Source organism: Chryseobacterium sp. GP-SGM7 (genome assembly GCF_049166575.1).
Classification (GTDB): domain Bacteria; phylum Bacteroidota; class Bacteroidia; order Flavobacteriales; family Weeksellaceae; genus Chryseobacterium.
The window spans coordinates 403,309-460,979 of the sequence record NZ_JBMHFF010000002.1; the positions used below are offsets into that span (position 1 = coordinate 403,309).

A 57,671-nucleotide genomic window follows, 5' to 3' on the forward strand; every position below is an offset into this window, starting at 1 on the left:
TTAATTAATGATTCCTTTCGAAACAATATTCATTTTTTTTAAAAATATAATTATTATTTAAAATATTTTCCTTTACTTTGTCGCTCGAAATAATTTTTTTTCATCATTTGTGTTTTTACCTCCTTGTAATAATATTGCAAGGAGGTTTTGTTTTTATTCTGTACCTAATAAAACACCTGAAATATTCCACGCACTAAAGCTTGTTCCTTCCGGTTTTCCCTGTGGAATTTTTACCTGAATAGTATGTCTTCCTGCTTTTAAATCGCCTAAAGAAATAAAATTCGGATTGGTTACCGTTCCGGGACACCAGTTGGATCTACTCAGATCTGAAGACGAAAGTCCGTCTGCGAAATTTCCTGAAGCGGGATTAAATAACCGGTAAGAACCGCATTCTGTTCTCCAGGGTGTAAATGAGAAACTTAACTTTCCGTCCAAATAAACAGAATTGGGTTTTGGGATAAATTCGTCGCCATTTTCCCAGCCTCCATGTCCGGTTGTAATATATCTCAGCTGAGCATTTTTCAGGTCTTTATCTAAATTGAATTCCACATAAAGTCCTTTATCATTATTAAACATCGTCGCATAATCCTGTCCCGCCATTTCCATAATATTTGTCGTGTTAAACAGTGGAATAACCTTATTATTTTTATGAACGATTTGTTCGCTGTTATGAATAGTAATATCTAAACTCACTTTGTGACCGCCTTTATCGTAATTTCCTATAAAAGTTCCGATCCATATTTCTTTTTCTGAAAGAGAAGGTTTTAATTCTGTAATATCCTGACGAAACGGACTCACCGTTTGCCAGGTTTTATCTTTCAATTCAATATGATTGAATTTGTTGATTCCGAAAGCTGTAAAAAACCTCATCAGTTCTACACTCGGCTGATAATTTTGAGTTGAAATTACACCATAATATTGTTTTCCGTTTCCGTTTTCGTAAAGGGGAAGCGTTTTTACTCCTTTTTCTAAACCATCAAAAAAAGTCTCTGATTTTTCTTCAGGAATAAAAAATACTGTCCCCGTTCTGTCATAAGCGTCTCCGTTAGATTGTTGTTTTAATTCCACGAAAATATTATCGCCTTGAGAGATTTTTGGGAATTTTATTTTCTTTAAAATAATCGTACCGTTGGCAAATCTTTTAATGTTTTCATCAGATTTTGATTGATCTGAAAAATTAATTATTTCGTTTTCAAAAACATTTAAAGTAGTGAATCTGCTTTTCCAAAGTAAATCTCTGTAGCTCAGTAGATCTGTTGTCAGGATAGGTTGGTTAATAATTTTATCAATTCCTGTTTTTTTGATTTTTTTTACTGAAACTGCCGTTGTTGAAGAGTTTCCATTTCTTTCGACCTGTAAAACCAATCCTAAATTCTGTCCCAGACTTGATGGTCCGCCTTTTATTTTTAAATCATTGGTATACCAAACTTCAATGGTATTTGAATTGATTTTTGTGATCGCTTTTTTACAACTGTAGCCTAGAATCTTCTTAGTTTCATTGGTTAATTCAAACTCCTGTTTGGCAATCGATTCTTTGTCTGAAGTTGAAATAGCTTCATTCTGCTTTAAAAATGCATAAGAAACAATTGTATTCGAAGGTTTTTCTATTTTGCTTATTTCAAATGGAAAATCGCTTTTCTGTTCTTTGATTTTTGTATTTAAAATAAAATTTTCATTCTCATTTACCCAGACAATCAAAGGGTTTTGATTAGACTGAGCTTTTCCATTGTACGAACTTTCGTATTGAATTTCATAAGTCTGAGAATAACTTAAAACGGATAAAAAAATAAAAAAACTGACTAAAATAGATTTAAACATAATGTACTGATGATTTTTACAAAGATAATATTTGATTGAAATAAAAAAAACTACTCCAAAATAGAGTAGTTGATGTATAATATTCTGAAAATTATTTTAAGATAATCTCTCGATCAAAGCCATGTAGAAACCGTCATAACCTTCGCTTGGCATTACTTTTTCGTCTTTGATCATTTTGTAATTCGGGTTATTTTTGATGAATTCATCCACCTGCTTATTGTTTTCAGAAGGAAGAATAGAACAGGTTGCATACACCATTTTACCACCTACTTTCAGCATTTTAGAATAATCCTGAATAATTTGTTGTTGTTCCTTTTTAATTCTGTCGATAAAATCCTGATCGATTTTCCACTTACTGTCCGGATTTCTTTTTAAAACTCCCAAACCGGAACACGGCGCATCAATTAAAAGCCTGTCCACTTTATCGTGAAGACGTTTGATGACTTTCGTATCAGAAATTACTCTCGTTTCAATATTATGAGCTCCGGCTCTTTTTGCACGACGCTTCAGTTCGGCTAATTTCCATTCAAAAATATCTAAAGCGATAATCTGACCTTTATTTTGCATTAAAGCCGCTAAGTGAAGGGTTTTTCCACCTGCTCCTGCACAAGCATCAACAACTCTTTGTCCTTCTTTTACATCAAGAAAATAACCGATTTTCTGTGAAGAGGCATCCTGAACTTCAAACAAACCTTCTTTGAAAGCAGTGGTAAGAAATACATTTTTCTTTTCTTCCAATTGCACAGCATCAGGATAATTTCTTACCGTGAAAGAGACTACATTTTCGTCTGCAAGATCAGAAATAAGCTCTTTTGGAGTGGTTCGTAAAGAATTTGCTCTTAAAACAGTCGGAGCCTGCTCATTTAATGCCTGAATTTCTTTTTCCCATTTTGGTCCCAATTCTTTTTCTAAAGTTTCAACAAGCCATTCCGGGACAGAATGCTCGATTGCTTTTGTAGGAACAGTTCCTTTTTTAAGTTTTGTAAGAATATCGGCAACTTTAATTCCGTCAAATTCTTCAAATTTTTTGTAATTGGTTTTGCTCCAAAGTAAATAGGCAAGAATAAGCTTGTAGATATTATTGGGTTTTACGCCTTCTCCCATATAATATTCAAGACGTTTTTTCCAACGGATAATATTATAGAAAATCTCAGAAACTACGGCTCTATCCTGGCTTCCCCATTTTCTGTGAGCTTTTAAAAGTCTTTCGATTACTTTATCTGCGTATTTGTTTTTCTCGAAAAATGTTTCCTGTAAAGCATCGTGAATACCGATGGCAAGGTTTCTGTGAATTAATTCCATAAATTGCTGTAAGCTGTTTGAATCTGCAAAAATACGATTTTTAAATTTGAGATGTGGAGTTTGAGATTTGAAATTATTACTTCGTTAAAAAACCTTAGTAAAAATGGAAATTGTGAAGTGAAGCTCCAGAGGAGCGAAACCTTTGTAGTCAAAAAATATATTTCGATAGCGAAGCTCCGGAGGAGCGACACATCCAACATTTATTATTCATCTTCCAACCCAAAAACCTTACCTTTACAAAAAATTAATAAAATGAGTGACGCAGTTATTTGTCCGAAATGTAGTTCAGAATTTACGTATGAACAAGATGATTTAATGGTTTGTTCTCAGTGTTTTCATGAGTGGAATCCTGCAGAAAGTGATGATTCGGATAAAATTTTTGATTCAAACGGAAATGAATTAAAAGATGGCGATTCTGTAGTGGTTGTAAAAGATTTACCGGTAAAAGGTGCTCCGAAACCTGTAAAAGCAGGAACTAAAGTGAAAAACATCCGTTTAAGACCAAATAGCGATCATAATATCGATTGTAAAATTGACGGTTTCGGATCGATGGCTTTGAAATCTGAATTTGTAAAGAAAGCTTAGTTTTAAATAATGTTGAATTTTTGGCAGTTGGATTTAACTTCAAATCTGATTGCCAAAAATCCAATTTTGATCTGTAAGCAGAAAGAGAGTTTACCTCAAATTTTCTTCTTGTTTTATTCAAAAGTAATTTTAACTGAATTTTCAAGCTTCTTATTGCTAAATATCACCATTTCTCTGTTTCTGAATTTTATTTTATTCCAAAAATGATTTCCTGCAAATCTGCTTTCTAAAACTTCAGCGTCAAAACCATTTTCCGAAATTTTAATTTCGTGCGGATAATAGAAAAATCTGGAAATCTGTAATTCTGAAATTTCATTTTCGTTAAAAATATTCACTTCCCCAAAAAGTTTTGCAACATACGGATTGTATGGGTTTTTGTAAGTTTCTTCAGCGGTGTCATTCTGAATTAATCTTCCGCTTTGAAGAACAATGATCTGGTCTGTCCATGCAATAATGTCCTGCAATTCATGAGTAGAAATTAGCAAAGAAATATTGTTTTCTTTTACATATCTGAAAAGTTTTTCCCGCAGTTCAATTTTTCTAGCAAAATCAAGATTGCTGAAAGGTTCGTCAAGCAAGAGCAACTTCGGAAGTACGGAAAGTGCTCTCGCAATCGCAACTCTTTGCTGTTGTCCGCCGCTTAAATTTTTAGGTAAAACATTCGCAAATTCTACCAAACCGACAACATCCAAAAGTTCTAAAACAGTTTCTTTTTTCTTTGCTAAATTAATATTGGAAATAAATTTCCCCACATTTTCTGCAACTGTTGCATAAGGCATTAAATCGAAATTTTGGGCAACGAATTTCATTTCGGTTTCTCCAGGAACAAGATTTCCTTTTGGTCCCATTAATTTTTTGCCTTGGAAAATAATTTCACCCTGATTCCAATCGTGTAATCCGTAAATAAGACTTAGCAACGTAGATTTTCCACATCCGCTTTCTCCTGCCAAAGCAATAATTTTACCTTCATCTAATTTTAGATTAAGGTTTTGAAAAAGTGGTTTTTCCTGTGAATGAGAAAAATATAAGTTGTTTATCTCTAATAGCATACTGCAAAAATAAGGGTTTTTAGAGAAGACTGGTATAATTTTAGTAATTTAGCCTTGCAATAATTATATCAAAATGAAAAAAACATTATTTTCTCTCGCCATTCCCGCACTTTTTACTGCTTTTGTCATCATTTCTTGTTCGAAAGAAAAACCTGTAACAAGTGATACCAATGAAGTAACGACAACGAAAGATGGAAGCAAATTTGTCTTGGATACTTTAAACAGTAATGTTGAATGGAAAGGCTACAAAGTTTTTAAATCTGAAAATACAAGTCACTTCGGAACCATTAAATTTGAAAGTGGCGACGTAACCGTGAAAGACGGAAAGCTGGAAAGCGGAAAATTTGTTGCAGATATGTCTTCTTTAACATCGGAAGATTTAAAAGATAAAAAAGAGGATCTTGAAAGGCTAAACGGTCATCTTAAAAGTGCCGATTTTTTTGAAGTTGAGAAGTTCCCTACTGCTTCTTACGAGATTACAAAGGTAAGTCCGTCTTCAGAAGGCGATTACAATACAATTTTAGACGGTAATTTAACGGTGAAAGGAATTACAAAACCTGTACAGTTTAAAGCAAATGTTGCTGTAAATGGAGCAGAAGTAAGCATTGCAACTGAGCCGAAAGATATTATGAGAGAAGAATTTGGGGTAAAATTTCAGTCACCTGCTGCAAATGGAGTGATTAAAAATGAAGTTACGCTTCAGATTAGAGTAAAAGCTTTAGAGAAGAAATAATTTAAAAAAATATTAAAAATCTGATGAGTAAGGCAATCTTAATAATCAGTATCGTTTGTCTCATATTTTTATTGAGTTTACAGGTTTTGTATTATATTTCTTACAGCAATCAGATGATTCATTTTTTTGGTGAATTACTTACAATTCCGTCTATGTTATTTGTGGTTTTTGCATTTTTCTTTAGTCTGGTGAATGTATTCAGAAAAAAGAAAGAATATTATCTAATTCTTGGTATTAATACGATTGCTATTTTAATGTGCATTGCTTCAACAGTTTTAGACTACAAATAATCAAATTTTAAATAACAAATATAGAATCTGTTTCCGCCGGAACAGATTTTTTTATGATAATTTGAAACAGATTTTTAAACTGAAAACCGTATTTTTGCAAATACATTTTTTTGAAAGGGTAAAACAATGATTGAAAAGATAGAAGAATTGCTGGCTGAAGTTAATGCCTTCAATACGACAAATAAAGAGGAAATTGAAAACTTCCGAATTAAGTACAATGGAAAAAAAGGCATTTTGAATGATTTTTTTGAAAAATTCAAAGAAGTTCCTAATGACCAGAAGAAAGAATTCGGACAGAAAATTAATACTCTGAAGCAAGCGGTTAACGCAAAGTTGGAGGATCTTAAAAATACTTCTGCCTCTTCTGTTATTTTTGAAAAAGATGATCTTACAAAACCTGCATTTCCATTAGATTTAGGATCAAGACATCCTATTAATTTAGTGAAAAACAGAATTATTGATATTTTTAAATCAATCGGTTTTGCAGTTGCAGACGGACCTGAAATTGAAGACGACTGGCATAATTTCACGGCGCTAAATCTTCCTGAATATCATCCGGCGAGAGATATGCAGGATACTTTTTTCATCGAGCAGAATCCTGATATTTTATTAAGAACGCATACTTCTTCGGTTCAGATTCGTTATATGGAAGAAAATGAGCCGCCAATCAGAATTTTATCTCCCGGAAGAGTTTTCAGAAATGAAGCGGTTTCTTCCCGTTCACACTGTATTTTCCACCAAATTGAAGGTTTGTATATTGACGAAAAAGTGAGTTTTGCAGATTTAAAACAGACCATTCAGTTTTTTACTACTGAGCTTTTCGGAAAATCTAAAATCAGAATGAGACCTTCATATTTTCCTTTTACTGAGCCAAGTGCAGAAATCGATGTGTATTGGGGATTAAATTCTGAAACTGATTACAGAATTACAAAAGGAACAGGTTGGCTTGAAATCATGGGATGCGGAATGGTAGATCCTGCTGTTTTGAAAAACGTAAATATTGATTCTGAAAAATATTCCGGTTATGCTTTCGGAATGGGAATTGAGAGAATTACGATGCTTCTTTACCAAATGAGCGACATCAGAATGTTCTATGAAAATGATATAAGAACGCTGGAACAGTTTAAAACCTTGTAAATTTAAGCTTAAAATAAAATTAAAAACCTGTGAAATTTTCACAGGTTTTTTTTATTAACTTTATAGAATCACTTAAAAGTAGACAGTGAATTATTTATTGATAATCAGTTATTGAAATAAAGAAAATAATTTGCGTATGTAGAGATTGGGATTTTTGGAACTTTTCCGATTCGTTGCATTGAAATTTGTTTATCCAGACAAAGTGATATTTTATTAGAATGTTTAATTTTGTAATCTGTTATCATAGTTTTTGATCTGAAACGGATTACGATACAGCTTAAAATACAGATTATATGAAGCCAGAAGATAGTCGTCAAAAATCATTGAGTTTTAGATTCAGAAAAATTGTTCAATATTCTCTTATCTTTTGTATTCTATTAATTCAGCTTATAATAGCAGGATATTTCTATAATGAATTTGTCAACAGAAGAAATTCAGCGTTTATAGAGAAGCAGCTGAAAGAAGTACAGTCACTGGAAAAAGTGACAGACAATTCAAGAAAAGAACTTTTGAATGCACAGAATTTCCTTCAGCAGTATCTTACCAATTCGGAAGAAAAATATTTAGATTCTTATTTTAAATCTTTGAAAAAGCTTGGCGAAAATTTTGATGAAATCAACCGTTTTGAAGCTAAATATCCGAGGTTAAAGAATATTGTAACCCTTCAGAAGACAGATTCTTTAGGGAGCAAAAACCTGAAATTGCTGGTAGATTCCACGTATCAGTATTCTATAAAATCAAATTTTAGAGTTCCTAATTCTTTGCCTAAACTGAAAAAGTTCGAGACCAATTTTAATTTAGATAAATATAATTTTGATGTAGAAACCAAAACATATGCAGATACCACTGTAAAGAAAAAAGGTTTATTCAGAAGGTTAGGAGATGCTATTTCGGGGAAAGAAAATGTGCGAAAAGAAAGCACAGTTATCACAGTAAAACAGGGTAAAATTCCCGAAGCGACAGCGATCAAAGCGGAAGTTGACAGTATTATGAATTTGGTTCAGAATCATTATTCCGGTCAGGTAAAAAAGATTCAGGTTAAGGTAATCGAAAAACAAAATGATAGCGGTAAATTTTATACCATATTTAATAACCTTCTGATTTACAGTAACGGAGTCATGAATATTTATGATGTCGCTGTAAAGGACTCAAAATCAGATTTAGAAAAAGAATATGCTCAGCAGAATTCTGAGAATAATAAAATAAGAACTTATCTGATTTTGGGGGCAATGGTTTTGATGTTTATTGTTTCTATTTTAATTATGTATTTCACAAGAATTGCGTTTGTCTATGAAAAGCGTCTGAATGCCGCCAATCAACAAATCAAAGAAAACCTGAATTTTAAAAACAGAATTTTGGGAATGTTGAGCCATGAATTGAGATCTCCTTTAAAAATTATAGGAATTTTCATCAGAAAAATCAGCAAAAAAACGAATGATGAAAGCATTAAAGAATATCTTAAGGCCATAAGTTTTACCAATAATACTTTGTTGATGCAGGCCAATCAGATTTTAGAATATACCAAAAATCAGCAGGTGGAAAATAAATTGATTCCTGTAGTTTTTAACTTAAAAAATGAAGTGAATTCGATCTTAAATTCTATTGAACCTTACATTGAGACAAGAAATAATAAATTTGTTGTTGAAGAAAATATTAATCCTGAAATTGAAGTTTATACTGATAATACCAAAATCAATCAGATCTTTATGAATATTCTCGGGAATGCCAATAAATTTACTGACAATGGAGAGATTTCGGTAAAAACAAAAGCAGAGAAGATTGATGAAAACATAGTTTCTCTGGTGACAATTATTACAGATACAGGAACCGGAATTTCAAAATCTGATCTCGAAAAGATATTTGAACCTTATTATCAGGGCGTGTTATCTGAAGATGTAGAGAATTTGGGAGCTGGTCTGGGTTTGAGCTTATGTAAAGAAATTATAGAATTATACTCGGGAAGTATCTCGGTAGAAAGTGAAATAAATGTAGGAACTACAGTGAGGTTTATAATTAATTTGAATATTAATCAATGAATAATTCAGACTCTGAAAAGATAAATTTTTTGCTTGCAGATGATCACAGTCTTATAAGACAGGGTGTGGAATTTCTTATTGAAGAAATTGGTTTCGAGGGTGAAATATTTCATGCATCAACTTTACATAAAACTTTAGAAATTATTGAAGTACAGCATCTGGATATTATTATAATGGATGCTCTTTTCCCGGACGGAAACAGCCTTACTCTTATTCCGGAGATCAGAACTTTAAAGCCGGAAATTAAAATTCTTATTTTTTCAGGTCTTGATGAAAATACGCACGCTGTAAAATATATCAGAGCCGGAGCTAATGGTTTTCTAACCAAACTGAGCGAAGAAGAGGAGATTAAGGAAGCCATTCTCAAAATTCATACAACAGGTAAATATATTTCTGGTATTACTCAGGATGTACTCATAAATTCTATGAAAAAACACAACCTGATCAATCCGCTTCTGAAACTTACAAAAAGAGAATTCGAAATTGCTGAAATGTATGCAAAAGGTCAGGGAAATCTTGAAATTGCGAATAATCTGGACGTAAAACAAAATACAATAAGCACGATTAAAAAAAGAATTTTTGATAAACTAAACATCGAAAATTTTGTTGAGCTTGTAGAAATAATGAATAATTATCATTAATGTATATTTACATTTTCTTGCCTCAATTCTTATTTCTGAATAATGGTCAGCGAAGAACATATTTTGCGGCTATATATTCTGTTTCGATAAGTGTTTGAAATTCAATTATTTTAAATCTGTATGTTTTTATTAGATAGATATTCTTGTAGATAAATATCTACAACTTTGTAGATAAATATCTACAATATTTATTATGTTAATAACTCAGTAACTTACTAATTTTACCACAGCAAATAAGAAGAAAAATTCTTTTGAAGATGAAAGAATAAATCTTCACTTAGGAAGTTCATTGATATAGTAGAATTTTAGATATTTCAATTTAAAATTTTAATGTTGGTATAAAACACAAATGACGAAGAGGGTATCTGACTGCGGAGTCGAAAGACTCTGCAAAATGATACTAAATTAATTATAAAACACAATTGATTAACCTAAGTGTCGTTACAGAGCTGAAAAGCTCTGTAAAAGATGCTTAAAATAATCAGTTTAATATATTTGAACACAAATGAGAATACCTTAGTATAACTGCAAGCTGAAAAGATTTGTAGCAGATACAGGAAAAAGATTTCATAATAATTCATGGGAAATATGATTCCGGAATTTATGTTAATTTAGGTTTACAGAAAGCGGTTCTTTCGAGTCGCTTTTTGTTTTTCTATCCACTATAGGTTTCTTCTGATACATTTCCGGATTGTGAGTCTGCGTTAAATGTTTCCAATCCATATATTTTTTTCTTCACTTTATGTTATTCACTGCAAAAAAGTTGATTAATTAATAAATACCTATTATATTCTGTAAAAATTCCGATGTTTTCATCTTGTTGTAATTCAGAATCATTGATTTGCCTTAACAATAAATATTGAAAACTGAAATCAAAAAAAAACTCCGATAAAACTACCGGAATTTAGAATTTATATTTGTAAAAATTTATTTACTAAATTTTACAGGGTACTTTACGTTTTTAAAATCATCAATACTTGCTTTTAAAGAACCTACCGCCAATTCGGCTTTTAGTAATAAAGGGATGTGATTATAATCGTTACTTACCCACATCGTAACGCCTTCTTTTTCTTTAAAAACTCTGCCGCTTTTTACCGACGGAATTATTTTTAAAGCATTAATTGTTCCGAATTTTGTCTTTAGATTTTCTGTACCTACTACTTTCAACTGGAAAGGAAACATCTCGTCATCAATCCAGACATTCATATTAATCACAGTTCCTACTTTCAGTTCGGCAGGAGTTTTACTTCTTAGATAATAAAAGCAGGAAAGCATATCCTGAATTCCTTTTGCAGATTTTATGGTTTTAGAGCCATTTGCAGGCGTTTTTTTATCTGTCAAAACCAATGTGTTATTATCATGATTGAAAACCGTTTGCAAATGTTGGGTATAGCTTCCTTCTTTTACATTTCTTACATAAAAACTAGGCAATTCTGTATTGATATTGATATAGCTTTCATACAAATCTTCCACCTTGAAAAAAGCTCTTACCGCTCCGGTTGTTTGTCCGGTACCTTTTACATAAAGATGCGGGATGCCTTTGTAGTTTACATGTTTTGCGCTGAGGTTTGCTGATCCTGCATTTAAGAATCCGTAATGTATTCTTAGAGTAATAGATTCGCCGTCTGCTACATTGTTCAATTGCGAATAGCCAAAAAAGAAAGCGAATATTGCAATGATTGTAAGTATCTTCTTCATATTTTAAGGTTTACAAAAAGACTGCCAAGTTTTTCATTATCAGTTTTTTGCGTGTTTTTGATAAATCTCAGTTTTTTATTTAGGCATAATTAAATATGCTTCGCATTAAAATTAGTAAATTTGCAGCTACAAATTATTAAATTATCATCATATTATGATTACTACAGATATATTGATTATCGGAGCGGGACCAACCGGGCTTTTTGCCGTATTTGAAGCAGGTTTGCTAAAAATGAAATGCCACATCATCGATGCACTTCCACAACCCGGAGGTCAGTTGGCTGAGTTGTATCCTAAAAAACCGATTTTCGATATTCCGGGTTATCCGTCTGTAAATGCAGGTGAACTGGTTGATAATTTAATGGAACAGATCAAACAATTTCAACCTGGATTTACGCTGGGAGAGACCGCAGTATCATATACGAAAGTTGATGATGAATGGTTTGAAGTTGTGACTAATAAAGGTACGGTTCATAGATGTAAAGCGATTGCAATTGCAGGAGGTTTAGGAACTTTTGAACCGAGAAAACCTACGATGGATAATATCGCTGATTACGAAGAAAAAGGTCTTGAATATTTCGTTAAAGAACCTGAACATTTCAGAAGCAAAAGAGTGGTTATTGCAGGAGGAGGAGATTCTGCCTTAGACTGGAGCGTTTTCTTATCAAATGTTGCCAGTGAAGTGACTTTAATTCATAGAAGAAATGAATTCCGTGGAGCTTTGGATTCTGTAGAAAAAGTCCAGGACTTAAAAAATCAGGGTAAGATTAAATTAGTTACCCCTGCAGAAGTTACTGCTATTAAAGGTGACGGAAAAGTTGAGGCAATCACCGTTGCAATTGATGGACAAGATCCTTATGATATTGAAACAGATTATTTCATTCCATTATTCGGATTGACTCCAAAGTTGGGAGAAATTGCTCAGTGGGGATTGAATATCGAAAAAAATGCAATCGTAGTCAACAACGCATTAGATTATCAAACCAACATCGAAGGAATTTATGCAATCGGTGATATTAATACATATCCTGGGAAATTGAAGTTGATACTTTGTGGTTTCCATGAAGCGACATTGATGTGTCAAAGCGTTTACAACAGATTAAATCCGGGTAAAAAATTCGTTTTAAAATATACCACAGTAAGCGGAATCGACGGTTTCGACGGAACCCGTAAAGAAGCTGAAAAAGCAGTTGTAAAGAAAATAGATTAATTTGGTTTTTAGGTTTTGGTTGTCGGTTGTTAGTGAATACATTTCTGAAAACCAACAACTATCAACCATCAACTAACAACATTGATTAGATGAGCGATATAAATATTAAAATTACGGATAGGGAAGGCGTTACGCACGATGTGGTTGCACCAACGGATATGTCGATGAATTTAATGGAAATCATCCGTTCGTATGAATTGGCCGAAGAAGGAACCATCGGAGTTTGTGGTGGAATGGCAATGTGTGCTTCGTGTCAGGTTTACGTGATCAATGATCCCGGATTGGAACCAATGGGTGATGAAGAAGATGCCATGTTGGGTGAAGCTTTTCATGTGGAAAGCAACAGCAGATTGGGTTGTCAGCTTCATATGGCAATGGAAATGGAAGGTCTTGAAGTGGCGATTGCTCCTTATCCTTAGATGGTCTAAGAATATTTAAATATATAACAAAATACCCCTCGAACCAGATTCGTGGGTATTTTTTTGCTTTAAAGAGTCCTTAAACTACTATGGATAGGTTCTGTAACGTGTCTCAACTTATAAATAACCGCGTCATTAGGATAAATTACGTTTTCTTAACGTATCGATTGGAATTAGCAACAGCGCCCATTAAACCAACATTTGCTCCGCCATAAATGAGAAGGATATTTTCTTTTGCCAGCCTGTTCTTTATAAATTCCTTCCAAACTAAAATTTGATCCGCTGAATACGGTGATGCTTTTCATAAATTATTTAATTTTATTTACAGCAGACATAACTTTCGATTCTTATTTTGTATGCTTTAACCAAAATCTATTCAAAATTATATTTTTTAATAAACTCTCCGTATTCTTCTTCAAAAGTTTTCTTCTGATGATGAATATTTTGATTTTTAATATAATTTCTTACTTGTTCGATTTTAGATTCGGAAACAGATACTGCAAAGTATTCTTCCTGCCATGCAAACTTTTCTTTTGTTAGATTGTTTCTATTAATCCAAAAAGAAGATTCACCTTTGATAAGCTGAACAATAGTTCCAATATTTTGATTTGAACCTAAAGAAATTAAACAGTGGCAATGATCTGAATATCCATTGACCATGTCTAAAAATATTCCTTTTTCAGATGCATTATCTTTAATGTGTTTCCAAATTTTCACCCGTAGTTCTAAAGTACTAAAATATGGAATTCTGTTTTTTGTCGAAAAGACAATATGAATGTAAATTTTGAGATAGGACATTTGTGTTGTTTTCTCAAAATTAGAAAATATTTTTAAGTTTTGGCTAAAGCCCAAGGAATATCTTTTTATTTTAAAACGGGCTAAAGCCCGTTCCTATTGAATAAAGTTATATTGTGAATATTTTAAAATTATTGTTTTGCAGGTGTTTTTGTCATTCAATAGGGGTGGGCTTCAGCCCACCTGCAGAATTAAATTTTCCATTGGCTTTAGCCAAAATCAATCCATTCAAGATTATATTTTTAATAAACTCTTTATATTCTTCTTCGAAAATTTGTTAAGTTTTGGCTAAAGCCGATAATGTATTTTTGTTTTTAAACGGGCGGAAGCCCATTCGTATTGAATGGAGTATAAATTTTGTCATTTAATAGAGGTGGGCTTCAGCCCGCCAACGATATGAAATTATTCATTCGGCTTTAGCCAAAACAACCAACTGAAACTGAAACGAAAAAAATATCCAAAATCAAAAGACTCTGGATATTCAATATTATATTTTAAAAATTCTATTTCAAAGGAATATTTGCCAAAATATCTTTGGTAAATGCCCAGAATTTTTGTGTCGAAGAAATATTAGCTTTTTCATCCGGTGAGTGTGCTCCTCTAATGGTGGGTCCGTAGCTAACCATTTCCATTTCGGGATAATTGGCACCTATAATTCCGCATTCTAAACCTGCGTGACAAGCAACAACGTGTGGCTTTTCTGTAAATTTTTCGGTGTAGATTTTTTCCATCATCTGGACGATTTCAGAACCCGGTTTCGGTTTCCAACCTGGATAAGAACCGCTAAATTCTACTTTCATTCCTGCCAATTCTGACACTGATTTCAACTGTTCAGCAACAGAATCTTTAGATGAATCAACTGATGATCTTGAAAGGTTTAATATTTTCAGATCACCTTCTTTCAATGCTACTCTTGCAACATTATTAGATGATTCTACCAGATCTTTCACGTCCGGGCTCATCCTGTAAACCCCATTGTGAAGAGATTTTAAAACCAAAATGATTTTCTTAGAATCTTCTTCGCTAAGTGCTTTATCAGAGCTTGTAGAATTTTCAATATTAATTTGAAGTGCAGCTTCGATAGAAGCAAACTCTTCTAAAATTTGTTTTTTAATTCCTTCTGTGGCGTTTTCGATAAATTCATTTGAATTTCTAACTGAAATCAAAGCAACAGCTTCTCTAGGTATTGCATTTCTCAAACTTCCTCCATCGATAGAAATCAATTGGATATTTTGATTTTCCAAAGCTTTATAAAGAATTCTCCCTAAGATGATATTGGCATTTCCGAAGCCTTTGTGAATATCCATTCCGGAATGTCCACCTTGAAGACCTTTTACTTCAATTCTTACAATTTGCCCGTTAGAAGCTTCAGTAGAGTAGTTTTGATTGATTGTAACGTCGATTCCACCCGCACAACCGATGTCGATTTCGTCATCTTCTTCTGTGTCTAAATTTAAAAGGATTTGTCCGGTTAATTGTCCTGGTTTTAAACCTAAAGCTCCTGTCATTCCTGTTTCTTCATCAATCGTAAATAAAGCTTCCAAATCTGGGTGCGGAATATCTGAACTTTCAAGAACCGACATAATCGTTGCAACGCCCAAACCGTTATCTGCACCTAGAGTAGTTCCTTTTGCTTTTACCCAATCTCCATCAACTTCCATTTGGATGCCTTGGGTTTCAAAATCGAAATTGACATCATTATTTTTTTGACAAACCATATCCAAATGTGACTGCATCACAATAGATTTACGGTTTTCCATTCCCGACGTTGCAGGTTTTTTAATAATTACATTTCCTACTTCATCAACCGTTGTTTCTAAGCCTAAATTTTCACCAAATTCTTTAATGAAAGCAATTACTTTTTCTTCTTTTTTAGACGGTCTCGGAACTGCATTTAATTTGGAAAAATTCTTCCAGATAATCTGCGGTTCTATGTTTGATAGTTCCATAAAATTTATTTTTCTCAAAATTACAAAATTAAAAATGCTCCCGAAATTCAGGAGCAATATTTTTGCTAATTGCTAATTGCTAATTGCTAATTGCTAATTGCTAATTGCTAATTGCTAATTTTTAGCATCCACATTCGCCATAAATCGGCATTGTGGTTTTGCTTCCGTCCGGTTTTTCAATCGTTAAAGTGCCTTCAAAAAGCAAAGCTTCCTCGTGCTTGATTTTTTTGCCTTTCACTGAAATTTTATAATTCTCATTTTCAATTTCTTTCGTCAGTTGTTCATCAACTTCCATGTCGCTTGATGAAATCAGATTCATAGCGAGTCTTTTTCCGTCGAGCATCATGTACGCTGTTTTTCCTGCGTCATCGGCATAGATGTATTTTTCGTTTTCAAAATCAGCTTTGTTTCTTGCAAAATAACATGAACATTCCTTGATTTCTTTTGGAAACGGAATTATATCAACTGTAATATTTGCATTGTGAACATCTGTTTTCACCGAATCTTTAACAATAGCTGTAGAATCCGTTTTTTTGGAATCTGTAATGGTATCTTTTTCCTTTTTACAGGCAATCAACAGGAATGCTGAAAAGAAAATGATTAAATTTTTCATTTTTTAATATTTTTAAATTTTAGCTTCTAATTTTAAGTCAAAGAAGAAGCAAATCACTTTTAAGCTAATTTATCCTCTTGCTCTCTCCAAAAGAACCATCATCAAAAAAGATAAAACAACCAAACTTTCGTCTTCATCTTCGATATCTACCAATCTGTCTAATTGAAATCTTCTTCCAAAGAATGATGGCATTTTTTTTAGTTTGAAATATTCTTTTCCATCCATTCCCTTTACGGTATATGATGGGTTTAAAAAATATCCGGTAAACATTCCGATAATTGGAATTTCTCCAACCATTCCGTCGAAAAATTTCACCCAGGCGTTATCTTCAGTTATTGTAAATTTTTGCTGATCTGCTTCATCCAAAACATTATAAGAAGACTTCCAGATAGAACGCATCCCTTTTCTGGCCAATCTTCCGAAGTTTTTTCCTAATGTATCTTTAATTGAATATGATGCATTGAAATCAATCCACTGATTTGCCTGAATTCTGAATAATTCTTTGGTTTTGCTTTCGTCATTGAAAACAATAACGTCTTCTTTCAGTTTGAACATTTTCTGACGAACATACGCCACGTAATTTCCGTTTCTGTCTGTAATGTTGAAATCGCTGGCAAGAGTTGAAATTTTGAATTTAAAATCCAGCGGATAATTAAGATTGTTAAGTGCCATTTTTTTAGTTTATATTTTCAGGTTTAATATTTTGTAGCTCAAAGATAATGGTTTGAGAAGAATTTTCAGATTTAAAAATGTAAAAGATTTTTGCAATTGAGATATTTTTTATCTTTGTGTAAATTACTCTGTTATGAAAAGTATTGTAATCTATCCGGAAAATCCGAAACAGTTCTCTGTGATTGAAGCTTTTTTAGAAGAAATGAAAATCAGTTTCAAGAGTCAGGGAGAAATAAAAATATCAGAAGAGCAAAAAAAATCTATACTTCATGGGATAAAGGAAGCGGAAGGAGGTAAATTTATTTCTGAGGAAGAAGCAGATAAAATATTTGAAAAATGTTTCAAATAAAATGGACTTCTAAAGCAGCAAATGAAAAGGCAGACGCTTTGAAATTTTGGATTGAGAAAAATAAATCTAATACTTATTCAAAGAAAATTCATTTGTAATCTAAAAAAATCATTAAATCTGCTAAAAGAAAATCCCTTCATCGGTCAGGAATTATTTGGTTTAGAAGGTATTCATTATGTTGTTATATTAAGGAAATTTTCAATCTTTTATAGAATTGTTGATAATTCTATTGAAATATTATCTTTTTGGGATGGTCACAGAAATCCCGAAGATTTTAAAATATAAATGTCAACAAGTAAGTTTATCATCTTTAAAATTCATACCACATCTTTTTTTCAATCTTCCAATTAATGATCTTTTTCCTTATTTTTGTTTTATGGATTATCCAAGTAAAGTATTGGCAAAAGCAGTGGAGGAGATTTCCGGGCTTCCCGGAATTGGCAGGAAAACCGCTTTACGTTTAGCACTTCATTTATTAAAGCAACCGAATTCCAGAGCGACAAGTTTGGGAACTTCCATCATTAATCTTGTGAATGAAATTAAATACTGTAAAGAATGCCATAATTTTTCAGATTTTGAAATTTGTGAGATCTGCAGCAGCCATAAACGTAATGATGATGTAGTTTGCATTGTAGAAGATGTTCGCGATGTGATTGCCATTGAAAATACAGGAAAATACACCGGAAAATATCTCATTCTGGGTGGAAAAATTTCTCCGATGGAAGGAGTAGGTCCCAATCAATTAAATATTCCAAGTATTGAAAAAAAACTTCGTGAAGGCAAAGCGAAAGAATTTATTTTTGCTTTAAGCGCAACCATGGAAGGAGATACAACAGCGTATTATATTTATAAAAAATTTAAAGGTTTCGATATTAAATTTTCAAGTATTGCAAGAGGAATTTCTGTAGGGGACGAATTAGAATATGCAGATGAAATTTCTTTGGGAAGATCAATTGTTAACCGATTGCCTTATAACGAAAAAGATTAGATATGGTGAAGCTTTCTATTATTATCGTTAATTACAACGTTACACAACTTTTGAAAAACTGCCTTGTTTCAATTGAAAAATATGTGCAAAATATTGTGTATGAAGTGATCGTTATAGACAATCATTCCAGCGACAGTTCGTGGGGTAATTTAATTTCTGAATTTCCAAAAGTACATTTTATAGCTTCTGAAACTAATGATGGATTTGCCAAAGCTAATAATACAGCAATTCAGTCTGCAAAAGGTAAATATCTTTTAATTTTAAATCCAGATACAGAAATTGAAGGTTTTTACATGAGTGAAATTTTGGATTTTACAGACTCAAAACAAAATTTTGGCTGTCTTGGGGTAAGAATGCATGATGCAAATGGAGTTTTTCTTCCTGAAAGCAAAAGATCGATTCCTGATATGTTTAATTCTTTCGAAAAGCTTTTTACGAAGTTTAAAAAAAATAATTCAAAATCATATTACAGAAACGATATTGGTGAATTTGATGTTTCAGAAGTTGAAGTTATTACTGGAGCTTTTTTCTTAGTTAAAAAAGACGTTTACAATAAAATTGGAGGTTTAGACGAGCAATATTTCATGTACGGAGAAGACATTGATATTTGCTATACACTGCTGAATAACGGTTACCAAAACTATTATTATGGTAAAGCATCCATTCTTCATCATAAAGGTGAAAGCACGATAAAAGATGAGGTGTATCTGCAAAGATTTTATGGTGCGATGCAGATTTTTATTGATAAATATTATAAAAATAGTAAACCTCTGCAATATTCTTTTCTGAAAGCCGGTTTGAAGCTCAGGCACAAAATTGAACAGATTAAACTGAAATAAAAAAGCAACTCCATAGAGTTGCTTTTCATTTATCTTAAATAATAATTTTCTTATTTAGAAGCCGGAACACTTATAGGTGCTGAATTTGTAGAAGCCGGAGCTTTTCCTGCAGGTGCTTCAGTTTTCGCCGGAGCTTGAGGAGTAGGAACAGCTGCTTTTGGTTTACCTGTTACTACAACGCTTATCAAAATTAAAACGATAATTACCGTTCCAAGAGTCCATGTTGATTTTTCCATAAAATCATTGGTTCTCTGTACTCCAAACTGTGCAGAAGATGCACCTCCGAATGTACTGGAAAGACCGCCACCTTTTGGGTTTTGAGCCATAACAACGATTACCAATAAAATGCTGGCAATCATAATAAGAACCATCAATAGTGTAAATATAGTATCCATTAATTTTGATATCTTTTTGAATGGGCAAATTTAATCTTTTTTTACCGAACAACAAAATAAGATTTAGGCTAAAAACAAAAAACGGCAGCAAAAGCCACCGTTTTTATTGAAATATATGTATTCTTATTTGAAGTCAGAATCTTTAGCCTGGTTTACTTCGTAAGATTTTACCTTCATGGTCATATCCATTCCCATTTGGTTAACGGTAATGGTGTAAGGCATTTTTACGCCGGCAACATCTTTGTAATCAGCAAAAGTAGTAGGAACAGACATTTCCTGTCCTTGGGTTTTCACTGTTTCAGTTTCTCCGGTTTTAAGACCTGTTTTCACACTGTAATAGTAAGCTTTATCACCCGATTTGATTGCATAAGAATCTTCACCGTTGATTTTTTCAATTCCTGTCAGTTTATAATCGCCAGATTTAGCAAAACCTAATTCTTCGAAAAGCTCAGTGTTTTTTAAGTTATCAGCAATTTCTTCTTTGGTCATCGCTACTTTTTGTCCCTGTTGCTCAGAATATCCTGTTTTACCGTCAAAAACCTGTTTCTGAAGAGTCATTGCTCCCATAGAGACAGTCTGAAGTTCTTTTCCCCCTTGAGCTTTAATGATTTTAAAATCAAGGTTTTGTCCCTGCATAGACATTGTTGCATTCGTTGTGTAAGAATTTACTTTTGCCAGGTTAGCTTTTCCGCCAATTGCAGCAATATATTTATCTACAACAGAAGCAACTGTTACACCTGCATCAACTTTCTGAGCAGTTGGTTTCGCAACCGGGTTTGCATTAGCATCGTAGTATTTTACCGGATAACCCAGTTTTTCCAGTCCTTCCGAAATATCCGAAGCTTTACCGGCAACGAAGATTCTGCTTTGGTTTGGTAAAACATTCGTTTTTACAGCATTTGAAACGTCAGCAGCAGTTACTTTATCGATTGATTTTAAATAATTGGTATAAAAATCAGCAGGTAGATTATTTACTTTTTGGTTTAAAGCAAATCTTGCAATAGTTGCAGGCTGCTCTAATGCCATAATGAAACTTCCTTTCAGTTTAGCTTTAGCATTTGCTAATTCTTCTGGTTTTACAGTAGAAATAGCATTCAATTCGTTCATGAATTCTTTTACAGCCTTATCTGTAACCTCATTTCTTACGCTTGCTTCAGCTGAAAACTCAGGAGAATATTTGCTTGCAGTCATGCTTGAATAAGCGCCGTAAGTGAAACCGTTTTTCTCACGAAGATTCATGAAAAGTCTCGCTTCACCACCACCACCAAGAATGTAGTTGGCAATTGTTGCAGGGAAATAATTAGGATCATTCATTTTTAATGATGTAAGATTTCCTACAGAAACTACAGATTGTACTGCTGAAGGTACATCAACGATGTCGATCTCAGTTTTGGCAACATTATTTGCAGGCTCTAAAGCTGCAAATTTAGTATCTGCTTTTTTCCAATTGCTGAATGCTTTTTCAACCATTGGCTTGATTTTGTCAAATTTTACATCACCTACAATAACCAGGTAAGCATTGTCTGGAGCATAATATTTTTTGTAAACGTTTTGTACGTCTGCCAAAGTGATTTTTTTGATAGATTCTTCCGTTTCAAATTCACCTCTGGAAGTATTTTTTCCGTAAGCTAAAGCATTAGAAACTCTTGAAGCTATAGAAGAAGCGTTTTTTTCTTCGGATTTTAATCCTTCAATTGTTCTTAGCTTTGCAGTTTCAATTTCTTCTGCAGAAAACTTAGGATTAATGATTGCATCAGACATCAATGTCAATACTTGCGGGAAGTATTTTGAAAGAGAATTTGCTGAAGCTCCGGAAGATGAAAAGTTTAAGCTTGCTCCCAGATAATCAATTTTCTTGTTGAATTCGTCTTTGCTAAGAGTCGTTGTGCCATTATCTAGCTGACTTGCCATGATTTCACTTACTCCGGCAATATCACCTTCGAAGTAAGGTTGTCTGTCCATAGAGAGACTCATGTTAACTCTTGGAAGTTTATTATTTTCAACCACCATTACCGTTAAACCGTTCTTTAACTGGAAAGTTTTTGGCTGAGCAATGTTAATCACAGGCGTTGGTCCCGGTTTTGGCATTGCGTTAAGATCAATTTTTTGTGCAGAAAGCATTCCTGAGAATAAAAATGCTACTGCTATATAGGTTAATTGCTTTTTCATTTGTAAAAATTTAATTTTAATAATTCTTTTTAAAACGTAAGGTCTTAAAGAAATTATTTTTTTTCAGGTACGTAATTGATGATTACTCTTTGGTTAGAATTAAGATACTTTTTCGCAGCATTTTGCAAATCTTGCTTCGTAATAGATTTGTAGATATCTATTTCTTTGTTGATTAAGTTTGTATCTCCCATCAAAACGTGGTTTGTCGCCAATGAAGAAGCAATACCCTGAATACTGGAATTGGTATTTACAAACTGGTTCTCATATTGGTTTTGAAGTTTTTGATAATCTTCATCCGAGATCAAAGTAGTCTGTACTTTTTTTATCTCAGCATCGATGTCGGCTTGTAAAACCTGCTTTGTTGTAGCTCCCATTGGGATTGCAAAAAATGCAAAAATGCTGTAGTCTTCCATTCCTTGGTTGAAAGCAGCTACCTGAAGAGCTTTTTTGTCCTGATCTACCAATTTTTTGTATAAAACTGAAGATTTACCGCTGCTTAAATAAGAAGAAAGCATATCTAAAACATAAGCATCTCTGTCTTTGTTGCTTGGTGTTCTGTAAGCGAAAATATAAGCAGGAAGCTGAATATTTGCATCCGTTGCAGTAACTTCTTTTTCCTTTGTAATAGGCGCATCTTTAGGGAAGTTTTTCGGAGTTACCGTTCCTTTAGGAATGCTTCCGTAATATTCTGAAATCCATTTTTTGGTTTGTTCAGGCTTGATGTCTCCTGCAACAACCAAAGTAGCGTTGTTTGGAACATAGTATTTCTTGTAGAAAGCTTTAAACTCGTCTAATTTTGCACCGTTCAAATCCTCAATAGAACCAATTACAGAACCGTGGTAAGGATGATTGGTGAAAAGATTTTGCTGAATTGTGTTGAAAAGGTTTCCGTAAGGCTGGTTATCCATTCTCAATCTTTTCTCCTCTTTTACAACTTCTCTCTGAGTATCTACACCAATTTGGTTGATTTCTGCATGACGTAATCTTTCAGCTTCCATCCAAAGTCCCAATTGCTCGTTGTTGGAAGGGAAAGTTTCGTAGTAATACGTTCTGTCCATGCTTGTATTGGCATTGTTTTGTCCTCCGTTTGAAGAAACAATTTTGAACCAGTCCCCTCTTTTGATGTTGGGAGTTCCTTCAAATAAAAGGTGCTCAAAAAAATGTGCAAAACCAGTTCTTCCTTTTATCTCGTCTTTACCACCAACGTGATACATTACCGCTGTAGTAACTACCGGAGCAGTATTATCCTGATGAAGGATTACATGCATACCATTTGGTAAATCATACTCTTCGAATTTGATTTGTTGTGCATTCAGCATCACTCCAAAAAAAGCAGCAGCTGCAACACTAAGAAGTCGTTTTTTCATAAAATAGAAATTGTTTTGTCAATGAGTGGTAAAATTAAACTTAATGTTACAAAAAATTTAATATTTTTTTAAGAATTTTAGAGTTTGCTTAAATTAAAATATCAGGTCAAATTTTTATAATCGTAAAACTGTATTTTCACCAAGTATTTTGATTGAAAGTAAATACAATTTGAATTCTCCTTATAATACACTAATTTTGTGTTCCCAAAATTTTTTGCAGTATGGAGGATTATTTGAAAGGACTGAATGAATCACAGTTTGAAGCCGTTACCAGTTTACAGGGACCCTTGATGGTTCTTGCCGGAGCGGGTTCCGGAAAGACGCGTGTTCTCACGATGCGTATTGCCCATTTGATTACCAATGGAATTGATCCTTTCAATATTCTTTCGTTGACGTTTACCAATAAAGCAGCAAAAGAAATGAAAGAACGTATTGCAAAAGTGGTCGGTCAAAGCAATGCGAGAAGCCTTTGGATGGGAACTTTTCACTCTGTTTTTGCAAGAATCCTGAGAAGTGAAGCACATTATTTGGGTTACCCTTCCAATTTTACGATTTACGATCAGCAGGATGCTTTGAATGTGCTTAAAAAATCCATTAAAGACCTTAATATTGATGGTGATCTTTATAAGCCTAAAAAAGTTCTTTCAAGAATTTCAAATTATAAAAACAATCTGATTACCGTAAAAGCTTACGAAAATAATCCTGAATTGATGGAGGCTGATGAAAAAGCCAACATGAAATTTATGGGAAAAATTTATAAGAAATATGTTGAAGAATGCTTCAAAAACGGGTCGATGGATTTTGATGATTTATTATTAAAAACCAATGAGTTATTGACAAGATTTCCCGAAGTTTTAGCCAAATATCAGGACAGATTCAGGTATATCTTGGTGGATGAGTATCAGGATACAAACCACTCTCAGTATTTAATTGTAAAAGCTTTAGCCTCAAAATTTGAAAATATTTGTGTGGTAGGAGATGATGCGCAGTCGATTTACTCTTTCCGTGGAGCGAATATTTATAATATTTTAAATTTCAAAAAAGATTATCCTGAAGCAATGACGGTTTCGCTGGAGCAGAATTACCGTTCGACCCAAAATATTGTGAATGCAGCCAATGTTGTCATTGCAAAAAACCTTCAGCAGTTTAAGAAAAATGTTTTCAGTGAAAATGAAGTTGGCGAAAAAATAAAAATTTACCGTTCACTTTCCGATGCTGATGAAGCCAATTTTGTTGCCGGAAATATTTGGGAACTTCACAATCGAGAACAAAGAAAGTTCAGCAATTTTGCGATTTTATACCGTACGAATTCTCAGACACGTGCTTTTGAAGACGCTTTAAGAAGAAAAAATATTCCGTATAAAGTTTATGGAGGTCTATCGTTTTACCAAAGAAAAGAAGTTAAAGATTTACTAGGTTACTTAAGGCTTTTAGTCAATGAAAATGATTCTGAAGCTTTAATGCGAATTATCAATTTTCCCACGAGAGGAATTGGTGAAACGACTCAAAATAAATTGATTGTATTTGCAGATTCTCAAAATTTGTCGATATCAAAAGTTTTAGACAATCTCCCGATTTATGCACCGCATTTAGGCTTTAACAATGGTGTAATTACCAAGCTGAGCGATTTTTGGTCGATGATAAAAGCATTTCAGGTTTTGCTTAAAACAGAAACGGCTTATAATGTTGCCATGGAAGTTGCCAAAAGAAGTGGTTTAATTAAATTTTTAAAAGACGATCAGACTCCGGAAGGAATTTCGAGAGTAGAAAACGTACAGGAACTGATGAACTCGATGCAGGGTTTCATCGAAGAACAGATGCAGATAGAAGATGGTGACCCGAGTTTACCGAATTTCCTTGAAAATATCGCCCTTTCAGCCGACACTCAGGATAAAAAGAACGGTGATGAAGATATGGTTTCGTTAATGACGATTCACTTGTCAAAAGGTCTTGAATTTCCGGTCGTTCACTTGGTTGGGTTAGAAGAAAATTTATTTCCGAGTTTCATGAGCTCGGCAACCAGAGAAGATTTGGAAGAGGAGAGACGTTTATTCTATGTTGCTCTTACTAGAGCTGAAAAACAAGCATTCTTCTCGTATGCAGTTTCTCGTTTTCAGTGGGGGAAAATTACCGATGCAGAGCCTTCAAGATTTTTAAGTGAAGTGGATGAAGAATATATTGAATTCTTAAATCCTGCAATGGAAGGCAGATTTATCAACAAATCTGGGATAAGTTCCAATATTTTTGATGAGCATCCTTCTGAAGTGAGAAGTTTCAAAAAGGTTGAGAAGAAAACAATCTCCAAAAGCGAAAATGATAAGCCAATTGCTGAACCAAGAAAACTAAAGCCCGTTGCCACCGCAAGAATTATCAACCCAAGCGGAGCATCTTCGCAGGACATTGAAGTGGGAGATAAAGTGAGACACGACCGTTTCGGCATTGGTGAGGTGGCCTTTTTAGACGGAACCGATCCTCAGAATATAAAAGCAAAAGTGGTTTTCCTGCATGAAGGTGAGAAAAATTTAATACTGAAATACGCTAAACTTACCAAGATTTAAAAAAAAAGAATATCATGTCTAATGATTTTTTATCATTTATTAGTCTATATATTTTGTAGACTAATAAATATCCTTACATTTGCTCCCTGGAAAAAACATAAATTTTAAATAATTAACAGCAACAAGGATGAAAAATAAAAAGACAATTTTCTCTTCTTCGGTTTTATTTTTCTTGGGAACTTATGCAGCAGCTCAGGAAAAAGATACAGTGAAGACAGCAAATGTAGAAGAGGTAGTAATTTTGGGATCAAGAAGCGGGGCAAGATCAAAAGTAGACAGCCCGGTTCCTGTAGATGTATTCAATATACGTGAAGCATCGGTTGTATTGCCACAGACTACCATTGGGCAGGTATTGAATGCTATTGCACCCTCATTTACTTCAACCATTCAGACCAATGCAGACGGAACCGATCATTTGGATCCGGCTCAGTTGAGGGGATTAGGTCCTGATCAGGTTTTGGTTTTGGTCAATGGAAAGAGAAGGCATACTTCGGCTTTGGTCAATGTAAACGGATCACCGGGAAGAGGAACGGTGGGGACAGATTTAAATGCAATCCCTTCTTTCGCAATCAGCAGAATAGAAGTATTAAGAGACGGAGCTTCCGCTCAATATGGTTCTGATGCGATAGCAGGTGTGATCAATTTAGGTTTAAGAAGAGATATCGGGAAGCTTACCGGACAATTAACTTATGGTGGAAACCTTACCCCCACTGCCAATGACCATACCGGAGACTTTGACGGGCAAAATATCCAGGTCGACCTTAATTATGGTAATAAAATAGGTAACAAAGGCGGATTTTATAATATTACATGGTCTTCACAGTTCAGAAATCCTACTTACAGAGCGGGAACAGAAAGCGGATCCATTTTTAATGCCTATAATGCGATAGAAAAGCGTGCTTTAAATGATGGCGTTAATCTTTCATCGTTATTTACCAATATAGGTACCACTCCCAACTCTCAACAATTGATCAACTATATCCATCAATATGCTCAAGGGGTAGATTATTTTTCGCCACAGCTACAAAGTCAGATTCAGGGAGCGAGTACGATAGCAGGATTGCAAAGTATTTTAGGAGCCAATGTTACCGATCAGGAATTAGCATACAGAGGTCTTTCGAGAAAAGATTTTAATATGCAGGTAGGGCAGTCTAAGCTGAACAATCACCAGCTTTTTGCAAATATTGAAATTCCATTAACTGACAGCTGGAAGGCATATACATTTGGTGGATACAGCTTCAGACATGGAACTTCAGGAGGTTTTTACAGAAGACCTAATCAGAGCAGAACATTTACAGGATTGTATTCAGATGGCTATCTTCCTCAGATCGGAACAGATATTCAGGATTTATCTTTATCTACAGGCATCAAAGGAAACTGGGATGGATGGGATGTAGATTTCAGCAATACTTTCGGACGAAATTCTTTTGATTACACGATTGAACGTACAGGAAATACTTCTTTAAGATTTGCTTCTCCAAGCGAGTTTGACGCCGGAGGACTCAGATTTTCTCAAAATACAATCAATTTAGACTTCTCAAAAAAATATGATGTCTGGAAAGGCATTAATGTAGCCTTCGGAGCAGAACACCGGTACGAAAATTTCAAAATCACAGCAGGAGAAGAGGCTTCTTATGCTACTTATGACGCTGCAGGAAATTTATGGAACGGAACGACTCCGAGAGCAACAGATTTCTTTGGAAATGCTCTTCCTGGCGGATCACAGGTGTTTGGCGGATTTAAACCGATCAATGCTGTCAACAAAAACAGACAGGCGGTTGCTGGGTATGCAGATGTAGAATTGAATTTTACCGACTGGTTTTTGGTAGATTTGGCTGCGAGATATGAAAATTATTCAGATTTTGGCTCTACATTTAATTATAAACTGGCTTCCAGAATTAAACTGGCTAAAAATTTAAATTTCAGGTTTGCGGGGTCTACAGGCTTCCGTGCCCCTTCTATTCACCAGATTTATTATAATGTAACCTCCACTCTTTTCACAGACGGAACTTTAAAAGAAGTGGGAACTTTCAGCAACGACTCAAAATTGGCAGAGCTTTTAGGAATTCCCAAGCTGAAGCAGGAGACTTCAAAATCGGCGAGTGCAGGCTTTACCTACAGAATTCCTTCAGCAAATCTGACATTTACGGCAGACGGATATTTTACCAGAATTGATGACAGGGTTGTGCTTACAGGGCAATTTCCAAGAACGGTTGCCTCGGAAGCTTTTGATGCTGAAGCAGTAAATGCGGCGCAGTTTTTTACCAATGCCATTGATACCGAAACCAAAGGTCTGGACGTTGTCATCTCTCATACAGCGAGATTTTCGGACGTTAAATTTGATAACAGCTTTGCTTTAAATTTAAACCAAACCCGAAAAGTTGGGGGAATACATTCTTCCGGCGCTTTACAGGCTGCTAATCTGGAAAGTACATATTTTTCTGAAGCAGCACGAATTTATCTTGAAGAAGCAGTGCCAAGAACCAAAGCAAGCTTATCTCATACTCTTTCATGGAAAAATGCTACATTCTACTTGAGAAATACATATTTCGGAAAAGTAACAAGTCCGGATATTATTGATGCAAATGGTGATGGAATAATTTCACCAAATGAACACCAGACGATTACAGATAAAATTATTACCGATCTTTCCTTAGCGTATCAATTTACCAAAAGTGTAGGTTTAACAGCAGGAGTTAATAATCTGTTTGACATTTATCCTACTAAAAACCTTACGGCTTCTACCAATAATGATCAGTTTATCTATTCGCGTTCTACTTCACAGTTTGGGCAGAACGGAAGATATGTTTTTGCAAGACTTAATTTCAATTTTTAATAGTTTATAGTTTATAGTTTGATTTTAAAACGGGTTCAAATTTTTTTGAATCCGTTTTTCTTTTTTTAATTATAATCTTAAAGTTCTTTTTTTCCATAAATTCCTATCTTTAGTTTTCAATAAAATTAAAATGAAAAAATCCTTAATCATTCTATCTGTTTTTCTGTTTTCATTTCCTTTATTTTCTCAGGAATACCAAACTATTTCCAATGTTCATTATTATGATGAAAAAACCAATAAATCTGATGTGTATATCAATGAAAGATGTGTTTTGGATGTTTATGTTCCAACCAATGTTAAAAATTTTTCAACCATTATCTGGTTTCATGGTGGCGGAATTACAGGCGGAGAAAAACATATTCCAGAAGAGCTTAAAAATAAAGGCGTTGCCATAATTGCTGTTAATTACCGACTTTCACCCAAAGTAAAAGCTCCGAAATATATTGAAGATGCTGCAGCTGCCACAGCCTGGGTTTTTAAAAATATTAAAACTTATGGTGGAAATGAAGATTTGATTTTTATAACAGGACATTCTGCAGGCGGTTATCTGGCTTCAATGGTTGGTTTAGATACATTTTATTTGAATAAATATCAGATTGATGCTAATAAGTTGGCAGGAATTATTCCTTTCAGCGGACAGATGATTTCTCACTTTACAACAAGAAAAGAAAAAGGAATTGAAGAATTGGATGCTCGAATTGATGAAATGGCACCGCTTCATTTTATCAGGGCAGATGCGGCACCTTTGCTTTTAATTACAGGCGATCGTGAGAAAGAACTCCTCGGAAGATATGAAGAAAATGCTTATATGTGGAGAATGATGAAGCTGAAAGGTCATAAACAAACGACTTTATATGAACTTCAGGGCTTCGATCACGGCGGGATGGCGGTTCCTGCTTTTCCATTACTATTGAATGAAATTAAAAGAGTTGAGAAACTTCAAAAGAAGTAATATCTAATTTTTTAAGCGGAAATAATTTCGGCGTGGGCAAAGCCCGCGCCGAAACACACATATAATTCAGTTAAGAAATTTATCGCTCTACCAATTCTTTGACATTTTCGCCGTAGAAATCGGTATGTGAAGTTTTCACCTGTAACAGTTGATACCATTTTCTGAAAGCTCCAACGAAAACTACAAGCATTAAAACCATTGCCACAATTGCCAAAGTAGCCAATAAATATTGTTGTTTCGGAATATAAATATCCATCACCTGAATATAACCTGCCCAAAATGTAATAATCGCCATAAAAATTCCCGGAATTGCAGAGCATAAAGCATATTTCCCACGATTTAATCGGATGAGCATTGTGGTACAGACGATTAATCCACATGCTGCAAGCAATTGGTTACTGATCCCGAAAAGCGGCCAGATGCTGCTTACGTTTCCTGTGAAAACCAAGTATCCCCAGGCAAATGTAAAAAGTAAACTGCTGATGATAATTCCAGGCGTCCAGTTTTTATCATTAAATTTCGGAATAACAGAACCCAGCATTTCCTGTAAAAAGAATCTTCCAACTCTTGTTCCTGCATCGATAGCTGTCAAAATAAAGACTGCTTCAAACATAATTGCAAAATTATACCAATATGCCATCAACTGATCCATATAAGGAATTTTGTTGAAAATATGGGCCATCCCAACTGCTAAAGAAACGGCACCACCTGTTCTTCCGTGTAAATCTATCCCGATTTTTTCTGAGAAATAATCAATATCAACACCATGCAAACCTGGATGCGTTGCAAGAAACGCATCATAGGTATCTTTAGGAGTGTTAATAGCAAAATAATCTCCGGGCATTAAAGTACAAGCAGCGATAAGAGCCATTAATGCTACAAAACCTTCTACAAGCATTGCTCCGTAACCTACAAAAAGAATTTCTTTTTCTCTGTTCAGCATTTTTGGAGTTGTCCCTGTCGCAATCACTGCGTGGAAACCTGAAATCGCTCCACATGCAATGACAATAAAGATAAATGGTAAAACCGGACCGCCAATTACGGGACCGCCACCATTGATAAATTCAGACAGAGCAGGCATTTGAATTGTTGGGTGAATTACAATTACCCCAATTGCCAACATAATGATAGTGCCTATTTTCAAATAGGTTGAAAGGTAATCTCTAGGAACTAAAAGCAACCAGACCGGCAATACAGAAGCTAAAAATCCATACAAAGGGATAGCAATAGAAATCGTTGTAATATCCCAGGTGAACATATTATTCATCGTTTCGTTCTGCATAAGATTATGTCCGCCGATGATTCCTGCAATTAATAGAACACCACCCAAAATACTCGCAAACGTCACTGAATTTTTTCTGTAACGCATAATCAGTCCCATTATAATCGCAATTGGCATTGTAATAACTACTGTAAATAATGACCAGGAAGCTTCATGCATTGCATTGATACACGCTAAAGAAAGTCCGGCAAGTGTCAAAATAAGGATGAATAAAATGGCAAAACCAGCGACTGTTCCGGTAGTTTTACCGATTTCTTTAGAAGCGATGGTTGCTAAACTCTGACCTTTGTGCCTTACAGATGCAAAAAGTACCACCATATCGTGAACGCCACCTCCCAAAACACAGCCAATCAAAATCCAGATGGCACCGGGAAGATAACCGAATTGTGCTGCCAGAACGGGTCCTACTAAAGGACCTGCTGCTGCAATTGCCGCAAAATGATGTCCAAAAAGTACATTTTTGTTTGTAGCAACGTAGTCTTTTCCGTCGGCAAATTCTACGGCGGGAGTTGTATTTTTGTCGTTCAGGCGTAATACTTTATTCGCCAGGAAAATTCCGTAGAAACGGTAAGCGATTGCAAAAATCAGCAGTGAGGTGAACACTAACGTCAATGCATTAATTCCATTTAGAAATTCCATATTTTTTGAGTTTTATGTAAATAAATAATTAGGGATTTACTTAATTTTTTGAGAATAATTGAAGCATACCGCCAAGATACTTATTTTATACACAAAATATAAAAAATGTATATCAATTTAGCAAAATAAAAATTAAACACTTCCGAATTATTGATTCACAAGGAAACTTTATGTATAAAACTATAAGTGATTTTAGTTGATTACTGCGTTTATTTTCTGCCAAAGCATATCATCAAAGTCCGATAATGCGAGGTTAACATTGTCTGCAGCGTCTCCCATTCTGATGACAACCATTTTTTTTGACGGAACAACATATATTTTCTGATCATTTTTTCCCAAAGCACAATACATATCGTCGGGAGCATTTGGAATTAATTTTCCGTTAAACTGAAATTGGGTTTGAGGCATATGATAGCTTGATTTTCCATTCAGCCACCAAAGATAGCCATAAGCTAGATTGATATTCTGAGAAGTATGGGTTGCAGCCTGAAAATAGGTCGGGTTAATAATTTGATTTCCGTTCCAGTTCCCATTATTTAGGGCTAAAAGCCCGAATCTTGCCATACTTTTAGTAGTGCTCCAATATACACTGTTATCACCGGATTGAACCCAGTTGCCAGACATTCCGATTTTATCACGGAGTTTTGCATTGAAGTATTGAGACCAGCTCTGACCCGTTGCTGCTGCCACGACATCCTGGAGTTTTACATAAACATTATGATACGCCCATCGTGTTCCTGCATCTGCTTTATACTGAAGATTTGACGGAGAAACATCGTCGCCTAAACTGTCATCCAACCCTGATGTCATCGTCAGAAGATTTTTGCAGGTAATTAAATTTTCTTTAGCCAAAGGAGCGCTCGTCCATCCTGTTCCGATGTACTGTGAAACTTTATTGTTGATATTAATAAAACCTTCCTGCTCGGCAATTCCCGTTACTGTTGAAGTCAAAGTTTTACCGGCACTTGCCCAGTACCAAGGTGTTGTAGAAGTATGACCGTTGAAATAATATTCCATTACGATTTTCCCGTTCTGGAGAATCATGAAACTTTTAGAATGTTTCAGTTCAAGATAGTTTAACAAATCAGAAACTTTTTCCTGATGCCAATTCAGACTCGCCAGTGATTTTGTTTCCCATATATCAGAACCAATAGCTGGAAAATACATGGCCTCTGGCTGAGTCGGAACTTCCTGTACAGGATTTTCTACAGAATCTTCGGAACTGCAATTTATTAAAGATAAACTGACTAAAGCAGCAAGTAGTAATTTTGTTTTCATATCTAAAATTAGTTTTTTATTGACAATTTTTTAGATATAGAAAAAGTTTTTAAGTTAAATCTTCCCCATCAATTACTTTTTCTGCGAAATAATAAAATTCACCATTTTATTATTCAGCTCTTCCTGGTAGGATTTATCTATAGTATAAAAACCGTGATTTCCTTTTTTCACGATAATGAACTGATGTTCCGTATTTTGGTTATTCAGCATTTTATTTAATCTTTTGGAATGTCTTATCGGAGCAATTTTATCTTTATTTCCATGCAGAATTAATGTAGGAACGGTATTCTGAGTATACGTTAAAGGCGAAATGGTTTTGCAGAATTCCACCACTTCTTTTTTATTTTCTTTACTATCTAAACCTGTTATTCCTTTGATGAGTTTTCCTCTTAAATCAATAATTTTCTTTGAGATTAAGCCTACCGTCAGTAAAAGCGGTTTTGGAGCTCTCGTGTGGAGTAATCTGTTCATATCAACCGGCCCGAAATTATCGACTATATAATTGACTTTTGCAGAATATTGCGAAAGTTGAGCGTCACCCACAAAATCTTTATCTTCTGTATAAGCACTCAGTAGCGAAAGATGTGCTCCTGCAGAAACGCCCCACATCCCGATATTGTTTTGGTCTAAATTATATTGATCTGCATTTTTACGAACCCATCGCACAGCATCTTTTGTATCCTGAATTGGCGCAGGAAAATGTACCGTTTCACTCACCAAACGATAATTGATGCTGATGACGGCATAGTTTTTTTCTAAAAGTTTCAAAATCGTACTTTCCACATAATTATCTGCAAAAATCACTTTGTCACCTTCTACCCATGCGCCGCCGTGAACGTATATCACAACAGGAAGTTTTTTATTTTCGGAATTTTTCGGACGGTAAATATCCAATTTAATTTTTTTTCCGCTTTCGTCTGTTTTGTAAACAATATTTTCTGAAACATTGGCTTGATCAAAAAGAATGATACTTTTCTTTTTTTGAGAAAATCCAAACGTGGAAATTGTCAGTAAGAATAAAAAAAATAGGTTCATTAAAAACCTATCGTTCAATATATTTGAGTTTAAAAATCTCATAAAATATTTTTTTGCTGTGTTATTTCACTAGTTCCTCAAAAAGTTTACCAAAAGTTAATTCCAGATTTTTAGATTTCCCCGGATGAGGTCGGGAAGTCTGAACTACAGCACTTCTCACCGCCGTTAACCAACGGAATCTGTCTGGGATTTCGAGTTGTGCAATCGGCCCGCCGTCTTTTTTTCCTTCAGCGATATTTTTAAAACTTTCAAGATTTTTTATAACATCTTCATAGTCCAGTTTGCTGTGCATCAGCTTAAATTTGTCCGGACAAAGATAAAATTCCACTTTAATAAATTTTTCTCTTTTCGAAAACATCACCAATCCGATATTGAAAAATTCCTGTCTCTCAACTTTCGGTACCAAACGTATTACGGCATATTCGTATATTTTATCCTCTTGCATTTTTGGCTTCGTTTACAAAGATTTGAGAATTTTCTAACCGTGTTTTCAGGAAATTAAAATACACTTCCCGAATTTCATCCGGACTTTCTTCCGCATCATTCCAATGCAGCCAATCTTGAGGAATTAAATTAACAATTTCTCTGAATACATTTTCATTTAAAATCTGATGCGCAAACTGATCGGCTTCATCCAATTTTGTCGCTTGCGGAAGCAAAACATGGTCTTTTACATATTTGAAAGGTGTTTTCGCAGCCGTATCAAAGTTCTGCCATGAATGATGGAAATAAAAAGACGCTCCGTTATCGATGATCCACAATTCTTTATGCCACATCAAAAGATTGGTATTCTTAAAAGTACGGTCAATATTAGTAATAAATGCATCCAGCCAAACAATTTTTGAAGCTAAAAGCGCATCAACTTTTACACTGGAATCAAATGCAATCGATTCTGAAAGATAATGAAGTCCTAAATTTAAACCTTCAGAATTCTTCAGCAGGTCCTGAATTTCTTCATCAGCTTCAGTCCGTCCGAAGTCTACATCGAGATTAGCAAAAACCAGCTCGGGAATAGATAAGCCGAGAGCTTCAGTAATTTTCCCGCCTAATAATTCAGAAATTAGCATTTTTACGCCGTGACCTGCACCACGAAATTTCAAAACATACTTAAAGTCATCATCCGCTTCTGCCAAAGCCGGGAGAGAACCTCCTTCCCGAAGTGGCAAAATATAGCGCATCACCGTTACCGTTCTTAAATCCAACATAACGCAAAAATAAGGTTTTCCTTTGTGTTTAAATCTATTTGTGCTATTTTTAGGATTAAATTTTAAGAATATTTGTAAAATTCTCACGCAAATAAAAACTGATCCGGCAGATTTTATACGAATCTAAAATCTGCGTAATCTTTTTAATCTGCGAGAAATTAAATTTAAAGAAATCAAAATATGAAAGTCACCAAAAATAAAAATATCATACTTCCCAATCCTGAAACAAAAAATTTTCTGGCTGATTCATTTTATCAGGAATCTGAAGAAAAGCTTCCGTTAATTATTTTTGTTCATGGTTATAAAGGTTACAAAGACTGGGGAGCGTGGGATTTAATGGCTGAAAAGTTTGCTGAAGCTGGTTTTTTCTTTGTTAAATTTAATTTTTCCCACAACGGAACAACAGTTGAAGATCCAGCCAATTTCGCAGATTTAGAAGCCTTTGGAAATAATAATTATTCAAAAGAACTTTCAGATCTAAAGTTTGTGATTGATTATTTCTGTAAAAATGAAAAGGTAGACAGTAATAAAATAACATTAATCGGTCACAGCAGAGGGGGTGGAATTTCCATTATTAAAACCTGTGAAGACATTAGAATTAATGGTTTGATTACTTTAGCCAGTGTTGATTCTTTAGAAAGGTTTCCAAAAGGTGAGGCTTTCGAAAACTGGAAAAATAAAGGAGTTTATTACGTTGAAAACGGAAGAACGAAGCAGCAGATGCCTCATTATTATCAGTTTTTTGAAGATTTTGAAACTCATTTTCACCGTTTCGATGTGGAACGGTCAATGGAAATGGCAAAAGCTCATGTTTTGATCATTCATGGGACAAATGACGAGTCGGTAAGCGTAAAAAATGCCGAACATTTGCATCTTTTAAATCCGAATACCGAATTGTATTTAATTGAAAACGCCAACCATACCTTTGGAGCAAAAGAGCCTTGGGAAGAAAATGAATTACCTGAAGATATGAATGAAGTTGTGGAAAAATGTATTGATTTTATTACCGAAAAAATCGTGAATGAATAAAGGCCGGAATAGGGAAGCTGGAGGATTGAAGTTGAAATTATACTGCATATTTTTACAGTTTTTAAAACTTCCATCTTCCCGCTTCTGACTTCCCTCCAAAATTTATTTAATTAAAACCTTCCAAGCTTCATCAATTTTACTTTCCAGCAATAGTTTTTGAGCTTCAAAATGAATATTTTCGCCATCATGACAGCTTTCTGAAGGCAAAATTTCAACATTCGCCAACATTCCCAAATCGTTTCCTGTAAATACTTTGCTGAGTTTTATGGAATCGGGAAGCTGGTCAAAACCAATACCTTTTGTCACCAAAGGTTTTGGAACTTCAAAAAGGCTGTTTTCATTACTTCTTGAATAATAATTTACACCAAGACGGGCGACCATATCCAATTTTTTCTGGTCTAAATTTCCTTCTTCATTCAGATATTCTTCCCGGATGTGGATTTTCTGAACTTCACAAATTACTAAGTTTCCTGCACCGCCCTGATCTCCTAAAGGTTTTACTTCTAAAACTTCACATTCAAAGTTCACGGGACATTCCGCAATCAGTTTAGGTTTAACCAAATCGGCATCTTTCATCGTTAAACCAGATTTGATAAATTCGTTCACGCTATCGCCATATTCTGTGGAAGCCAAAGAAACCTGCTGTACAATAGGAAAATTTACGGTTCCAATCACTACTTCAGAAGTTTCTAAAACATTTTCTAACGTATGTTTCGTCGTGTTGTCCCGAACTCTTCTCGATGGTGAAAAAATCAAAATCGGAGGAACTGTACTGAACATATTAAAAAAACTGAACGGTGATAAATTGCTGTTTCCGTCTTTATCAACCGTTGACGCCAATGCAATCGGACGTGGCGAAACAGCAGTCTGCATGATGGTTTGCAGTTGTACGGGAGTTATTTCGGATGGGATTACTGTTTTCATTTATTTTTTTATTTTACCACAAAAGTCACAAAAGCTTTTTGAGTTATAATTTTAAATTTTTTAAAGATCAAAAAAGGTTTGCGTTAATTTTTCTTAGATTGACTAACTCATTATTTTGAATTCATTTCAAAGTAGCATTTCGTAATATTTATTTACAAAAGTTTCTTGACCTTGGTGGTATAAATTTTTCACGTTGAAATTAATCAAAATTCCTTTTGGCTTTTGCATTAGGTTGATATAGTTTAAAATTTGAGTACGATGAATTTCATTAATTGTTGCTACCGATTTTATTTCGAGAACAATTTGATTTTCGATTAAAAAATCACAGAAAAAGTCGCACTTAATTTCTTTACCTTTATATAAAACTGGAATTTTTAATTCAGATTTAAAATTAATATGTCTTAAACTAAACTCTTCTTCCAGACATTTATGATAAACACTTTCCAACAAACCTGCACCCAAAATCTTATGAACCTCAATACAAGCTCCATTAATTTTATAAGTCAGATCCGTAAGATATGATTGCGTTATCATTAAAATCGGTAATAATTTATATAAGCTTATTTGATCTTTAATGAGCTTTAATATAAACTTTTAAAGAAAAAAACTTTTGTGTCTTTTGTGGTTAAAAGATTATTTACTAGGAATAATTTTACCGGCAACCTCACCAAAACCAACTCGCACTCCATCTTTTTCAGCCCATGCTTTCATCGTTACCGTATCGTTGTCGTCGATGAATTTTCTTTCCTGGCCGTTGCTTAAAGTGATTGGGTTTTGTCCTCTCCATGTTAATTCGAGCATAGAACCGAAAGATTTTGGATCGCTCCCTGAAATGGTTCCGCTTGCATATAGATCTCCAACTTCCACGTTACAGCCGTTTACTGTGTGATGAGCCAGTTGTTGCGTCATATTCCAGTACATATGTTTGTAATTGCTTTCGGAAATTAAGTTTTGTTCACCATTATCAGGTTGTAAATAAACCTCAAGATTAATGTCATAATTTTTATCGCCTTCAAATTTCAGATAATCTAAAACTTCAGGATCTTGTTTCGGAGAAGTTGTTTTAAAAGGTTCTAAAGCTTCCAGAGTGACCACCCATGGAGAAACTGAAGAACCGAAATTTTTCGCCAAAAATGGTCCAAGCGGAACATATTCCCAAGCCTGGATGTCTCTTGCCGACCAGTCGTTGAAAATTACCATCCCGAAAATGGCTTTTTCAGCATCTTTAGTAGAAATACTTTCACCCATTTCTGTGTTTTTATTCAGGATAAAAGCCATTTCCAGTTCAAAATCCAATTGTTTAGAAGGTCCGAAAACCGGTTTATCTGCATCGGCAGGTTTTGTCTGACCTTTCGGACGGTTGATTTCCGTTCCCGAAACCACAATAGATGAAGCTCTCCCGTGATAACCTACCGGTAAATGTTTCCAGTTGGGAAGTAAAGCGTTTGCAGGATCTCTGAACATTTTTCCAACATTGGTTGCATGCTCGATGCTGCTGTAGAAATCGGTGTAATTCGGAACGTGAACAGGCATCATCATTTTTACCTGATCTAAATCATAGAAAGCTTCCTCAATGGTTTTTTCATCTTTCGACAAAATGGAACCTTCCAGAAGTAATTGCTGAAGTTTCAAGCGAACAGCATTGGTAACCGGTTTTTCAAGTTCGATAAATTCGTTTAAAGTGTATGCTTCAAATACATTATCATCAAGACCTTTTATTTCTTCAAAATAACCAAGATCATACAAAGTTGCCAAATCGATGATCTGATCACCAATTCTTGTGCAGCAAGCAATAAACTCTTTATTGAAAACCGCTACTCCAAAAGGGATATTATAAATAGAAAAGTCTGAATCTGAACTATATTCTACGAATGATTTCATAATTTTTATTTTTTAATTTGATTTTTTTTAACACAAATCTTACAAATAGGCTCACTGATAATGAAAATTATTTGCGGTTATTTGTGAAAATAATTAGTGTAATCTGTTTTTAAACAAAACTATTTTTTAGAAGAAGCTTTAGTTTTAGAAAAAGATGACTCATCAATCCAGCGATCTTTACTGTTGATATCGATGAGGTATAAAATATTATCTAATTTTGTCAGTAAAAGAGTTTTAGTAACAGGAATCGGAACTTTTTTATTTTCAAGCATATCGGCTCTCAGTGAAATAATATTTTTTTTGCTTCTCACAATATCTCCTGAAAATACATTGGAAGTACTTTCACCGCTTGCTTTATCGTCGAAAATTTCAACATAGGTTGCTTTTTGACCTTTGATTACGATGAAATTTCTTTCAGTATGATCGGGAAAATCTTTAATGACCACAAATTTTTTATCGTCAATATTTACATTACTTAAATTCTGATTAATGCCTTTTCTTTCTTCCAATTTTGTGAGAATGGCATTTAATGTTCCGTATTGTGCATTGGCAAAAAAAATGCTTCCGATAAGTAGGAATCCGCTGAAAATTTTGATCATAATTCTGTTTTTATAAAAAGTTTTGTCAGGATTTTTTTGTCCTGACAAAAACTATGTTGTTTAATTTAAGATAGAGAAATTGAAAAAATTTTAAAACATTAAGATATGTTAGTTTTAAGTCTTTTTAAGGTTTAGATAAATCTAAAATTATACATTATTCTAAATAATATCTTCAGATATTCCTTAAAAAATCTTTACTAATTAATTTTTTCTTAATGGTTTAAAATTCAAATTTTATCCTGTATTTTTATTTAGATTAAAGATTTCCTCTTTTTTCCTGCTCTTTTTCTAAAGCTTCAAATAAAGCTTTGAAATTACCAGCTCCGAAACTCTGAGCACCGTGTCTCTCAATAATTTCGAAGAAAAGAGTAGGGCGGTCTTCAACCGGTTTTGTAAAGATTTGAAGTAAATAGCCTTCCTCATCATGATCAATTAAAATTCCTAAACTCTGTAGTTTTTTAAGGTCTTCATCGATGTGACCGACTCTTTCAGGAACTAATTCGTAATAAGCTTCCGGTGGCGCAGAAAGGAATTCTACCCCTCTTTTTTTAAGTTCAGTCACGGTGTGGATAATATCTTTTGTGGCAACCGCAATGTGCTGTACACCTTCTCCTTCATAGAAATCAAGATATTCTTCAACCTGAGATTTCTTTTTACCTTCTGCCGGTTCGTTAATCGGAAATTTTGCAAAACCGTTTCCGTTTGACATTACTTTAGACATCAAAGCAGAATATTCTGTGTTGATCTGCTTGTCGTCAAAAGAAAGAATGTTTACAAATCCCATTACTTTTTCGTACCATTCAACTGTAGGAATCATTCTGTCCCAGTCTACATTTCCTACGCAGTGGTCAACATATAAAAGTCCGGCTTCTTCGGGGTTGTAATCACTTTCCCATTTTTGGTAACCAGGCATGAAAGCTCCTGTATAATTTTTTCTTTCAATAAACATATGAACAGTTTCTCCGTAAGTATAAATACCGGACATTCTCACTTCACCGTGTTCATCAGTCAACGTTGTAGGCTCTAAATAAGGTCTTCCTCCTCTTTTAGTCGTTTCTTCAAATGCCGAATAGGCATCATCTACCCAAAGTGCCAAAATTTTCACACCATCGCCGTGCTTTTTCACATGCTCACTGACTGGAGAATCAGATTTAAGACCAGTCGTTAAAATCAATCTGATTTTTCCTTGCTGAAGAACATAAGATGCACGATCTCTTACCCCAGTTTCAGGACCTGCATACGCAACCGACTGAAAACCGAATGCCGTCTTGTAATAATGAGCCGCCTGCTTAGCATTACCTACATAAAACTCGATATAATCTGTACCGTTAATCGGCAAAAAGTTCTCTGCCTGAGCGATCTTTTCGGCAAATGTTAGTGTTGACATATTTTCTATTTTTTACTTTTATTTAGGATGCAAATTACAAAATTCTGAGAAACTGTTAAAATGGAAACAAACACTTGTTAGTTAAAGTTTTAATAAAAAACAAAGAGCTGATGAACACATCAGTCACATCAGGTTTTCCTCATGGTTAGAAAATATTTTAGATCACATAAGAGAAGCCAAAGATTTTCAGTAATTCCTCATCAAAATCTTTGATTTTTATCTTATGTGTTCTTCTAATATATAAGAATATAAAAGATACTCATGTGACTAATGTGTCAAAGATTCCAAAAGTCTTATTTAATTTTTATTGTTAATCCTTGGAAACAATATACGTTTCCAGCTTTTGTGGTACATAGCTTTTTTGCATTTATTAGATGGACATTTTCTAAATTTTTAGGATAGATTTTATAAATTATTTTCTCCTTTAAACTGTTAATGAGAAGAAATATTTGCTATATTTTGGGTGAATCGAGAATACAAAAAGACTGAATTTTAAATTCAGTACTTAATATCTTTATAGGCAAAAGCCAAATGAAAATTTCCAAAAACAAAAACTATTCCTGCAATCTGTCTCCCAAACTATGATCTTCATTTTCCAGCCAAGAGGTTTTATAAGTAGGATCTTCCACTTTCATTGCTTCTTCTGTAATTTTCAAAGGTCTGAAAGGATCAACCATTACAGCATATTCTTCTGTGAATTTTTTTCCGATGCTTCTTTCCATGGCTCCCGGATGAGGTCCGTGAACGATTCCTCCCGGATGTAAAGTGAAATCCATCAAATCAATATGATTCCGGCTCATAAAATCACCTTCTGTGTAAAATAAAACCTCATCAGAATCTATATTTGAATGATTGTAAGGTGCAGGAATTGCCATCGGATGATAGTCATACATTCTTGCGCAGAACGAACAAACGACAAAATTGTGCGCTTCAAAAGTCTGGTGAACTGGCGGCGGTTGGTGAATTCTTCCTGTAATCGGTTCGAAATTTTTGATATTAAATTTATAAGGATAAAAATATCCGTCCCAACCTACAACATCGAATGGATGCGTTGCGTAGATGAAATCGGTGATCTGATTTTCTTTTTTTACTTTAATTAAAAATTCTCCTTTTTCGTCTTTTGGTTCAACAAAAGTGGGTGCGATGATATCTCTTTCGCAGAATGGAGAATGTTCCAACAATTGCCCAAATTCGTTTCTGTAACGCTTCGGCGTGTAAATGGGAGAGTGACTTTCAACAACAAAAAATACGGTGTCTGCAGAATTTAATTCTACCTGATAAATCGTTCCTCTCGGAATTATTAAATAATCACCAAATGAAAATTCGAGATTTCCGACAAAAGTTTTTAAAGTCCCGCTTCCGTTGTGAACATATAAAAGTTCGTCGCATTCCGCATTTTTATAGAAATAATCCATCGATTTTCGTGGCTTCGACAATCCCATTTTCAGGTCATTATTTACCATCAGAAACTTTCGGCTGTCCATAAAATCGTCTTCAGGAGTGACATTCATTCCTTTAAACATTCTCGGCGTCACGTTTTTATCCACCGCAATTTTCGGGGCCACATCTTTCGCTTCACCAATCGATTTTATCTGTGTCGGGCGGTGAAGATGGTATAATAATGAAGAAATTCCGTGAAAGCCTTCTGTTCCGAAAAGCTGTTCGTAATAAAATTTATCTTCCGGAGATTTGAAAACCGTATGCCTTTTTTGTGGGATTTTTCCCGACTGATGATATCTCATTTTACTTTTATATGTTGACTCTCAAATTTAATATTTTTTACTGAATTGGGTGTTAAGATTTTTAACCGCTTTTTTTTTACCACAAAAGTCATAAAATATAAATGCTATTAATAGAGTTTAAATTAATATCGTTTTAAAGTTCAAATAAGGTTCAGAGTTCTATTTGAATTTAATAGTCAAGGCAAGTTGTTACATTATTTCTCAATAGAGCGCACCTTTTTTGAACTTCTATTTTCAATATGATAAACTTTTATACCTAATAAAATCTTTTGTGACTGTTGTGGTTAAATATTCTTTAATTGTAATATTAGTTTTGCGGTTCTAAAAATAAATGTTAGTTTTGTCTAACAATTTTAATTTCATGCAACGAATATTATTTTCTTTACTTTTTATATCAACATATTGTTTCTCTCAGGAAGCGGATAGTTTAAATTTAAATCAATCTAAAAAAGAAGATTCTGTTAAAAATTTAAATAAAAAAGAAATTAAGACGAGAGATATTGATGATGTTGTGATCACCGGAACGATTAAACCGATAAGCAAATCCAGAAGTCCGGTTGCGGTTGAAATTTACAGTCAGAAATTTTTCCAGAAAAACCCGACTCCCAATATTTTTGAAGCAATTGCAATGGTAAATGGTGTAAAACCTCAGCTGAATTGCTCAGTTTGTAACACCGGAGATATTCACATCAACGGTCTGGAAGGACCTTACACTATGATTTTAATCGACGGAATGCCGATTGTAAGTTCACTTTCAACTGTTTACGGATTAAGTGGAATTCCGAATAGTCTTGTTGACAGGATTGAAGTAGTGAAAGGTCCTGCGTCTTCACTTTATGGTTCTGAAGCAATGGGCGGAGTTATAAATATTATTACTAAAAATGCCTTAACTGCACCAAAATTAAGTGTTGATTTGATGACAACAAGTTGGAATGAAAATAATGTTGATCTTTCTACAAAGTTTAATTTGGGTAAAAATGTAGCTTCTTTATTAAGTTTAAATTATTTCAATTCGACCAAAAGGTTTGACGAAAATAAAGACAATTTCACCGACGCAGCGTTACAAAACAGAATTTCTGTCTTTAATAAATGGAATTTCCAGCGAAAAGAAAGCCGATTGGCAAGTTTTGCGTTGAGGTATTTGTATGAAGACCGTTTTGGTGGGGAAATGCAGTGGAATAAATCTTATCGTGGAAGTGATGAAGTGTATGGCGAAAGTATTTATACAAACCGAGTAGAAGCTTTTGGCGTTTATCAATGGCCAATAAAAGAAAATATTGTAACGCAGTTTTCTTATAATTTTCATGAACAAAATTCTTTTTATGGAAGCAATCTGTTTGAGGCGACTCAAAAGGTAGCTTTCGCACAGACCTATTGGGATAAAAAATTGGGAAATCATGATTTGATTTTGGGCTTAACTTTCAAAAAAACTTATTATGATGACAATACACCCGGAACTTTATCTTCTGACGGATTAAGTAATGAGCCAATGAAATCCCCAATTTTAGGAGCGTTTATTCAGGATCAATGGGAAATAAATGAAAAAAATACGTTGCTCTTAGGTTACAGATTTGATTACGATAAAATTCATAAGGCAGTTCATTCGCCACGTTTTGCATGGAAATTTTCGCCTAATCCTTATCATACTTTGCGTTTTAATTTTGGAACAGGTTTCCGTGTGGTGAATTTATTTACGGAAGATCATGCGGCTTTGACGGGTTCTCGTGATGTGGTCATTCAATCTGATTTAAAACCAGAAAAATCGATCAACGGAAATTTAAATTATATGTGGAAAATTTCTGCTGGTGACAAATTGCTTACTCTTGATGCATCTGCATTTTACACGCATTTCAGCAATAAGATTGTTGGGGATTTTGATACGGATCCCCAGAAAATTATTTATGATAATCTGAATGGTTACGGAATTTCGAGAGGTGTTTCGCTGAATTTGGATTATAGTTTTAATTTTCCTTTAAGCATAAATTTTGGGGTAACTTATCTTGATGTTTACCAAAAATTTGATGATAAAATAGAAAAATCGCAACAGCTTCATGCCCCAAAATGGAGTGGAACTTATAATTTAACATATAAATTTCCACGCAGCTTAACCATCGATTTTACCGGACAGTTTTACGGACCAATGCGATTGCCGGTTTTACCAAACGATTACCGACCGGAATATTCGCCATTTTATAATTTAGCCAATATTCAGTTTTCAAAAAGCTTTACATCCGGATTTGAAGTGTATTGCGGAATTAAAAATTTATTCAATTTTACTCCAAAAGATCCTTTGATGAGGCCGTTTGATCCGTTTGATAAAAATGTTGATGATCCGATTAATAATCCTAATCATTATACTTTTGATACAACTTACGGATATGCTCCGATGCAGAGAATCAGAGGGTTTCTGGGTGTGAAATATATTTTGAAATAAGAATCTAGTATGAAAATTTAGCCACAAAAGAAGCAAAAGAAATGATTGAAAATAGTGGTTTTTCAAAAGTTTACAAAATGTGAAATTTTAAACGCTATGCTTTTATCAACTTTTAAATATCTAAGAAAGGTTTGAAAATCTTTTGTCTCTTTTTTGGTAAAAAAATATTTATAAAATGAAAATCTTAACAATATTTTTATTCTTAATGTTTGTGCCTTGTTTTTGTCTTTCACAGATAAAGACAGGCACTTTTTCGGATTTGGAAATTCAGCAAAAGAAAATTCCGAAACCGATTATCATTCATATTTATACGAGTTGGTGCTCTGTCTGTAAGATTGAATCTTTTCAAATGAATAAAAACAAAGATTTGATGAAAATGATGAATGAAAATTTTTACATCATTAACTTTGATGCTGAAAAAACGAAAGAGAAAATTAACTTTCAGGGAAAAGAATTTAATTATCTGCCCAATGGAAATTCAGGAATTCACGAGTTGGCTTTGGCTTTGTCTAAAAATAAAAATCAGCCAGTTTATCCGTTGTGGATTATTTTGGATAAAAATCTGAATTTGGTTGATTATCATGAGGGGCTTTTTAAACCTGAAACAATGAAAGAGAAACTCGGCGAAGTTTTGAATTTTTAATTCTCACAGATGTTGCGGATTGCACAGATCTTTTTCATTTATTTCTGTACAGTTTGTCATCCTGTAAGGATCTAAGCACAATATTTAGAAATTGAAATGTAAACATTCTCATTTAGATCCTTTCAGGAGGACAAATTTTGGGGATATTATTCTATAAAATCTACGGCAAATTTATCTCAAAAGAACCGCAACAATTGCCAAAATTGCCGGTAAAGCCTGAACAAAAAATATTTTCTTTGTCGCTGAAATAGCACCATAAATTCCGGCAACAGCAACACAACTTAAGAAAAATAAAGCAATATTGGTCTGCCATTTCGGGTCTTCAATTAAGAAAGACCAGATTAATCCGGCAGCCAAAAAGCCGTTATACAATCCCTGATTTGCAGCTAAACCTTTGGTCGGCTTAAACATTTCCGGTGGTAAAGCAGCTTTGAAAACTTGTTTTCCTTTGGTTTCCCATGCAAACATTTCCATCCAAAGAATATATAAATGTTCAACAGCTACAATTGCGATTAAAATTTTGGCAACGATTTCCATGATTTATTGTTTGTTGATGTAAAACTAAAAAAATAAAGTTAAGTTTGATGACTCAAATTCAAAAATGGAAACTTTCAAGGCACATTTAGATAAATTTATTACGATTAATGAAGAAGAATTTGCTTCAGTTCTTTCTTTTTTTAAGGTGGTGGAAGTTAATAAAAAGCATGTTTTAATGAATGACGGCGAAATCTGTCATTCGATGTATTTTGTCGTAAAAGGATGTCTGAGGAAATTTTTTGTGAATGAAAAAGGAGTTGAGCAAACCACCGAATTTGCGATCGAAAATTGGTGGATGACCGATACTTTTGCATACGAAAGACAGATCAAATCCAATTTTTGCATTCAGTCGGTTGAGAAATCGATTATTCTTGAAATTCATCTTCAGGCACAGGAAGAATTGTTGAAAAAACATCCCGCGATGGAACGTTATTTCAGAATGATTTACCAAAGAGCCTGCGCGGCTTCAGAAAGACGAATCCGCTATTTGTATGAAATGTCAAGAGAGGAATCTTATATTCATTTCAGCACGCAATATCCTTGGTTTATTCAAAGAATCCCTCAATATTTAATCGCTTCTTTTTTAGGCTTTACACCGGAATATTTAAGCGAAATCAGAGCAAAACTACGTTCTTAAACCAGTTTAAGATTTTTACAGGCTGCAAATCGGAACTTTGTTTCAGAAATTTAAAATAAATATTATGAGCGCAAGATTCGACATGGCAACAACTGATAAAGCTGCCTACAAAGCAATGTTTGGATTGGAAAGTTACCTTCAAAACATTTCATTAAATCACATTCAGAAAGAATTAATCAAAATCAGAGCTTCGCAGATCAACGGATGTGCATTTTGTCTGGATATGCACACAAAAGATGCATTGAAATACGGAGAAACTCCACAAAGAATTTTCCTTCTGAACGCCTGGAGAGATGCCAGAGAATTTTTTACGGAAGAAGAACAGGTTTTGTTGGAAATGACGGAAGAAATCACCTTAATCAGCCAAAAAGGTTTGACGGATGAGACATATTACAAAGCAAAACAGCTTTTTGAAGAAGCCGAGATTGCACAAATTATCATGGCGATCATTACGATCAATGCATGGAACAGAATCGGAATCAGTACCCATTTGCAGATTGTGAAAGAAATTTAATCGTTATCTTAAAGTTATTTACAACAAAGTGCTTTTCATTATTTGAAAAGCACTTTGTTTTTGGAATATTAATTTTCTTTATTTTTAAGAAAATTATTTTTCCAATTCTTTTAAAATAGCTTCGCCTACACTTTTTGCAGACTGAGGATTTTGTCCTGTAATTACTCTTTGATCTGTCACTACATGGTTCTGCCAAAGCCCGGATTTTTCAAATTTTGCACCTCTTTCTTTCAGTTTATCTTCCAAAAGAAAAGGAACAACATTCGTTAATTTTACTTCAGATTCTTCTTCGTTGGTAAAAGCATTGATCTTTTTGCCATCAACTAAATAGTTCCCGTTGCTCAGCTTAATGTTTACTAAACCTGCAGGTCCGTGACAAACTCCGGCTACAATTCCTCCTTTTTCATAGATTTTTGAAGCGATTTTTGATAATTCTGTATTATCTGCAAAATCCCACATTGCACCGTGACCTCCCGCATAAAAAATGGTAGAATAATTATCAGGATTCACTTCCGACGGTTTTAAAGAATGATCAATTTTACTCTTATATTCTTTATTTTCCCAGAATTCTTTGTTTACAGGATCTTTTAAATCAAATCCGTCAACGGGAGGAGTTCCGCCTATCGGACTTACAAAATCAATTTCATAACCGGCTTTATGAAGAACTTCCCAGGGATGAGAAACTTCACCAAGAAAATAACCTGTTTCTTCACCTGTGTCACCTTTTTTGTCATGACTGGTCATGACGAATAGAATTTTCTTTTTCATATTTTTAGATTTTTTGGCTTGCGCCTGAACAAATCCTATTGTGAAGATGGCAAAGACTAAAAATGCTAATTTTTTCATAATGAAGTATTTTAACCATTAAGTTTCTTTAAGAAGTTTAGATTATTAAGATTTAGCTTTACTTAAAACATAGATCTTAGAAAATCTACTGATTTTCTTAATAAATCTTAGCTCCTGAATTTTCCTTAATGGTTTAAAATTTTATTTTAATTATTAAATAATTTCCGTTAAATAAATCTGAGGCTTTTCCTGAAGTTTTTCATCAACCAAATCTCCAAAATTCTGAATATACGGTTGCTGATTATGGAGCGCTAAACCTTCCTTGCTTTTCCAGATTTCATAGAAAACAAACTGATTTTTGTCTTCAATTCCCTGATGAAGTGTATATAATTCGTTGGCTTCTTCCTTTATGGTTTCTTTTACCATATTTTTAAGAATTTCCAAAACTTCGTCTCGATACTTTTCTTTTGTTTTGATGATTGCTGTAAGATAGATTTTCATAATCAAATAAAGTTTTCAATGGATTGATATTGAGGTTTCCAGTTCAGTTCTATTCTTGCTTTATCGGCATTACACAGACTATTGGACGCAAACCCGAAATATCCACCGGCAGGCCCAAATGTATTAACGGCTTCCTGAACTGTTACTGATTGTGCAGCTTGCAGCCCATAACGTTCACTTATTTTTTCTGCCAGATTTTTTATGGTTGAGAAGCCGTTTTCGGCATAATATAAAGATCCGGCTTTTGCGTTTTCCAGGGCAAGTACATATAAGTCGGCAAGATCTTCAATATGAATATTTGACCACATATTTTCTCCTTTTCCAAAGTAAGCTCCAAATCCTTTTTCTTTGGAAAAATTAATTAAAGCAGGTAATTGGATGCTGGTCTTTTTAATTCCCAAACCTTCACCGTATACCATCGTAGGAACAATAACGATACTTCTTATATTTTTTTTAGCAGCCTGAAGAATATGCTGATTGATAAGTACTCTGGAAGCCATTTCCAGTCTCGGTTGTAACGGAATATCTTCTGTAAAGATAAAATCACTTTTCTCACCATTTTCTTTGCCTCCGAAAATTGCTGATCCTGAAGTGAAAATAAATGTTTTTCCACTTCCTTCGAGGGCAGTTATAATACTGTCTGCAACATAAGCATCATCTGCAGAATCTGCATTGTGTATAATAGCATCTGCATTGGAAATAGCATCCCGAAGAACGGTTTCATCGTGAATGTTTCCTACAACTGTTTCAATTCCTGCAGATTCCAGTTCTTTGATATGAGTATTGTTTCGGATCAGTCCAGTTACCTGATAGTTTTTATCCAATAATTTTTTGGCTATAGTTCCACCGATGTATCCGGTAATTCCTGTAATGAATATTCTTTTCATAATTAAGCCAATTGTGTTTTCAGTTCTTTTTCAAAAACCTCGGTAAGATGATTCCTGTATAACTTCATATCATGCTCGATATTCGCATTTTTCTCTACATCATGAAAGTGAAAGCTTTCCATTTTTTCTAAAGAAACAAAAGCATTCATTCTATGAAAGCCAAATAATGGCCCGTTATCTACACTTATTTCGTTAAAAAACTCTCCGGGAAGCGTGAAAGCCGTTTCTGGAGCATTCCAGCTTGTAGTCAACATATATTTTCTTCCGCTCAGCATTCCGCCGGTCCCGTAATTGATTTCGGGATTTTCTGAAGTTCTACCGTCGCTCATATAAATTCCTTTGGCGTGACCGGCTGTGAAAACTTCATCAATGTATTTTTTCAAACCGTTTGGCAACTGAAACCACCATATTGGCGTATGATAAATAATGTAATCTGCCCAAACAAATTTTTCAACTTCTTCATTTTTATCGTAACCTTCGCTTACGTTCGTAATTTTTACTTCTACATTTTCAAAATCTTTTAAAACATCCAATGTATTTTTTGCAATTGTCTGATTATATTTTCCTCCTGAATGTCCGAAATTTTGTCCGCCGTTAATGATCAATACTTTTTTCATTTTAACATGATATTTAAATTTTATGATGCAAAGTTATGCTGAGATTTTGTATAATTAAAATAATATAATTTATACCTTTGTATTATTATTCTGATGGAAGATGGAAGATGGAAGATGGAAGATGGAAGATGGAAGATGCGAGTGGAAAAGAAATCAGAGCAACTTGACTTTCACAATTGACAAATAAAAATCATGGTAAATCTTGAATGGTATCGAACTTTTAAAGCAATTTATAAAACAGGAACATTAACGGGTGCAGCTGATTCTCTTTTTATATCACAACCCGGAGTGAGTTTGCATTTGGGTTCTTTGGAAGCCTATGTAGGTTATAAATTATTTGACAGAACAGGAAGAAAAATGATTCCTACTGAACGTGGAAAAGTTTTATTCAATGCTGTTTCCGAACCTTTGACGAAATTGGAGGAAGTTGAAAAAAACTTTCAAAAATCAACAGAAAAACACACACCAACAATCAGTGTCGGAATGTGTTTTGAAACTTTTCAGACGACTTTAGAACAATATGTTTCGAGCTTAGAATTTAATCTGATCATTAATTTTGGTGAATATCCTGAAATGCTGGATCAACTGGATAAAGGAATTCTAGATTTAATTATCACCCCAAAAAAGGGGACTTCGCCCAATATTCTGCATGAAGCGTTTTCTTCTGAACAAATCATTTTGGTGGGTGGAAAAAATACAGATACTGAAAATTTTAATGAAATCTTAAACACAAAAGATTTTAAAAATATAGAAGACTGGCTGAAACAGGAAAAATGGTACGGAACAACCGGAGATATGGAACATCTTTTTCAGTTTTGGCTTCAAAATTTTGGGCATAAACCTAATTTCAGACCCAATTATATTGTTCCAAACCTCAACTCTATCATTCGTTGCCTGAAAGGCGGAACAGGATTATCCGTCGTTCCTGATTTTTTATGTAAAAAAGAAATAGAACAAGGTGAAATTAAATTAATTTGGGAAGGCGAAAAAAAACTTGAAAATACCCTCTATTTTGGGTGTCGGAAAAATACAATGTATCAATCAGAAATTGATCATATTAAAGGGCTTTTCAGACTGGTGATGGATGGAATTGATACGTAAGATCTTACCTGAAAATTTTATAAAAAAGTTTAAAAATAATTACAAAAAAATCCCACTATTTTGAATAATGGGATTATGTTTTATATGAAATGCTTCGCAAAGCTTAGCACAACAAATTCTTAATATCTGTAATACTCAGGTTTGTAAGGTCCCTGTACTTCAACACCGATATACTCAGCCTGCTCAGGAGAAAGAACCTCTAGCTCAACGCTTAATTTTTTAAGGTGAAGAGCAGCAACTTTTTCATCCAAATGTTTTGGTAACATATATACTTCGTTTCCGTAAGCTTCAGAATTATTCCAAAGTTCGATCTGAGCCAAAGTCTGGTTAGAGAAAGAGTTAGACATTACAAAAGATGGGTGACCTGTAGCACAACCTAAGTTTACCAATCTACCTTCTGCAAGGATAATCACTTCTTTACCGTCTTCTAAAGTATAAATGTCAACTTGTGGCTTAACTTCAGATTTTGTGTGACCATAGTTTTCGTTTAACCATGCCATGTCGATTTCATTATCGAAGTGACCGATGTTACAAACAATTGCTTTATCTTTTAATTGTAAGAAATGTTCTTTTCTTACAATGTTAAAGTTACCGGTAGTAGTGATTACGATATCTGCGTTATCAACTACAGTATCTAATCTTTTTACTTCAAAACCGTCCATTGCAGCCTGAAGCGCACAGATCGGATCGATTTCAGTAACAGTAACGATAGAACCAGCTCCTCTGAAAGAGGCAGCAGTACCTTTACCTACGTCTCCGTATCCGCAAACTACCACTCTTTTTCCAGCAAGCATAATATCAGTCGCTCTTCTTACAGCATCTACTGCAGATTCTTTACAACCGTATTTGTTATCGAATTTAGATTTGGTAACAGAATCATTTACATTGATTGCAGGCATTACCAAAGTTCCGTTTTTCATTCTTTCATACAGTCTGTGAACACCCGTTGTCGTTTCTTCAGAAAGACCTTTGATATCTTTTGTGAATTCTGGATATTTATCAAAAACCATGTTCGTTAAATCTCCACCGTCATCCAAAATCATGTTTAATGGTTTTCTGTCTTCACCGAAGAATAAAGTCTGCTCGATACACCAGTCGAAATCTTCTTCATTAAGACCTTTCCAAGCATAAACAGGGATTCCTGCAGCAGCAATTGCAGCAGCAGCATGATCCTGAGTAGAGAAAATATTACAAGACGACCAGGTAACCTCAGCGCCCAAAGCAACCAAAGTTTCGATTAAAACTGCTGTTTGAATCGTCATGTGAAGACATCCTGCAATTCTCGCACCTTTTAGAGGTTGAGACGGACCATATTCTTCACGGATTGCCATCAAACCGGGCATTTCAGCTTCCGCCAAAGTAATTTCTTTTCTTCCCCATTCTGCAAGGGAAATATCCTTAACTTTATAAGGAACGTATTGTGTTGTAGTACTCATATCTAACGAATGATTTTAATTCAAATATTTAAAGTGCGAAATTACAACATATAATTTAGATAAAAAAACACCCCTAAAAACTATAGGAATACGAAATTTACAGTCTTAATTTTATTTATTTTAAATCTAAATAACTTACTTTTGTAGCATAATAAATCTAAATTATGAATCATACACAGGAAGAAGCACAAAGACAAGCGAAACCTCTTGCTCCGAAAGTAAAAGAATTAGTAGAAAGAACAAAGAGCATCATTTTGGCAACTGTTGACGCTGAAGGAACGCCAAACTCTAGTTATGCACCTTTTGTACAAGTAGAAAATACGTTCTATATTTTGGTTTCTTTCATGGCAAAACACACGAAGAATCTTGCAGACGGAAGAAAAACATCAATCATGTTCATCGAAGACGAATCTGCCACAAAACAGATTTATGCAAGAGAAAGATTGACTATAGAGGCTTCAGCTTCTCAGATTGATAGAGATTCTGAAACCTGGAACACTGTTGTTTCTCAATTAAAAGAAACTCACGGAAAAGTAGTTGATGTAATTTCTGAAATGAAAGATTTTATTTTAATCGGTCTTCACCCAGTGAAAGGTTCTTACGTAAACGGTTTCGGAAGTGCATATTTCGTAGATGAGAATCTTGAAATTATGGAACACAGAAACGAGCAGAATCATCAGGCTAAATAAGCTGGATGTATGAAGCTGGATGCGGGATGTTTTACTACTGCCTGCTTTAGTTTTTGGTTAAAAAATATTGAATTCACTTGAGTCTTCGGATTTGAGTGATTTTTTTTATGTTAGATGGTGGAAGCTGGAAGTTGGGTGCAAAATGTTTAAATTTTTGCGTATAGATTTTAGCTTTTAAATAATGTGGATTCACTTAAGTTTTAGGATTTGACTGAATTTTTATTTTGTATAAAAATTTTGCGCTTCGTTTGTCATGCTGAAAGCATCTAAGCAATATTTAGAACTAAAGTATTAAGATGCTTTCAGCATGACAAACTATATGTTAAAATATATTTGAATAATAATCACTTTAGAATACGATTCGCAAAACTTCCATCCCCCATCTTCCAAACTTCCGTCCAAAAATTCTTATTTTTACCCAATAATTTAAACCATGCCTCTTTACCGCGATTTTTCAGATGACAATGCTACAATTCTCGTATGGAAATACGATGAAACTGAAAACTTGGATATCAATACGCTTTTAGAGCCTGAAAATGCCGAAAAAGTAAAAGATTATCATCCGAAAAAATTATTGGAGGTTTTAATGGTGAGAAAACTTTTGAAAAGTTTGAAACCCAATTCTAAGATTCTTTACAAAGAAAGAGAGCCTTATTTGTTTCCTAAAGATGCGGAAATTTCGATCACACATTCTTATCCGTTTGCGGCGATTGCTATTTCAAAAAATAAAATAGGAATTGATATTGAAAAATTTAATCCTAAAATTCTACGTGTAATTGATAAATTCACCTATGAAAATGAGCGTGGATTCATCCCGTTTGATACAGAAGTTATTTTCTACACGATTATTTGGAGTGTAAAGGAGAGTATGTACAAAATTCATCATTCTAAACACTGGTCACTGAAAAAGCATTATGAAGTGAAACCTTTTGAGCTTAAACATCTTTTTGACATCAGCTGCAGAGTGCATGATGATAAAATCTCGGACGAGTTGAAAGCCAGAGTGAAATTTTTTGATGAATATTGTTTTACGATTGTGGAGGAGTAATTTCTTCGTTGCGGTATTTTTCAATTACTTTTCGCTGCTCTTTGGCAACGTCATAAATAAGCTCCAGAACATCGTGAATATTTTTCAATTCCGTTAAATGTGAAATTTTATTCGGATCTCTGGTATCGTAATGTTCTTTTTCAAGAAGTTCAGTTTTTCTTTTAAGAATCATATCTTCAATTGAAGAGTCTTCTGGTTCAAGGCGGCTGTCCATTCTCAAAGTTTCGGTGATCTTATCGCCATTCAGAATTGCTGAAACCTGATTCATTTCCGACTCAATTTTTTTACTCCAGCTTTCAGAATCAATTTCAGGATATTCCTGATTGCTTTTCGCATATTGTGACAGGGAAGCCGTGTAAGCCGTAATTAAATGGGATGTTGCTACAAACTGATGCACAACTTCCAGTTTTTTCTGCTGGTTTTTAGGATCAGAAATCATTCTTTGAAAATTATCTGAAAGATTGGCTAAAGAAATGATCGCATTTTTTCGTTTGACTTTATAATCTTCCACATTGAAATTTTCATTTAAAAATTTAGACATTACACTGTGAAAATACGTAAGGTTTGACTCCGCCGATTTCTTCATTAAATCTAAATTCTGCGTATGTTCCCAAACCGGAAGTACAATATAGGAAACCAGAAAAGCAATGATACCTGCAATAATCGTATCTACAATTCTGTCTTTAAAGATAACATTTACATTTCCAGGATTTAAAAAATTAAAACTCATGAAAATATACATTGTCATAAATAAAACTGCCCAAAAATACCTTCCTTTAAGCAAACTGAAACACAAAATCATGCTCAGTAAAAGAATGGCGAAAAGTATTGCGTTAATGTGAATAAAATGCAGCAAAGCATATGCAATCACAGCTCCTGCAACTGTTCCGTAGAAACGTAAAAGATTTCTTTGTTTGGTAATGGAGTAGGCGGGTTTTAAAATAGCAACAATGGTAATCAAAATCCAGTACGTGTGACCGATTTCTACAAACGGAAGTAAGGAAACCAAATATCCTAACAACAATGCTACGGTAATTCTTATCGCATGACGGAAATGAGATGAGGTAAGTGAAATATTGCTTTTTAAAACTTTAAAATTAATTTTCTCTTCATTAGGCATGAATTTCTTTAAATCTAAACCCGTAGAAAGACTTTTTGCCAGTTTTACATTCTGAGAAAACACTTTATAAATCTCATTAATCTCTTTTGTAATTTCGCTGATACGCATCATAATCTGACGCAGAATCATGAAGTTTTCAAGATTTTCGGGAGTCATCTGTCTGTTTCTCAACTCGAAATAATGAACATTTAATTCATGCTCGTGAATATCCAAATTAGAAATGGGTTTTGCCCGGGTGCTGCTTTGCAAAGAAATTCCGATGTTGGCAATTTCTTCGGAAAGGAGATTCAAATAATCATGAATTCGAACTAAAATTTCAGTATCTTCAAAACTTTCCTGTAACTTTTTGTAATCGCTTTCTGAAGTCATCAGTTTTTCATGAAGATCCATTGAATTCAGGAACATCAGCATTAATAACCGGCTAATTGTAGTAGATTCGTTAACGATAGTTCGGGTTTTAAAAACTGTTTCACGGGTTTCTTCCTGTAGGTTTTTAATTCCAACCTGTTTTCCTATTATCTGTAAACTTAATTTATCGAAATCGGGATTTTTCTGGTAATAATTAGCTTTAATTTTAAGAAATTCTGCCAGCTGAAGATAATTTTCCCCTATCATCTGACTTGCCAGTTTATATGGCTGAATCGTTGTCACAATAAGGAAAATCAATAAAAACCAAATACAACCTGAGGCAAAAATCAGTAAACTTTTAAAGATATTTGCTCCTGTTAAATGTCCGTCAATAAAGATGGCCAAAACAACCAGGGCTAAAGAACCGACTGCCGCTAATCTCTGTCCGTAAACTCCGATTAAAGAAAAAAACATTCCGAAAGTAACAATTTCCAAAAGTACAAGCGGAATTATACCTTTCACCAAACTCGCAATTAATGCAACCACCACAAAGCAGAAAATCGCAAATGTGAGTGAATTCCGGCGTCTTATGAAGGGTCCCGGTTGATCTGTTAATGCTACAAAACTGGTTCCTAAAGGAAAAAGAAAATAATCTTTGAGCAAACCAAAGTAGGAGAGTACCAAACACGGAATCACCGTTGCCAGTGTAATTCTGATGGAAGAATATACATACTGACTGGTTATGATCTTTTTGAGCTCCGACGAATAGTTCATTTTACAAAAATAAGAGTTATATGTGAATTGTCGGTTTTACTTTATATGTGAATTGTGAATTTTTATTTAAATATTTTATTAAAAAAGTTATTCAAAATGGCTAAAGTTATTCAAGCAAAAAAAAGTCTCATAAAATGAGACTTTTTTAGAAGAATGTCAATTGTAAATCTTGCTTTGCAAGTGAGTGAATTGTGAGTTTAATTCACAATTCAAAATTGACTACTTAGATGATATTTTTAATAATCCACATTTGAAGTTTCGTCACCAATGTTCCAGGTAAGACCGAAACGAAGAGTGTTATCCAAAGCAGTATTAATTTTAGACATATTGATGAGGTAAGAAATATCTAATCCGAAAGAACGGTATTTTAAACCGATACCTGCAGTGGCAAACTGTCTTGCTCCCTGCTCTTCACTTTCGTGAAAATAACCACCTCTTACCGCAAATGCATTGTCATAAGAATATTCCAAAGCACCACTCATCATAATAGAATTAGGATTTTTGAAAGATTTTCCGATTCCGGACATAACACCTACATTTGGGACAGCATAGATTGGCTGTCTTGTATTTGGATCTGTACCTACTAATTCTGATCCCGGAACTAAAATTTTAGATCCTTCGAAAGAGATACCCACTTTATTCATATCATCAAGGAACATATCGTAACCAACACCTAATCTTGCCATCGTTGGAAGATAAGATCTTGATGCTTCATCTCCTGTATAGTCTAATTTCGGACCAAGGTTTGAAATTACGGCTCCCGCATTTAATTTTCCGTCCATACCTCCAAAACTAGAGAATTTAGGTGAAGTATAATAAGCTGAAACGTCTACTGCAAAACTATTTGCCGGTTTCAAAGTAGTATCTGTGTTGAATCCTCCGGCTAAGTCTGAACGGATAAATCTACCTGTAACAGCCATTGAATAAGAATCTGATAATTTCAAAGCGTAGGCAACGTCAATTGACATTTCGTTTGGCTTTGAAGTCCCCAAAGATGTAACATCATTTCCTACCAACTGCGTAAGATCTACCTCCCCCATATTGAAGTAATAGATACTTGCTGAAATTGTAGATCTTTCTTCCTGACCTAAAAACTTATGGAAAGCACCGTACAATAAAAATACATCATTGGTTAATTTTCCCATATATGGAGTATAGTTCAAACCAACAGAAGAGCTGGTTCTGCTAAAAGGATATT

53 protein-coding genes (1 of these 53 running past the window's edge) are annotated in these 57,671 nt (G+C 34.2%); 23 read left to right on the plus strand and 30 right to left on the minus strand.

Translation table 11 applies throughout. The features are described from left to right. Positions 1-153: 153 nt before the first annotated feature. A complete protein-coding gene (locus tag ACOOWA_RS10625) occupies positions 154-1,818 on the minus strand; it encodes a GLPGLI family protein (RefSeq protein ID WP_421375105.1) in 1,665 nt (554 codons plus the stop codon). A gap of 96 nt (positions 1,819-1,914) precedes the next feature. Beyond that, positions 1,915-3,120, minus strand: coding sequence for an RsmB/NOP family class I SAM-dependent RNA methyltransferase (locus ACOOWA_RS10630; protein ID WP_421375107.1), 1,206 nt, complete (start codon positions 3,118-3,120; stop codon positions 1,915-1,917). A 252-nt stretch (positions 3,121-3,372) separates the two neighbouring features. Here ACOOWA_RS10630 and ACOOWA_RS10635 point away from each other — a divergent pair, with 252 nt between their 5' ends. After that, entirely contained in the window at positions 3,373-3,705 is a 333-nt protein-coding gene (locus tag ACOOWA_RS10635) for a zinc ribbon domain-containing protein YjdM (RefSeq protein ID WP_421375109.1), read from the plus strand. A gap of 113 nt (positions 3,706-3,818) precedes the next feature. Here the strand turns inward: ACOOWA_RS10635 and ACOOWA_RS10640 are convergent, their stop codons facing one another. Next, the gene (locus tag ACOOWA_RS10640; protein WP_421375110.1) at positions 3,819-4,754 is read right to left on the minus strand and encodes a sulfate/molybdate ABC transporter ATP-binding protein; all 936 of its coding nucleotides are present in this window, start codon (positions 4,752-4,754) and stop codon (positions 3,819-3,821) included. 73 nt (positions 4,755-4,827) lie between these two features. Here ACOOWA_RS10640 and ACOOWA_RS10645 point away from each other — a divergent pair, with 73 nt between their 5' ends. The 5 genes from ACOOWA_RS10645 (at position 4,828) to ACOOWA_RS10665 (ending at position 9,591) form a co-directional block, all read left to right on the plus strand. Further along, positions 4,828-5,487 carry a YceI family protein gene (locus ACOOWA_RS10645; RefSeq protein ID WP_421375111.1) on the plus strand — a complete coding sequence of 220 codons (660 nt, stop codon included), beginning with the start codon at positions 4,828-4,830 and terminating at the stop codon, positions 5,485-5,487. Positions 5,488-5,510: 23 nt separating this feature from the next. Next, positions 5,511-5,777 (plus strand): hypothetical protein, encoded by a 267-nt coding sequence (locus ACOOWA_RS10650; RefSeq protein WP_421375112.1) that lies wholly within the window; start codon positions 5,511-5,513, stop codon positions 5,775-5,777. Between the two features lie 126 nt (positions 5,778-5,903). Then, on the plus strand, positions 5,904-6,914 hold the full coding sequence (locus ACOOWA_RS10655; RefSeq protein ID WP_421375113.1) for a phenylalanine--tRNA ligase subunit alpha: 1,011 nt from the start codon (positions 5,904-5,906) through the stop codon (positions 6,912-6,914). 293 nt (positions 6,915-7,207) lie between these two features. Next, positions 7,208-8,950: an ATP-binding protein gene (locus ACOOWA_RS10660; protein ID WP_421375115.1), complete on the plus strand. Its 1,743-nt coding sequence runs from the start codon at positions 7,208-7,210 to the stop codon at positions 8,948-8,950. After that, positions 8,947-9,591, plus strand: a complete 645-nt coding sequence (locus ACOOWA_RS10665) for a response regulator (protein WP_421375116.1) — start codon at positions 8,947-8,949, stop codon at positions 9,589-9,591. Before ACOOWA_RS10660 ends, ACOOWA_RS10665 begins: the two co-directional genes overlap by 4 nt. 927 nt (positions 9,592-10,518) lie before the next feature. On the opposite strand, the gene ACOOWA_RS10670 is transcribed toward ACOOWA_RS10665, so the two are convergent. Next, complete coding sequence (locus ACOOWA_RS10670; protein WP_421375118.1) at positions 10,519-11,289, minus strand: DUF3108 domain-containing protein; 771 nt, start codon at positions 11,287-11,289, stop codon at positions 10,519-10,521. A gap of 154 nt (positions 11,290-11,443) precedes the next feature. Between ACOOWA_RS10670 and ACOOWA_RS10675 the strand changes: the two genes are divergently transcribed. Next, positions 11,444-12,499: an NAD(P)/FAD-dependent oxidoreductase gene (locus tag ACOOWA_RS10675; RefSeq protein WP_421375120.1), complete on the plus strand. Its 1,056-nt coding sequence runs from the start codon at positions 11,444-11,446 to the stop codon at positions 12,497-12,499. An 89-nt stretch (positions 12,500-12,588) separates the two neighbouring features. Beyond that, on the plus strand, positions 12,589-12,918 hold the full coding sequence (locus ACOOWA_RS10680; RefSeq protein ID WP_421375122.1) for a ferredoxin: 330 nt from the start codon (positions 12,589-12,591) through the stop codon (positions 12,916-12,918). Positions 12,919-13,290: 372 nt separating this feature from the next. On the opposite strand, the gene tnpA is transcribed toward ACOOWA_RS10680, so the two are convergent. From tnpA to ACOOWA_RS10700, 4 genes are all read right to left on the minus strand, one after another. Continuing rightward, positions 13,291-13,716, minus strand: coding sequence for an IS200/IS605 family transposase (gene tnpA, locus ACOOWA_RS10685; protein WP_421375124.1), 426 nt, complete (start codon positions 13,714-13,716; stop codon positions 13,291-13,293). Between the two features lie 500 nt (positions 13,717-14,216). After that, positions 14,217-15,662 (minus strand): aminoacyl-histidine dipeptidase, encoded by a 1,446-nt coding sequence (locus ACOOWA_RS10690; protein ID WP_421375126.1) that lies wholly within the window; start codon positions 15,660-15,662, stop codon positions 14,217-14,219. 121 nt (positions 15,663-15,783) lie between these two features. Continuing rightward, entirely contained in the window at positions 15,784-16,275 is a 492-nt protein-coding gene (locus tag ACOOWA_RS10695; RefSeq protein ID WP_421375128.1) for a hypothetical protein, read from the minus strand. A 69-nt stretch (positions 16,276-16,344) separates the two neighbouring features. Continuing rightward, complete coding sequence (locus ACOOWA_RS10700) at positions 16,345-16,947, minus strand: hypothetical protein (RefSeq protein ID WP_421375130.1); 603 nt, start codon at positions 16,945-16,947, stop codon at positions 16,345-16,347. Between the two features lie 133 nt (positions 16,948-17,080). Between ACOOWA_RS10700 and ACOOWA_RS10705 the strand changes: the two genes are divergently transcribed. From ACOOWA_RS10705 to ACOOWA_RS10720, 4 genes are all read left to right on the plus strand, one after another. Beyond that, entirely contained in the window at positions 17,081-17,296 is a 216-nt protein-coding gene (locus tag ACOOWA_RS10705; RefSeq protein WP_421375131.1) for a hypothetical protein, read from the plus strand. A gap of 51 nt (positions 17,297-17,347) precedes the next feature. Beyond that, a complete protein-coding gene (locus ACOOWA_RS10710; protein ID WP_421375133.1) occupies positions 17,348-17,581 on the plus strand; it encodes a type II toxin-antitoxin system RelE/ParE family toxin in 234 nt (77 codons plus the stop codon). A 91-nt stretch (positions 17,582-17,672) separates the two neighbouring features. After that, positions 17,673-18,284 (plus strand): recombination mediator RecR, encoded by a 612-nt coding sequence (recR, locus tag ACOOWA_RS10715; RefSeq protein ID WP_421375135.1) that lies wholly within the window; start codon positions 17,673-17,675, stop codon positions 18,282-18,284. Between the two features lie 2 nt (positions 18,285-18,286). After that, a complete protein-coding gene (locus ACOOWA_RS10720) occupies positions 18,287-19,123 on the plus strand; it encodes a glycosyltransferase family 2 protein (RefSeq protein ID WP_421375137.1) in 837 nt (278 codons plus the stop codon). A gap of 50 nt (positions 19,124-19,173) precedes the next feature. Here ACOOWA_RS10720 and secG read toward each other — a convergent pair whose 3' ends face one another. The 3 genes from secG to ACOOWA_RS10735 form a co-directional block, all read right to left on the minus strand. After that, the gene (gene secG / locus ACOOWA_RS10725; protein WP_421375139.1) at positions 19,174-19,518 is read right to left on the minus strand and encodes a preprotein translocase subunit SecG; all 345 of its coding nucleotides are present in this window, start codon (positions 19,516-19,518) and stop codon (positions 19,174-19,176) included. 123 nt (positions 19,519-19,641) lie between these two features. Continuing rightward, positions 19,642-21,687 carry a M16 family metallopeptidase gene (locus ACOOWA_RS10730; RefSeq protein ID WP_421375140.1) on the minus strand — a complete coding sequence of 682 codons (2,046 nt, stop codon included), beginning with the start codon at positions 21,685-21,687 and terminating at the stop codon, positions 19,642-19,644. A 53-nt stretch (positions 21,688-21,740) separates the two neighbouring features. Next, positions 21,741-23,054, minus strand: coding sequence for a M16 family metallopeptidase (locus ACOOWA_RS10735; RefSeq protein WP_421375142.1), 1,314 nt, complete (start codon positions 23,052-23,054; stop codon positions 21,741-21,743). 221 nt (positions 23,055-23,275) lie between these two features. Between ACOOWA_RS10735 and ACOOWA_RS10740 the strand changes: the two genes are divergently transcribed. From ACOOWA_RS10740 to ACOOWA_RS10750, 3 genes are all read left to right on the plus strand, one after another. After that, positions 23,276-25,612: an ATP-dependent helicase gene (locus tag ACOOWA_RS10740; RefSeq protein ID WP_421375144.1), complete on the plus strand. Its 2,337-nt coding sequence runs from the start codon at positions 23,276-23,278 to the stop codon at positions 25,610-25,612. Between the two features lie 127 nt (positions 25,613-25,739). After that, positions 25,740-28,448, plus strand: a complete 2,709-nt coding sequence (locus tag ACOOWA_RS10745; RefSeq protein ID WP_421375146.1) for a TonB-dependent receptor plug domain-containing protein — start codon at positions 25,740-25,742, stop codon at positions 28,446-28,448. A 130-nt stretch (positions 28,449-28,578) separates the two neighbouring features. After that, positions 28,579-29,400 carry an alpha/beta hydrolase gene (locus tag ACOOWA_RS10750; RefSeq protein ID WP_421375148.1) on the plus strand — a complete coding sequence of 274 codons (822 nt, stop codon included), beginning with the start codon at positions 28,579-28,581 and terminating at the stop codon, positions 29,398-29,400. A gap of 79 nt (positions 29,401-29,479) precedes the next feature. Here the strand turns inward: ACOOWA_RS10750 and ACOOWA_RS10755 are convergent, their stop codons facing one another. From ACOOWA_RS10755 to ACOOWA_RS10775, 5 genes are all read right to left on the minus strand, one after another. Continuing rightward, the gene (locus ACOOWA_RS10755; protein WP_421375149.1) at positions 29,480-31,321 is read right to left on the minus strand and encodes a carbon starvation protein A; all 1,842 of its coding nucleotides are present in this window, start codon (positions 31,319-31,321) and stop codon (positions 29,480-29,482) included. 192 nt (positions 31,322-31,513) lie between these two features. Next, entirely contained in the window at positions 31,514-32,599 is a 1,086-nt protein-coding gene (locus ACOOWA_RS10760) for a serine hydrolase domain-containing protein (protein WP_421375150.1), read from the minus strand. Positions 32,600-32,671: 72 nt separating this feature from the next. After that, a complete protein-coding gene (locus tag ACOOWA_RS10765; protein ID WP_421375151.1) occupies positions 32,672-33,634 on the minus strand; it encodes an alpha/beta hydrolase fold domain-containing protein in 963 nt (320 codons plus the stop codon). 61 nt (positions 33,635-33,695) lie between these two features. Then, complete coding sequence (locus ACOOWA_RS10770; RefSeq protein WP_421375152.1) at positions 33,696-34,079, minus strand: DUF3037 domain-containing protein; 384 nt, start codon at positions 34,077-34,079, stop codon at positions 33,696-33,698. Further along, positions 34,066-34,839, minus strand: a complete 774-nt coding sequence (locus ACOOWA_RS10775) for a HipA family kinase (RefSeq protein WP_421375154.1) — start codon at positions 34,837-34,839, stop codon at positions 34,066-34,068. Before ACOOWA_RS10775 ends, ACOOWA_RS10770 begins: the two co-directional genes overlap by 14 nt. Positions 34,840-35,019: 180 nt before the next feature. On the opposite strand from ACOOWA_RS10775, the gene ACOOWA_RS10780 reads away from it, so the two are divergent. After that, entirely contained in the window at positions 35,020-35,868 is an 849-nt protein-coding gene (locus ACOOWA_RS10780) for an alpha/beta hydrolase family protein (RefSeq protein WP_421375155.1), read from the plus strand. Between the two features lie 102 nt (positions 35,869-35,970). Here the strand turns inward: ACOOWA_RS10780 and ACOOWA_RS10785 are convergent, their stop codons facing one another. The 6 genes from ACOOWA_RS10785 to ACOOWA_RS10810 form a co-directional block, all read right to left on the minus strand. After that, complete coding sequence (locus ACOOWA_RS10785) at positions 35,971-36,792, minus strand: flavin reductase family protein (protein WP_421375156.1); 822 nt, start codon at positions 36,790-36,792, stop codon at positions 35,971-35,973. Positions 36,793-36,918: 126 nt separating this feature from the next. Beyond that, on the minus strand, positions 36,919-37,326 hold the full coding sequence (locus ACOOWA_RS10790) for a GxxExxY protein (RefSeq protein WP_421375157.1): 408 nt from the start codon (positions 37,324-37,326) through the stop codon (positions 36,919-36,921). 99 nt (positions 37,327-37,425) lie between these two features. Continuing rightward, positions 37,426-38,673 carry a fumarylacetoacetase gene (gene fahA, locus ACOOWA_RS10795; RefSeq protein WP_421375158.1) on the minus strand — a complete coding sequence of 416 codons (1,248 nt, stop codon included), beginning with the start codon at positions 38,671-38,673 and terminating at the stop codon, positions 37,426-37,428. A gap of 119 nt (positions 38,674-38,792) precedes the next feature. Then, positions 38,793-39,272: a hypothetical protein gene (locus tag ACOOWA_RS10800; RefSeq protein ID WP_421375159.1), complete on the minus strand. Its 480-nt coding sequence runs from the start codon at positions 39,270-39,272 to the stop codon at positions 38,793-38,795. A gap of 256 nt (positions 39,273-39,528) precedes the next feature. Beyond that, positions 39,529-40,659 carry a 4-hydroxyphenylpyruvate dioxygenase gene (gene hppD, locus ACOOWA_RS10805; RefSeq protein ID WP_421375160.1) on the minus strand — a complete coding sequence of 377 codons (1,131 nt, stop codon included), beginning with the start codon at positions 40,657-40,659 and terminating at the stop codon, positions 39,529-39,531. Positions 40,660-41,213: 554 nt separating this feature from the next. Continuing rightward, positions 41,214-42,401 carry a homogentisate 1,2-dioxygenase gene (locus ACOOWA_RS10810; RefSeq protein ID WP_421375161.1) on the minus strand — a complete coding sequence of 396 codons (1,188 nt, stop codon included), beginning with the start codon at positions 42,399-42,401 and terminating at the stop codon, positions 41,214-41,216. Between the two features lie 361 nt (positions 42,402-42,762). Between ACOOWA_RS10810 and ACOOWA_RS10815 the strand changes: the two genes are divergently transcribed. Both ACOOWA_RS10815 and ACOOWA_RS10820 read left to right on the plus strand, forming a co-directional pair. After that, positions 42,763-44,835, plus strand: coding sequence for a TonB-dependent receptor plug domain-containing protein (locus ACOOWA_RS10815; protein ID WP_421375162.1), 2,073 nt, complete (start codon positions 42,763-42,765; stop codon positions 44,833-44,835). Between the two features lie 175 nt (positions 44,836-45,010). Continuing rightward, positions 45,011-45,478, plus strand: a complete 468-nt coding sequence (locus tag ACOOWA_RS10820; RefSeq protein WP_421375163.1) for a thiol:disulfide interchange protein — start codon at positions 45,011-45,013, stop codon at positions 45,476-45,478. Positions 45,479-45,649: 171 nt separating this feature from the next. Here ACOOWA_RS10820 and ACOOWA_RS10825 read toward each other — a convergent pair whose 3' ends face one another. Further along, positions 45,650-46,015, minus strand: a complete 366-nt coding sequence (locus tag ACOOWA_RS10825) for a DUF1304 domain-containing protein (protein WP_421375165.1) — start codon at positions 46,013-46,015, stop codon at positions 45,650-45,652. A 64-nt stretch (positions 46,016-46,079) separates the two neighbouring features. On the opposite strand from ACOOWA_RS10825, the gene ACOOWA_RS10830 reads away from it, so the two are divergent. Further along, the gene (locus ACOOWA_RS10830; RefSeq protein ID WP_421375166.1) at positions 46,080-46,652 is read left to right on the plus strand and encodes a Crp/Fnr family transcriptional regulator; all 573 of its coding nucleotides are present in this window, start codon (positions 46,080-46,082) and stop codon (positions 46,650-46,652) included. Between the two features lie 64 nt (positions 46,653-46,716). Further along, positions 46,717-47,166, plus strand: a complete 450-nt coding sequence (locus ACOOWA_RS10835) for a carboxymuconolactone decarboxylase family protein (protein WP_421375167.1) — start codon at positions 46,717-46,719, stop codon at positions 47,164-47,166. A 93-nt stretch (positions 47,167-47,259) separates the two neighbouring features. Here ACOOWA_RS10835 and ACOOWA_RS10840 read toward each other — a convergent pair whose 3' ends face one another. The 4 genes from ACOOWA_RS10840 to ACOOWA_RS10855 all read right to left on the minus strand — a co-directional run bounded on the left by ACOOWA_RS10840 (position 47,260) and on the right by ACOOWA_RS10855 (position 49,957). Then, positions 47,260-48,012 (minus strand): type 1 glutamine amidotransferase domain-containing protein, encoded by a 753-nt coding sequence (locus ACOOWA_RS10840; RefSeq protein ID WP_421375169.1) that lies wholly within the window; start codon positions 48,010-48,012, stop codon positions 47,260-47,262. A gap of 153 nt (positions 48,013-48,165) precedes the next feature. Beyond that, on the minus strand, positions 48,166-48,453 hold the full coding sequence (locus ACOOWA_RS10845; RefSeq protein WP_421375171.1) for a putative quinol monooxygenase: 288 nt from the start codon (positions 48,451-48,453) through the stop codon (positions 48,166-48,168). 2 nt (positions 48,454-48,455) lie between these two features. Beyond that, the gene (locus tag ACOOWA_RS10850) at positions 48,456-49,340 is read right to left on the minus strand and encodes an NAD-dependent epimerase/dehydratase family protein (RefSeq protein ID WP_421375172.1); all 885 of its coding nucleotides are present in this window, start codon (positions 49,338-49,340) and stop codon (positions 48,456-48,458) included. Positions 49,341-49,342: 2 nt separating this feature from the next. Next, positions 49,343-49,957 carry an NAD(P)H-dependent oxidoreductase gene (locus ACOOWA_RS10855; protein ID WP_421375173.1) on the minus strand — a complete coding sequence of 205 codons (615 nt, stop codon included), beginning with the start codon at positions 49,955-49,957 and terminating at the stop codon, positions 49,343-49,345. Between the two features lie 192 nt (positions 49,958-50,149). On the opposite strand from ACOOWA_RS10855, the gene ACOOWA_RS10860 reads away from it, so the two are divergent. Then, complete coding sequence (locus tag ACOOWA_RS10860; RefSeq protein WP_421375174.1) at positions 50,150-51,058, plus strand: LysR family transcriptional regulator; 909 nt, start codon at positions 50,150-50,152, stop codon at positions 51,056-51,058. Positions 51,059-51,177: 119 nt separating this feature from the next. On the opposite strand, the gene ahcY is transcribed toward ACOOWA_RS10860, so the two are convergent. Beyond that, positions 51,178-52,494, minus strand: coding sequence for an adenosylhomocysteinase (ahcY, locus tag ACOOWA_RS10865; RefSeq protein ID WP_421375175.1), 1,317 nt, complete (start codon positions 52,492-52,494; stop codon positions 51,178-51,180). Between the two features lie 164 nt (positions 52,495-52,658). Here ahcY and ACOOWA_RS10870 point away from each other — a divergent pair, with 164 nt between their 5' ends. Both ACOOWA_RS10870 and ACOOWA_RS10875 read left to right on the plus strand, forming a co-directional pair. Continuing rightward, complete coding sequence (locus ACOOWA_RS10870; protein WP_421375176.1) at positions 52,659-53,183, plus strand: HugZ family protein; 525 nt, start codon at positions 52,659-52,661, stop codon at positions 53,181-53,183. 433 nt (positions 53,184-53,616) lie between these two features. Then, positions 53,617-54,231 carry a 4'-phosphopantetheinyl transferase family protein gene (locus tag ACOOWA_RS10875; RefSeq protein WP_421375177.1) on the plus strand — a complete coding sequence of 205 codons (615 nt, stop codon included), beginning with the start codon at positions 53,617-53,619 and terminating at the stop codon, positions 54,229-54,231. Here ACOOWA_RS10875 and ACOOWA_RS10880 read toward each other — a convergent pair. Together ACOOWA_RS10880 and porV are read right to left on the minus strand one after the other, a co-directional pair. Further along, positions 54,212-56,473: an FUSC family membrane protein gene (locus ACOOWA_RS10880; RefSeq protein ID WP_421375178.1), complete on the minus strand. Its 2,262-nt coding sequence runs from the start codon at positions 56,471-56,473 to the stop codon at positions 54,212-54,214. The genes ACOOWA_RS10875 and ACOOWA_RS10880 overlap by 20 nt on opposite strands. Before the next feature lie 236 nt (positions 56,474-56,709). Continuing rightward, positions 56,710-57,671: the 3' portion of a type IX secretion system outer membrane channel protein PorV gene (porV, locus tag ACOOWA_RS10885; RefSeq protein ID WP_421375180.1), read on the minus strand. Its footprint extends 202 nt past the window's final position; the window shows 962 of its 1,164 coding nt (coding positions 203-1,164); the start codon falls outside the window, past its right edge; it ends in the stop codon at positions 56,710-56,712.

Excerpts from the sequence above, each read along its gene's own strand:
- ACOOWA_RS10855 (WP_421375173.1), bottom strand. The coding sequence starts at position 49,957 with ATGAAAAAAGTATTGATCATTAACGGCGGACAAAATTTCGGACATTCA.
- ACOOWA_RS10785 (WP_421375156.1), bottom strand. The coding sequence starts at position 36,792 with ATGAAAACAGTAATCCCATCCGAAATAACTCCCGTACAACTGCAAACC.
- tnpA (WP_421375124.1), bottom strand. The coding sequence starts at position 13,716 with ATGTCCTATCTCAAAATTTACATTCATATTGTCTTTTCGACAAAAAAC.
- ACOOWA_RS10760 (WP_421375150.1), bottom strand. The coding sequence starts at position 32,599 with ATGAAAACAAAATTACTACTTGCTGCTTTAGTCAGTTTATCTTTAATA.
- ACOOWA_RS10735 (WP_421375142.1), bottom strand. The coding sequence starts at position 23,054 with ATGAAAAAACGACTTCTTAGTGTTGCAGCTGCTGCTTTTTTTGGAGTG.
- ACOOWA_RS10675 (WP_421375120.1), top strand. The coding sequence starts at position 11,444 with ATGATTACTACAGATATATTGATTATCGGAGCGGGACCAACCGGGCTT.
- ACOOWA_RS10850 (WP_421375172.1), bottom strand. The coding sequence starts at position 49,340 with ATGAAAAGAATATTCATTACAGGAATTACCGGATACATCGGTGGAACT.
- ACOOWA_RS10845 (WP_421375171.1), bottom strand. The coding sequence starts at position 48,453 with ATGAAAATCTATCTTACAGCAATCATCAAAACAAAAGAAAAGTATCGA.
- ACOOWA_RS10810 (WP_421375161.1), bottom strand. The coding sequence starts at position 42,401 with ATGAGATATCATCAGTCGGGAAAAATCCCACAAAAAAGGCATACGGTT.
- ACOOWA_RS10800 (WP_421375159.1), bottom strand. The coding sequence starts at position 39,272 with ATGATCAAAATTTTCAGCGGATTCCTACTTATCGGAAGCATTTTTTTT.
- ACOOWA_RS10770 (WP_421375152.1), bottom strand. The coding sequence starts at position 34,079 with ATGCAAGAGGATAAAATATACGAATATGCCGTAATACGTTTGGTACCG.
- ACOOWA_RS10650 (WP_421375112.1), top strand. The coding sequence starts at position 5,511 with ATGAGTAAGGCAATCTTAATAATCAGTATCGTTTGTCTCATATTTTTA.
- ACOOWA_RS10875 (WP_421375177.1), top strand. The coding sequence starts at position 53,617 with ATGCCTCTTTACCGCGATTTTTCAGATGACAATGCTACAATTCTCGTA.
- ACOOWA_RS10740 (WP_421375144.1), top strand. The coding sequence starts at position 23,276 with ATGGAGGATTATTTGAAAGGACTGAATGAATCACAGTTTGAAGCCGTT.
- ahcY (WP_421375175.1), bottom strand. The coding sequence starts at position 52,494 with ATGAGTACTACAACACAATACGTTCCTTATAAAGTTAAGGATATTTCC.
- ACOOWA_RS10630 (WP_421375107.1), bottom strand. The coding sequence starts at position 3,120 with ATGGAATTAATTCACAGAAACCTTGCCATCGGTATTCACGATGCTTTA.
- ACOOWA_RS10765 (WP_421375151.1), bottom strand. The coding sequence starts at position 33,634 with ATGAACCTATTTTTTTTATTCTTACTGACAATTTCCACGTTTGGATTT.
- recR (WP_421375135.1), top strand. The coding sequence starts at position 17,673 with ATGGATTATCCAAGTAAAGTATTGGCAAAAGCAGTGGAGGAGATTTCC.
- ACOOWA_RS10660 (WP_421375115.1), top strand. The coding sequence starts at position 7,208 with ATGAAGCCAGAAGATAGTCGTCAAAAATCATTGAGTTTTAGATTCAGA.
- ACOOWA_RS10720 (WP_421375137.1), top strand. The coding sequence starts at position 18,287 with ATGGTGAAGCTTTCTATTATTATCGTTAATTACAACGTTACACAACTT.
- fahA (WP_421375158.1), bottom strand. The coding sequence starts at position 38,673 with ATGAAATCATTCGTAGAATATAGTTCAGATTCAGACTTTTCTATTTAT.
- ACOOWA_RS10730 (WP_421375140.1), bottom strand. The coding sequence starts at position 21,687 with ATGAAAAAGCAATTAACCTATATAGCAGTAGCATTTTTATTCTCAGGA.
- ACOOWA_RS10655 (WP_421375113.1), top strand. The coding sequence starts at position 5,904 with ATGATTGAAAAGATAGAAGAATTGCTGGCTGAAGTTAATGCCTTCAAT.
- ACOOWA_RS10745 (WP_421375146.1), top strand. The coding sequence starts at position 25,740 with ATGAAAAATAAAAAGACAATTTTCTCTTCTTCGGTTTTATTTTTCTTG.
- hppD (WP_421375160.1), bottom strand. The coding sequence starts at position 40,659 with ATGTCAACACTAACATTTGCCGAAAAGATCGCTCAGGCAGAGAACTTT.
- ACOOWA_RS10625 (WP_421375105.1), bottom strand. The coding sequence starts at position 1,818 with ATGTTTAAATCTATTTTAGTCAGTTTTTTTATTTTTTTATCCGTTTTA.
- ACOOWA_RS10690 (WP_421375126.1), bottom strand. The coding sequence starts at position 15,662 with ATGGAACTATCAAACATAGAACCGCAGATTATCTGGAAGAATTTTTCC.
- ACOOWA_RS10835 (WP_421375167.1), top strand. The coding sequence starts at position 46,717 with ATGAGCGCAAGATTCGACATGGCAACAACTGATAAAGCTGCCTACAAA.
- ACOOWA_RS10695 (WP_421375128.1), bottom strand. The coding sequence starts at position 16,275 with ATGAAAAATTTAATCATTTTCTTTTCAGCATTCCTGTTGATTGCCTGT.
- ACOOWA_RS10815 (WP_421375162.1), top strand. The coding sequence starts at position 42,763 with ATGCAACGAATATTATTTTCTTTACTTTTTATATCAACATATTGTTTC.
- ACOOWA_RS10645 (WP_421375111.1), top strand. The coding sequence starts at position 4,828 with ATGAAAAAAACATTATTTTCTCTCGCCATTCCCGCACTTTTTACTGCT.
- ACOOWA_RS10880 (WP_421375178.1), bottom strand. The coding sequence starts at position 56,473 with ATGAACTATTCGTCGGAGCTCAAAAAGATCATAACCAGTCAGTATGTA.
- ACOOWA_RS10840 (WP_421375169.1), bottom strand. The coding sequence starts at position 48,012 with ATGAAAAAATTAGCATTTTTAGTCTTTGCCATCTTCACAATAGGATTT.
- ACOOWA_RS10820 (WP_421375163.1), top strand. The coding sequence starts at position 45,011 with ATGAAAATCTTAACAATATTTTTATTCTTAATGTTTGTGCCTTGTTTT.
- secG (WP_421375139.1), bottom strand. The coding sequence starts at position 19,518 with ATGGATACTATATTTACACTATTGATGGTTCTTATTATGATTGCCAGC.
- ACOOWA_RS10780 (WP_421375155.1), top strand. The coding sequence starts at position 35,020 with ATGAAAGTCACCAAAAATAAAAATATCATACTTCCCAATCCTGAAACA.
- ACOOWA_RS10860 (WP_421375174.1), top strand. The coding sequence starts at position 50,150 with ATGGTAAATCTTGAATGGTATCGAACTTTTAAAGCAATTTATAAAACA.
- ACOOWA_RS10755 (WP_421375149.1), bottom strand. The coding sequence starts at position 31,321 with ATGGAATTTCTAAATGGAATTAATGCATTGACGTTAGTGTTCACCTCA.
- ACOOWA_RS10750 (WP_421375148.1), top strand. The coding sequence starts at position 28,579 with ATGAAAAAATCCTTAATCATTCTATCTGTTTTTCTGTTTTCATTTCCT.
- ACOOWA_RS10700 (WP_421375130.1), bottom strand. The coding sequence starts at position 16,947 with ATGGCACTTAACAATCTTAATTATCCGCTGGATTTTAAATTCAAAATT.
- ACOOWA_RS10870 (WP_421375176.1), top strand. The coding sequence starts at position 52,659 with ATGAATCATACACAGGAAGAAGCACAAAGACAAGCGAAACCTCTTGCT.
- ACOOWA_RS10640 (WP_421375110.1), bottom strand. The coding sequence starts at position 4,754 with ATGCTATTAGAGATAAACAACTTATATTTTTCTCATTCACAGGAAAAA.
- ACOOWA_RS10775 (WP_421375154.1), bottom strand. The coding sequence starts at position 34,839 with ATGTTGGATTTAAGAACGGTAACGGTGATGCGCTATATTTTGCCACTT.
- ACOOWA_RS10705 (WP_421375131.1), top strand. The coding sequence starts at position 17,081 with ATGAAAAGTATTGTAATCTATCCGGAAAATCCGAAACAGTTCTCTGTG.
- ACOOWA_RS10670 (WP_421375118.1), bottom strand. The coding sequence starts at position 11,289 with ATGAAGAAGATACTTACAATCATTGCAATATTCGCTTTCTTTTTTGGC.
- ACOOWA_RS10680 (WP_421375122.1), top strand. The coding sequence starts at position 12,589 with ATGAGCGATATAAATATTAAAATTACGGATAGGGAAGGCGTTACGCAC.
- ACOOWA_RS10635 (WP_421375109.1), top strand. The coding sequence starts at position 3,373 with ATGAGTGACGCAGTTATTTGTCCGAAATGTAGTTCAGAATTTACGTAT.
- ACOOWA_RS10790 (WP_421375157.1), bottom strand. The coding sequence starts at position 37,326 with ATGATAACGCAATCATATCTTACGGATCTGACTTATAAAATTAATGGA.
- ACOOWA_RS10665 (WP_421375116.1), top strand. The coding sequence starts at position 8,947 with ATGAATAATTCAGACTCTGAAAAGATAAATTTTTTGCTTGCAGATGAT.
- ACOOWA_RS10830 (WP_421375166.1), top strand. The coding sequence starts at position 46,080 with ATGGAAACTTTCAAGGCACATTTAGATAAATTTATTACGATTAATGAA.
- ACOOWA_RS10825 (WP_421375165.1), bottom strand. The coding sequence starts at position 46,015 with ATGGAAATCGTTGCCAAAATTTTAATCGCAATTGTAGCTGTTGAACAT.